Genomic DNA, 56,876 nt, shown 5'->3' with positions numbered 1-56,876 from the left:
ACGAAGATCGTCACCAGCCCCGCCAGCACCACCCACGTCAGATACGGGAACGCCCACATCCGCAACGACAGGCGCTCGGGCTCACGGCGGCGCACCCGCCCACCCAGCACCAGCTGGGAGGCGCAGATCGTCAGGAACAGGATCAGCAGGATCGCGCCGATCGAGGCCACCAGGAACGGGAACACCCGCCCCGGCCACAGGTAGTCGGCCACCGCCGCCGCGTACCCCACCACCGTGCCCAGCAGGATCGCCCGCACCGGCACACCGCGCCGGTTCACCCCCCGCAGCACCCGCGGGGCGTCCCCCTGGCGCGTGAGCGTGAACAGCATCCGCGAGGAGGTGTACATCGCCGCGTTCAGCACGCTCAGCACCGCCACGAAGACCACCACCTCCATGATCAGCGCCGCGCCCGGCACCCCCACGCGCTCCATCACCGCCACGAACGGGCTCAGGGCCGGGTCCACCGTGTGCCAGGGCAGCACCATCACCACGACCACGATCGAGGCCACGTAGAACAGCCCGATCCGCCACAGCACGTTGGTCACCGCCGAGGCCACACCCCGCTCGGGCTCGGCGCTCTCACCCGCCGCCACGGTGATGATCTCCACCCCGCCGAAGGCGAACAGCACCACGACCGTGGCCGCCAGCACCGCCACCCACCCCTGGGGCGCGAACCCGCCGTGCTCCCACAGGTTGGAGACCCCCGACCCGTCCGAGCCGCTCCACAGCCCCAGCGCCCACAACCCGCCGATCAGCAGGAACGCCACGATCGTGGCCACCTTGACCAGGGAGAAGAACGACTCGGTCTCGGCGAAGAATCGCACCGACACCAGGTTGGCCACCGTCATCGACAACAGCACCAGCAGCGCCAGCGCCCACCCGGGCACCCCCGGCACCCACCGGCCCAGGATCGCCGCCCCGGCCACCGACTCCGCGGCCACCAGCACCGCGTACATCCACCAGTACACCCAGCCGATCGTGAACCCCGCCCAGGGGCCGAACGCCAACCGGGCGTAGTCGGAGAACGAACCCCCCGCGGGGACCGCCACCACCATCTCGCCCAGGGCGCGCAAGGTGAGGAACACCAGGGCGCCGGCCAGCACGTAGGACACCACCGCCGCCGGCCCCGCCATCCGGATGACCGCGCCGGAGCCGATGAACAGCCCCGCGCCCACCGACCCGCCGATCGCGATCAGCGCCATGTGGCGCCGCCTCAGCGAGTGCGCCAGCCCCGCGCCCGTGTCGCCTGTCTCCTTGGCCGCCCCACCGGGCGGCGTCACACTGCTCGTCACCAGCCCCACACTAGGAGCAGCACCGGCCCCCCACGTGCACCGACCCCACAATAAACAGCCCATGACCCCACGAATGTGGTCGGCGCGACACCCCCGCCCCCGCCGCCCGGGGGAGCGGCCCCACCCGCCTCACCCCCCGGAGGGAGGCGCACCACCACCCGCCTGTGCCACGATCACCCACGTGCGCCACCTCACCCCGCTCCTGCACCCGCTCACCAGCGCCCACACCTACCGCCGCTGGGCCCACCTCGTCATCGGCGGCGCGCTCCTGACCCCCTACGCCATGGCCGCCCTCGTCCTGGCCTCGCTCCTGGCCCAGAACGGCCGCACCGTCGACGTGGGCGCATCCCCCGGCCCCGCCGTCTGGGCACTGACCGCCGCCCTGGCCCTGACCGCCGTCGCCGCCACCGCCCGCATCCCCGGCGTGCGCAACGCCCAGATCCACCTGGCCCGCGCCCTGCTGCGCGGACCCCTCACCGAGCGGCCCGCACCCGCCGCCACCTGGCGCAGCACCGCCCGCACCAGCGCCTTCCTGTGCCTGCACATGGTCCTGGGCCTGGCCGTGTGCCTGCTCACCATGACCGCCCTCACCGAAGCCGCCCTCCTGGCCGCCGCGCCCCTGACCCCCGGCCCCCACACCACCGCCCAGGGCCCCCTGACCTTCACCGGCCACGGAGAACCCACCCGCGCCCAGCTCCTGGCCGCCCCCCTGCTGGGCCTGCTCCTGCTCGCCGCCCTCCTCTACACCGTCGCCCTGGCCGGCCACCTGCTCGCCCTGGCCGCACCCCGCCTGCTGGGCCCCTCGCCCACCGAACGCCTGGCCGCCGCCCAGGCCCACGCCCACACCCTCGCCGAACGCAACCGCCTGGCCCGCGAACTCCACGACTCCCTGGGCCACGCCCTGTCCGTGGTCACCCTCCAGGCCGCCACCGCCGCACGCCTGCTCGACACCGACCCCGAGTTCGCCCGCCAGGCCCTCACCCACATCGCCGACCAGGCCCGCACCGCCACCGCCGACCTCGACCACGCCCTGGGCCTGCTGCGCGAGGACACCGCCGCCCCCCGCACCACACCCCCCGACCTGACCCACCTGTCCCACCTGGCCCACGCCACCCAGCACACCGGCACCGACCTGACCTGCCACGTCAGCGGCGACCCCGCCCGCGTCCCCGCCCTGCTCTCCCGCGAGACCTACCGCATCAGCCAGGAGGCCCTCACCAACGCCCTGCGCCACGCCCCCGGCCAACCCCTCACCCTGCGCCTGCAGACCACACCCACCAGCCTCACCCTCACCGTCACCAACCCCCTGCCCCCCACCCGCACCCACCGCCGCCCCCGCGGCGGACGCGGCATCACCGGCATGCGCGAACGCGCCCACCTGCTCGGCGGCACCCTCACCGCCCGCCCCCACGACCGCACCTGGCAGCTCACCCTGCACCTGACATGGAAAGAACAACCGTGATCGGCATCAACCTGGTCGACGACGAAGCACTCATCCGCGCCGGCCTGGCCGCCCTCATCGACGCCGAACCCGACATGGAGGTCACCGGCCAGGCCGCCGACGGCTCCGAGGTCCCCGACCTCGTGCGCCGCACCCGCCCCGACCTGGTCCTGATGGACGTGCGCATGCCCCACCTGGACGGCATCCAGGCCACCCGCACCCTGCACACCACCCTCACCGACCCGCCCCGCGTCATCGTCCTCACCACCTTCGACAACGACGACCACGTCTGGGACGCCCTGCGCGCCGGAGCCGTCGGCTTCCTCCTCAAGCGCACCCCGCCCGAGGACATCCTCGCCGCCCTGCGCATCGCCCACCGCGGCCAGACCCTGCTCTTCCCCACCGCCCTGCGCCACCTGGCCGCCACCCGGCCCGCCGCCCCCACCCCCGCCGCACGCGCGGTCGCCACCCTCACCGAACGCGAATCCCAGACCCTCACCCTCATGGCCCAGGGCATGACCAACGCCGAGATCGCCGACCGCCTCTTCCTGGGGGTGCAGACCGTCAAGACCCACGTCTCCAACACCCTCACCAAACTCGGCGCCCGCGACCGCACCCAAGCCGTCATCGCCGCCTACGACGCCGGACTCATCCGCCCCAACACCGGCCCCTGACCCCGCCCGACACCACGACACACCCACCCTTGCGCAAACACAGGGTGATAACACTGCTACGTTCAGTCATCAAAAGGTTCTGGACGCGACAGCCACACGGGGGAAGCATGCCAACCGCGTCAGCGATCGACATCGACCACATCAGCAGCCTGTACCGCACCCACCGCGACGACCTCGCCCGCGTACGCGACCAGATGCGCGCCCACCACCAGGCCGCCGACCCCCCCATGACCCCCCAACTCGACGACATCGAAGCAGAGATCACCTACCTGCTCCTGCGCGAGCACACCCCCGCCCACACCGTCGAGATCGGCACCTACTACGGCTGGTCCACCACCTGGATCCTGTCCGCCCTGCGCGACAACGGCACCGGCCACCTCTACTCCTTCGACATCATCGACCACGCCCCCCGCCACGTCCCCCCACACCTGGCCCAGAACCGGTGGACCTTCACCAAGGGCGACGTACGCGCCAAGATCGCCCACATCCCCTCCGACACCGACTACCTGTTCATCGACGCCGCCCACAACGGCTGGTTCGCCCGCTGGTACCTGCACCACCTCCTGCCCGCCCTGCCCGCCCACATCCCCGTCAGCATCCACGACGTCTTCCACCAACGCCACGCCCTGCCCTTCACCGAAGGCGCCATCGTCCTCAAATGGCTCACCACCAACACCACCCCCTTCTTCACCGCCTCCAGCGCCCGCGCACCCCACACCCACCAGGCCATCCAGGACCTCAAACGCGAACTCGGCCTGGACGAACCCGTCCGCACCGGCCACCACAACCCCATGATCTACTTCCGCCTCCCCGTCCTGCCCGGCCACAACCCCCACCCCCACCGCCCACCCCAGCAACGCCCCGCCCCCCACGAACAGACCGAACCCCACCCCTCCGACAGCCCCTGACCCCGCACACGAAAAAACGGGGGGCGGGCCACCGGCCCACCCCCCGCACACCCCCGCTCACCCCGCCCCGTCGGCCTCCACCGCCCGCGGCGAACCCCCACCACCCTCCACAGCCCGCTCACGCACCGCCACCACATCCGCCGCATCGGCCACGATCCGCGAGAAGTTCACCGGCTGGTCCAGACTCACCATGTGCCCCGCCCGCGGCACATTCACCAACCGCCCGTCCGCACACGCGTCGAAGAACTGCTTCTCATGGATCCGGAAATGGTCCCGCGCACCGTTGATCAACCACACCGGCCCCTTGTACGAGGCCAGCGCCGACAACGGATCCATCTCCGAGACCGCGTCGATCACCGCCGTGGCCGCCTCCACCGCCAGACCGCCGTCCAACACCGCCTCCGCCGCACCATCACGCAACGTCAACCGGTGGAACCGCTCATTGAGCGTCGCCCCCTTGTCCGGCAGCCGATCCATCAGCACCGCCGGAATCCGGTACACCTGCGCCAACGACTGCGCCGGTTTGGCCGTACAACTCGCCGCCACCAGCCCCGCCACACGACCCGGCGCCGCACCCGCAGCCGCGATCGACACGAAACCGCCCAGACTCAACCCCACCAGCAGAGCCCGACCGCCCACACCGTCGATCGCCTCCAGCACCGTGTCCACCGCACGCCCCAGCGAGAACTCCTCACCCCGCCGCGACCCGTGCCCGGGAAGATCAGGGGCCACCACCGTGCACCCCTGCCCCTCCAACAACTCCACCTGCGGACGCCACATACTCCCCGACACCCGCAGACCATGCACCAGAACGATCGGCACACCCATGACCCGTCCCCTTCCCTACGCCCGGTACCGCACCGTCACCGGCGCATGGTCGGACCACCGGGCCCCGTGCTCGGCCGCCCGCTCCACCCGGGCCGACTCCGCCCGCACCGCCAACCCCGGCGTGCACACCTGATAGTCGATACGCCACCCCGTGTCGTTGTCGAAGGCCCGCCCCCGGTAGGACCACCACGAGTACGGCCCCTCCTGATCGGGGTGCAGCGCCCGCACCACGTCCACATAACCGGCCTCATCGAAGACCCGCCCCAACCACTCCCGCTCCTGGGGCAGGAACCCCGCACTCTTCCTGTTCCCCCGCCAGTTCTTCAGATCCGCCTCGGTGTGCGCGATGTTCCAGTCACCGCACACCACCAGATCGCGACCCTGCCCCTCCACCTCCTTGCGCCGCCGCACCAGATACGGCAGGAACGCCTCCATGAAACGCTCCTTCTCCTCCTGACGCGGGGTGCCCACCTCACCCGAGGGCAGGTACAGGCTCGCCACCGTCACCGCCCCCAGATCCACCTCCACATACCGGCCCGACCCCTCGAACTCGGCCTCACCGAACCCCACACGCACAGCATCGGGCTCCACACGCGAATACACCGCCACACCGGCCCGCCCCTTGGCCTGCGCCGGAACCAACACCACATGCCACCCCTGCGGCGCCACCACCTCCTGAGGCAACTGGGAGGCCTCGGCCCGCGTCTCCTGCACACACACCACATCGGCCTCGGTGGCCGACAACCAGGACACGAAACCCGGATCCTTCTTCGCGGCGGCCCGCAGGCCGTTGACGTTCACGGTGGACACAACGAAAGTCGACTGATTCACGCCCACAGAGTAGCCACCCCCGCACCCCCGCAGCTCCCCTGCGCCCACTCACCCCACCACCTCACCACCCCCCAACCGCCGCAACACCCCATAGGTACGGTTGGCCCCCGCCGCCTCCCGCTGCGCACGGTCCGTCACCTGGATGTAGGCCTGCGACGACGACAACGACGCATGCCCCAGCAAACGCATGATCTCGGTGACCGACGCCCCGTCCTCCGCCAACCGCGTCGCGAACGTGTGCCGCAACGCGTGCACCAGCGTCCCCCGCGCCACCCGGTCGTGCACACCCGCATGCCTGTAGCACTGCTTGACCAGGTACTGCAGCCCACCCCGGCGCAACCCCTCACCCCGGTTGTCCACCAACAGCGGATCCGACCCCCGCACCACCCCGAACCGCGCCCGCCGCGACTCCAGATAGGCCTCCAACAACACCTCCAACGGCACCTCGATGGGCAGCGACCTCTCCCCACCGCCCTTGCCCACCACCCGGATACGCCGCTCCCCGGCACGGCCCCCCACCGACTCCACCCGCAACGACAGCATCTCCGCCGAACGCATCCCCGTCAGCAGCGCCAGCGCCAACACCGCCAGATCCCGCTCCGGCCACGGATCCCGCGCCTTGCGCGCCCCCCGCGCCAACGCCTCCAACAACCGCTCGGGGGTGTCCTCACCCATCAGCGGCTTGGGCACCGAGGGCCGCACCCGCGGCCGCGGCACCGCCGACATCGGATTGCCCGCCACCACCCGCTCCGACACCCAGAACGCGAAGAACCCGTTCCACGTCGACCACGCCCGCAGCACACTGGAGGCCGCACGCTCGGCCGCGAACTCCGCGAACGCCCCCCGCAGCACCGTCGCATCCAGGTCCGACCACACCACCGCACCCGGATCCACACCCCGCACCCGGCCCACACACGCCAACACCCCCAGCAGGTCACGCCGGTAGGCGGCCACCGTGTGGGGGGAGGGCTTGGCGGCACGCCGCGCCACCAGGTACTGCTCCACGGCCTCGACCACGGACCCCTGTTCAACATCCATGACCACAGCATCCCCGATACCGCGGGCACTTCCACCCCCGCACCCCGGGTGTCCGCACCCGTTCCACACCCCCGCCTTCCGCCCCGGCGGGGGAGCGGGGCACACCCGACCGGGGGAGCGGCCCACCCCCGCCTCACCCCCCGCCCACGGCACAGAAAACGGGGGCACAGGGAAAAACCCCGCCCCCCGCAGAACCCGCCTCACCCCCCGCCCACCACCTCCCGCACCCCCCGCGCCACCTCCACGTCCTCACGCGCGTGCACCACCAACGTCCGCACCGCAGCCCCCTCAGCACTCACCTCACCCTCCACACCCACACCCTCGTTGGCCCCCGCATCCACCTCCACACCCAAGAACCCCAACCCCTCCGCCACACGGGCCCGCACCAGCGCCGACCCCTCACCCACACCACCGGTGAACACCAACGCGTCCAACCCGCCCAACGACGCCGCCATCGCCGCCACCCCCGCACGCAACCGGTGCACATACACCCCCGCCGCCAGCACCGCCTCCGCGTCCACACGCCCCAACACCTCACGCATGTCCGCCGACCCCGCCAACGCCAACACCCCCGACTCGTGCTCCAACGCCTCCGCGATCTCCTCCACCGCCAATCCCGCATGCTGGTGCAGCCACAACACCATCCCCGGATCCACACTCCCCGACCGCGTCGCCATCACCAGCCCCTCCAACGGCGTGAACCCCATCGTCGTATCCACACCACGCCCCTCCAGCACCGCCGCCAACGACGCCCCCGCCCCCAGATGCGCCGTCACCACACGCCGCACACCACCGGCCACCTCCACCGCCCGACGCCACGCATACGCGTGCGAGAGCCCGTGGAACCCGAACCGCCGCACCCCCCACTCACGCCGCCACCGCTCCGGCACCGCATACGTCGACGCCTCCTGCGGCATCCCCGCGTGAAAGGCCGTGTCGAAACACGCCACCGCCGGCAGCCCCGGCAGCACCCCCTCGACCGCCTCGATCCCCGCCAACGACTTGGGCTGGTGCAACGGCGCCAGATCCCCCAACGCCCTCAACCGCCCCACCACCCGCGCATCCAACCGCACCGGCGACACGAACTCGCGCCCCCCGTGCACCACCCGGTGCCCCACCGCCTCCACCGCCGGAAACCCCTCCAACACCGCCCGCACCGCACCCCGGTCCCACACACCGCGCCGCACCGGCACCGACTCCGACGCCAACACCTCCTCCCGCGGCCCCACCACACTCAACTTCAGACTCGAGGACCCCGCGTTGACCACCAGAACACGCATCAGTACGGCCACACCCACTCACGCACCTCCACCGGATCCTCACCGAACTCCCGCGTGTACGCCCGGTGCCGCAGACGCTCGTCCACCATCCGCTGACGCACCCCCGCCGCACGCCCGCCCAACCCCGCAACCCGGTCGATCACATCCATCACCAGGTGGAACCGGTCCAGGTCGTTGAGCATCACCATGTCGAACGGCGTCGTCGTGGTGCCCTCCTCCCGGTACCCGCGCACATGCAGGTCCCCGTGCCCCGCACGCCGGTACGCCAGCCGGTGCACCAGTCACGGATACCCGTGGAACGCGAAGACCACCGGCGTGCCCACCGGGAACAGCGCCTCGTACTCCGCATCGGGCAACCCGTGCGGATGCGCGCTCGGCGGCTGCAACCTCATCAGGTCCACCACATTGACCACCCGCACCCGCAACTCCGGGAACAGCTGCCGCAACAGGTCCGCCGCCGCCAGCGTCTCCAACGTCGGCACATCACCCGCACACGCCAACACCACGTCCGGATCCTCACCCGCGCCCGTGCTCGCCCACTCCCAGATCCCGATCCCGCGCGTACAGTGCGCCACCGCCTCCTCCACCGACAAGAAGTCCAGAGCAGGCTGCTTGCCCGCCACCACCACGTTCACGTAGTCCCGCGAACGCAGACAGTGGTCGGCCACCGACAACAACGTGTTCGCGTCCGGCGGCAGATACACCCGCACCACCTCCGCCGGCTTGTTCAGCACCACATCCAGGAACCCCGGATCCTGATGCGTGAAACCGTTGTGGTCCTGACGCCACACATGCGACGTCAACAAGTAGTTCAACGACGCGATCGGCCGCCGCCACGGCAGCCCCCGCGTCACCTTCAACCACTTCGCATGCTGGTTGAACATCGCATCCACGATGTGCACGAACGCCTCGTAGCAGTTGAACAACCCGTGCCGCCCCGTCAGCAGGTACCCCTCCAACCACCCCTGGCACAGGTGCTCACTGAGCACCTCCATCACACGCCCGTGCCGCCCCAGGTGCTCGTCCGAGGCCAGCACCTGCGCCTGCCACACCTTGTCCGAGGCCTCCAACACCGGCGCCAACCGGTTCGACGCCGTCTCGTCCGGCCCCATGATCCGGAACGAGTCCGGGTTGCGGCGCAGCACATCACGCAGGAAGTGCCCCAGCACCCGCGTCGCCTCACTGCTCTGCTTGCCGTTCCCCGACACCCGCACCCCGTACTCGCGAAAGTCCGGCACCACCAGGTCCCGCAACAGCGACCCGCCGTTGGCATGCGGATTCGCACTCATCCGCCGCGCCCCCGCCGGCGCCCACTCCCGCACCTCCGCCACCGGGGCCCCCGACCCCCCGAACAACTCCTCCGGCCGGTAGGAGCGCATCCACTCCTGCAGCATCCGCCGGTGCTCGGCGTTGGCACGCACCTGCCCCATCGGCACCTGGTGCGAGCGCCACGTCCCCTCCACCGCCACCCCGTCGACCTCCCGCGGCCCCGTCCACCCCTTGGGCGAACGCAGCACCACCATCGGCCACACCGGACGCCCCTCCAGACCCGAGGACCGCGCCACCCGCTGGATCCGCGCGATCTCCTCCAACGCCTCGTCCAGCACCTGCGCCATACGACGGTGCATGTACACCGGATCATCACCGGCGACCACCAGCGGCCGGTACCCGAACCCCTCCAACTGCTTGAGGAGCTCCTCCTCCGGGATCCGCGCCAACACCGTCGGATTCGCGATCTTGTACCCGTTCAGGTGCAGGATCGGCAGCACCGCCCCGTCCCGCACCGGGTCCAGGAACTTGTTGGAATGCCAGCTGCCCGCCAACGGCCCCGTCTCGGCCTCACCGTCACCCACCACGCACGAGACCACCAGATCCGGGTTGTCGAAGGCCGCCCCGAACGCGTGCACCAGCGAATACCCCAGCTCACCGCCCTCATGGATCGACCCCGGCGTCTCCGGCGCCACATGGCTGGGCACACCCCCCGGGAACGAGAACTGGCGGAACAACCGCCGCATCCCCTCCTCGTCCCGCGTGATGTGCGGATACACCTCGGTGTAACCGCCCTCCAACCACGCGTTCGCCACCGCCGCCGGCCCCCCGTGCCCCGGACCCATCACGTAGACCATGTCCAGGTCGCGCTCCCTGATCACCCGGTTCAGGTGCGCGTAACAGAAGTTCAGCCCCGGAGTGGTGCCCCAGTGCCCCAGCAGGCGCGGCTTGATGTGCTCGGGCCGCAACTCCTCCCGCAGCAGCGGATTGTCCAGCAGGTAGATCTGCCCCACCGACAGGTAGTTCGCCGCACGCCAGTACGCGTCGACACGCCGCAACTCGTCATGGTCAAGGGCCATACCGTGTGCCTCCCCACAAGGCGGTGCCGTGAGCGGCCGGGGCGGACCCACGGCCTCCGGGACAGGACCCGCCCGCCACCCGCGCACCGGACGGACACGCCGCGAACCCACCGGCGCCCCGGCGCCACCACCCGCTCAGATCTCCTGGCAGCGCCTGCCCAGATACCGGACCGGGAAACGCCCGCCGCATACACCTGTACGAGGACACCCTGACCGTCAGGAAGGCGTTCGACGCCGGCCGAGCACAGAGCACCAAGGCCCCCACGGCAGGGGAGGGGCCGCGCCGGCAACCCGGCGCCGCACACGGTCCTCCGCGTGCGGCACCGGCAGAGGAGGGGCCGCGCCCCCGGGGAAGGGCCCGACCGGGGCAGGAGCTGCCCCGGCCTCACCCCCGCCAGGCCCGCGTGGCCGCCGACTGGGCACGGCGCACCCCCGTGGTGGGGGAGAGGGGCCTCCACTCCTCCCAGAACGCGGCCACCTCCTCGCAGCGGCGCACCATCCACGCGTGGCGCTCGGCCCACGCCGGACGCAACCCGTACGCGGCGAAGAACGCCTCCAGCGCCCCGACCTCGCCCGGATGGTAGGTGCGCACCACCCACTCACACCAGGCAAGGTCCTCCACCGGCGCCCCCGGGTGCGCCCACTCCCAGTCCAGGACGGCCGCCACCCTCCCGCCACAGGGCTCCATCAGGACGTTGTTGGGACCGAAGTCCCCGTGCACGAACACCTGCCCCGGCAGCGGCCCGGGACCGGGAAGCAGCGCGGGGTCCAGGGCGTGCACCAGGCGCAGCACCCGCCCGCAGGCGGCCATGACCTGCTCGGCGCACCCGCGCGCCCACAGGTCCTTGGCGTGGACGGCCTCGACGAAGGCGGTGCGCAGGGGCGGGACCGTTCCCCCAAGGCCCTCGGAACCGCGGCCGTCGGCGCCCGGCTCAGGGTCCAGGAGCGCAGGAACGGGCACCGAACCGGCAGCGGCGCGCAGGGCGAGAGCCTCGGTGTCCCGGCGCCGCGCGGCGCCGGGGCCGAGGTGGTGTTTGACCACGACGCCGCCACTCCTGCGGGTGTCGTTGGTGTAACTGTGCGTGAGTCCTGTCATGGGTGGCTCCTGTGGCGGGGGAGGGGCGGCCGCGGTGCGACCTGACGGCCGAGTGCGCGGGAAGGGAGGGGGAGGCGGGACCGGGATCCGGGCCCGCGCGGCGCCGGGGTTGCGGGCGGGGGCTCGGGGAGCGCGGAGGGGCCAGGGACCGGTCGAGGCGACGAGGGGGTGGGGGCCGGTCGAGGCGACGGCCGACCAGGAGATCACCACAAACCACTCAGGTGTCTGCAAAGTTCACCAAAATCATGCATAACACGGTTTATGCATCAAACATGGAGAGATCGGGCTCGACCCTGCGGGGGACGGCCTCCGAAACCTGCGCACCGGGGCCTGCGCACCGGGGCCGCTCGACCCCGGGACACCGCACCGAGCGGCCGCAGGGGGCGTCGACGCCCTGACCCGCTGCCGACCCCGGAGCGGGCCGGTCGTCCACAGGTCCCGAACGACCCTTGCCGCGCACCCAACGACCTGCGGATACTGGGATTCGGGGGCGGCACGCCCCGGCAACGAGGCCGCAGGCGCCCCCGGATCCACGCTAACCCGCCACGCCGCGCCCGCACCAGACCGGCACAGGACCTGTGGACGGACGACAGCCCGGAGAGTTCGCCCCGGAGCCCCCGGCGCACCGACCCCTTCCCACCACTCTGCCCATATCGCCGATAATGCACATTATGTCAAGTTGAAGCTCTTGAGCCCCCGTCGGGTCGGAGTCGCCCGGCCCATGGCGAGTTCGAGTGAGCCGCCCCCACCGATCCCGGTCCCCTGCCGCACCACCGCCCCCGTGCCCGGCCGCGCTCCACACCGCCCCCGGCCCGCTCGCCGGAACCGCCGACCCCGCACACCGCCCGCACCCGCCAAACTCCCGCCCCCCACACCGCACCAACAGACGCACAAAACCCGACAAGCTCGGCCGTTCACCCCCACCACCACGCACACACCACCTATTCTGCGCACATGCTCATCCGAACCCTGTGCCGCAGCTGCCTGGGCAGCGGTACACGCGTGGCACTCCTGGCCCACCTCACCCTCACCGGCCCCGACTCCCCCGCCCACACACACGACCCCGACCACCCCGCACCCGACCTCGGGGACCAGGCCCTGGCACCCCACCCCTGCCCCCACTGCGACGGCACCGGCCACCACCTGCTCGCCGCCACCACACGCCCCCCGCCCCCGAAAAACGCGATTTAACCACCCACCGGATACCGACATGTATACGTAACCACCGGGCACGCCCCACGAAACACCCCGACACCAGCCTCCTAGGTGCACCCCCACCCCCGACCCCCTAGGAGATGGGCACACGTGGCACGCACCCGCCCGCGCACAACACCCCTGGCCGCCACCGCACTCGCCCTGGCCCTGACCGCCACCGCCTGCGCCCCCGCCGGAACCGGAACCGACGACGACACCGTCACCGTCGGCCTGCTCCACTCACTCTCGGGCACCATGGCCATCAGCGAGGTCACCGTCCACGACGCCGTCCAACTCGCCATCGACGAGATCAACGCCGACGGCGGCGTCCTGGGACGCCAGATCGAACCCATCGTCGAGGACGGCGCCTCCGACGAGGCCACCTTCGCCGAACGCGCCCAAAAACTCCTCCAGTCCGACGGCGTCGCCACCGTCTTCGGCGGCTGGACCTCCGCCTCCCGCAAGGCGATGCTCCCCGTCTTCGAACGCAACGACGGCCTGCTGTGGTACCCGGTCCAGTACGAAGGCCTCGAAGCCTCCCCCAACATCGTCTACACCGGCGCCACCACCAACCAGCAGATCATCCCCGCCCTGGACTACCTGCGCGAAGAAGGCCACACCAGCCTCTACCTCGTCGGCTCCGACTACGTCTTCCCGCGCACCGCCAACCAGATCATCACCGCCTACGCCCAGGCCCACGACATGGACGTCATCGCCCAGGAGTACACACCCCTGGGCCACACCGAGTACTCCACCATCACCGACGACATCGCCCGCACCGCACCCGACGCCGTCTTCAACACCCTCAACGGCGACTCCAACGTCAGCTTCTTCCAACAGCTGCGCTCGGCCGGGGTCAGCGCCCAGGACACCCCCGTCCTGAGCGTCAGCGTCGCCGAGGAGGAGATCGAGGGCATCGGGGCCGACAACATCACCGGCCACCTCACCGCCTGGAACTACTACCAGAGCACCCCCACCGACACCAACACCGGTTTCGTCGAGGCCTTCACCGACGCCTACGGCGAAGAACGGGTCACCTCCGACCCCATGCAGTCCGCCTACAACGCCGTCCACCTGTGGAGGGCCGCCGTCGAGGAAGCCGGCAGCTTCGAGGTCGCCGACGTCCGCCAGGCCCTGGACGGCACCACCTTCGAAGCCCCCGAAGGCACCATCACCATCGACGGCGCCACCCAGCACGTCGTCAAGACGGCCCGCATCGGCCAGGTCAACGACCAGGGCCTCATCGACGAGATCTGGTCCTCCCCCCAGCCCATCACCCCCGACCCCTACCTCGAAGGCTACGACTGGGCCGCCGCCCTCACCGGCTGAGACCACCGCCCGGCGGCCGGGCCCCGACCCCTGCGGGCCCGCCCCGGCCGCCCCCGACCCCACAAGGAGCCGCGGTGGACGCCCTCGTCAACCAACTCCCCACCGGACTGGCCATCGGCGCCGTCCTCCTCCTGGCCGCCCTGGGCCTGAACTTCACCTTCGGCCAGATGGGCGTCATCAACATGGCCCACGGCGAATTCATCATGGTCGGCGCCTACACCGCCTACGTCCTGCACGCCTGGGCCGGCCTGGACCCCACCTGGTCCCTCATCGCCGCCCTCCCCCTGGCCTTCACCCTCACCGGCACCCTGGGCTGGCTCCTCGAACTCGGCCTCATCCGCCACTTCTACGGGCGCCCCCTGGACACCCTCCTGCTCACCTTCGGCATCGGCATGATCCTCCAACAGGCCGCACGCGACACCTTCGGCGCACCCAACGTCGACGTCCCCGCACCCGGCTGGCTCACCGACGGCACCACCCTGCCCGGCGACATCCGCCTGCACCACTCACGCCTGTTCATCCTCGCCCTGGCCCTGGTCTGCGTCCTGGCCATCGCCCACTACCTGCACCGCACCCACCAGGGGCGCCAGATGCGCGCCGTCATCCACAACCGCGACCTGGCCGGCATCAGCGGCATCAACACCCGCAAGGTCGACGCCACCACCTTCTTCATCGGCTCCGGCCTGGCCGGAGTCGCCGGGGTCGCCCTCACCCTCATCGGACCCACCGGCCCCACCCTGGGCGCCAACTACATCGTCGACGCGTTCCTCGTCGTGGTCATCGGCGGCCTGGGCCGGCTCCGCGGCACCGTCCTGGCCGCCTTCGCCCTGGGCATCCTCAACGCCACCGCCCAGGCCTGGACCGACGCCTCCCTGGCCAAACTCCTCGTCTTCGCCGCCATCATCGCCTTCCTCCAGGCCCGCCCCCAGGGACTGTTCACCGTCAAGACAAGAGCGCTGACATGACCCCCACCCCCGCGCCCGGGCGGCGCACACCCCTGGCCCGCCTGCGCGGCCCCGCCACCTTCCTCGCCCTGCTCGCCGCCGCCCTGCTGCTCCTCCCCCACCTCCTCGAACCCTTCCGCCTCAACCTCCTCACCCAGTACCTGTGCTACTCCATCGTCGCCCTGGGCATCGCCCTGGCCTGGGGCCGCGGCGGCATGCTCACCCTCGGCCACGGCGTCTACTTCGGCCTGGGCGCCTACGCCATGGCCATCCACCTGACCCTGGCCGCCACCGCCGCCGACCCCCTCACCCGCGGCCAACTCCCCCAGTTCATGACCTGGTCCGGGCTCACCGAACTCCCCTGGTTCTGGCAGGCCCTCACCCACCCCGCCGCCGCCGTCACGGCCGCACTGCTCCTGCCCGCCGCCCTGGCCACCCTCCTGGGCTGGTCCGTGTTCCGCCAACGCGTACGCGGCGCCTACTTCGCCCTCCTCAACCAGGCCCTGGCCGCCGCCTTCGTCATCCTCCTCATCGGCCAACAACACCTCACCGGCGGCTCCAACGGACTCACCGACTTCCCCGTCTTCGCCGGCCACAGCCTCTACACCCCCACCGCCCAGACCACCCTCTACACCCTCACCGTCCTGACCCTGGCCGCCACCTACCTACTCCTGCGCCACCTCACCCACAGCCGCTACGGCAGACTCCTCATCGCCATCCGCGACGGCGAGGACCGCGTCCGCTACCTCGGCTACGACCCCACCTGGGCCAAAACCCTCGCCTACGCCCTCTCCGCCACCGCCGCCGGCGCCGCCGGAGCACTCTTCGTCCCCGTCATGGGCATCATCTCCCCCACCCTCATCGGCGTCGTCCCCTCGATCATGATGGTCCTGGCCGTGGCCATCGGCGGCCGCCACTCCCTCGCCGGCGCCGCCGCCGGAGCCCTCATCATGAACACCGCCCAGACCACCTTCTCCGAAACCTTCACCGGAGGCTGGACCTACCTCCAGGGCGCCCTGTTCGTCGTCGTCATCGCCCTGGCCCCCCACGGCCTGGCCGGACTCGCCCACACCGCCCGAGCCGCCCTGCGCCGCCCACGCACCCCCGCGCCCGCCCAGGAGACCGCCACCGCCGGGAGCACCCCATGACCCTGCTCGACATCCGCGACCTCACCGTCACCTTCGGCGCCTTCACCGCCCTGGACCACATCGACCTCACCCTCGACCACGGCGAACTCCGCTTCCTCATCGGCCCCAACGGCGCCGGAAAAACCACCCTCATCGACACCATCACCGGCCGCACCCGCCCCACCAGCGGCACCATCACCTTCAACGGCCACACCCTCAACAAACGCAGCGAACACCACATCGTCCGCGCCGGCATCGGCCGCACCTTCCAGACCAGCGTCGTCTTCGAACACCTCACCGTCGCCGACAACGTCGACCTGGCCGCGTCCTTCCGCCTGCGCCCCTGGCAACTCCTGCGCCGCCCTCGCACCCCCCACCCCGAGGTCCCCGACCTCCTCGAACGCGTCGGCCTGACCCCCCACACCCACGCCCCCGCCGGCACCCTCTCCCACGGCCAACGCCAATGGCTGGAGATCGCCATGCTCCTGGCCCAACACCCCCGGCTCCTCCTCCTGGACGAACCCGTCGCCGGCATGAGCGCCGCAGAGCGCACCCGCACCGGCGAACTCCTCACCCAGATCGCCGCCGACCACACCGTCGTCGTCATCGAACACGACATGGACTTCCTGCGCCGCTACGCCCGCCAGGTCACCGTCCTGCACGAAGGACGCATCCTCACCCACGGCGACCTGGCCACCGTCCAGAACGACCCCCGCGTCCAAGAGGTCTACCTCGGCCGCACCCCCCAGGAGACCCGACCGTGAACACCCCCCACCTGAGCATCCACGGCCTCCACGCCGGCTACGGGCGCGCCCGCGTCCTGTTCGACATCGACCTCACCATCGACACCGGCACCATCGCCTGCGTCATGGGCCGCAACGGCGTCGGAAAAACCACCCTCCTCAACACCATCGCCGGACTCCTCACCCCCACCGCCGGCACCATCACCCACAACGGCACCGACATCACCCGCCACCCCCCGCACACCCGCACCCGCAACGGCCTCGCCTACGCCCCCCAGGGCCACGCCACCTTCGCCCCCCTCACCGTCGCCGACAACCTCCACCTCGCCCACCGGGCCACACGACGAGGCGGCCCCGAACTCATCGACGCCGCCCTGGACCGCTTCCCCCGCCTCCAACCCCTCCTGCACCGCCGCGCCGGACTCCTGTCCGGAGGACAGGCCCAACAACTCGCCATCGCCCGCGCCCTGGTCACCGACCCCACCCTGCTCATCCTCGACGAACCCACCGAAGGCATCCAGCCCTCCATCGTCGCCGAGATCGAACAGGCCGTCACCGACATCGCCGCCCAGGGCATCACCGTCCTGCTCGTCGAGCAGTACCTCGACCTGGCCCTGCGCCTGGCCGACACCGTCACCGTCATCGACGCGGGCCGCATCGTCCACAGCGGCGACCGCGCCGACCTCACCGACGACACCGCCCACGCCCTCATGGCCATCTGACAAACCCCAAACCAGGCTTTCCCCAGCCTTGCCCACCAGCGGGTTCACCACCCCGCCCCCGCCGTGATCGACTCGGCACCGGTGCGCCCACCCGGCGCACCGCATCCGAGACACCACGCACAAAGGGGGCACCACCCATGGGCCGCATCACCACACGCGACAACGTCGGGATCCACTACAAGGACTGGGGCAGCGGGCGCCCGGTCGTGTTCATCCACGGATGGCCGCTCAACGCCGACGCGTGGGAGGACCAGATGAAGTGGGTGGCCGACAACGGGTTCCGCGGCATCGCCCACGACCGGCGCGGGCACGGCCGCTCCGACCAGCCCTGGGACGGCTACGACTTCGACACCTTCGCCGACGACCTGAACGACCTCATGAACCAGCTCGACCTGCAGGACGCCACCCTGGTCGCGCACTCCATGGGAGGCGGCGAACTCGCCCGCTACATCGGCCGCCACGGCACCCGCAGGGTCCGCCAGGCGGTCCTGCTCTCCGCCGTCCCGCCCATCATGATCAAGTCCGACACCAACCCCGAAGGCGTCCCCGAGGACGTCCTCACCGGCATCAAGAACGGCATCCTCACCGAACGCTCCCAGTTCTGGAAGGACACCGCCGAGGGGTTCTTCGGCGCCAACCGCCCCGGCAACAAGGTCACCCAGGGCAACAAGGACGCCTTCTGGTTCATGGCCATGCACCAGTCCATCCAGGCCGGCGTCACATGCGTCGACGCCTTCGGCTACACCGACTTCACCCAGGACCTGCGCAGCTTCGACGTCCCCACCCTGGTGGTGCACGGCGACGACGACCAGGTCGTCCCCATCGACGCCACCGGCCGCAAGTCCGCGAAGATCATCGCCGACGCCACGCTCAAGGTGTACGAGGGCGGCTCCCACGGCATCGCCCTGGTCCCCGGCGACAAGGAGAGGTTCAACCGCGACCTGCTCGAGTTCCTCAAGAGCTGACAGGCCCGCTCGGCCCGCGCCCCGGCGCGGGCCGAGCGCCCCCTACGGCAACCGCAACCACCCCGTGCGCACCTGCCAGGAGCCCCCCGACTCCAACCGCTCCACCACCGCGCGCTCCAACCGCGTCCGCCTCGGCGCACCCCCCACATCCACCCGCGCCATGCCGAACACGAACCGGAACACGTCCGACTCCCCCGGCACACCCGCACCCACCAGCGTGAACCGCCGCTGGAACCCCACGATGTTGGACCCCTCCCCCAACACCGGGCCCCACTGCGGATCCAGCAACCACGACGTACACGTGGCCACCACCGGATCGATCCCCAAACACTCCCGGGCGAACCCCCGCGCCCGCCCCAGCGCCTCCTGCACCGCCACCGGGTCCAACCCGCCCGTGGGAATGTGCAACCGCAGCACCGGATCACCCACACCCATCCCCGGACCCAGCCCCCGAGCCTCCTCGGGCGCATACCACTCCACCCCGCCCTGGTTCCCCAACAGGGCCGGCTCGAACTGCAACCCGCCCACCCAGAACAGGCGCCCCCGGAACTGCGCCGCCACCCACGACGCCGTCTCCAGCGACAACCGGCCGAACATCCGCCGCGAACGCCCCATCTGCACACCCACGTCCGCGAGCGTGGCCGCCGTCACCGACCGCTCCACACCCCGCGCACCGTGCGAGGCGAACTGCGCCCCCACCATCGCCGCGAACGCCCACAGCGACGCCACCCGCACCCGCGGATCCTCCACGCCCACCAGCGAGGGCCAGTCCCGCCACTGCCCCGCCGCCAGCTCCGCATCGGCGCACAACCGCCGGTACATGCACTCCACCACGTACCACAGCTCCGGCGGCCACACCCCCCACGGCCCGCCCGACCCCGGCCACAACCCCTCCACCTCGACCCGGTCCACCGCCTCCAGGGCGAACAGGTCCAACACCCGCGCCGCCTGCGCCCCCGAGGGCACCACCAGCGCCCTCACCGGCTCCGGCAACAGCGCAGCCTCCTCCAACCACGCACGCTCACCAGCACCCAGCCCGAAACGCTCCGCAACAGCACCACTGTCCATCCCCACATCATGGCCGAACCGCCACACCCGGCGCGAGTGAGGCCAGGCTCACAGGTGGGCATAGGGTTGACGTAACCCGGCGATACCAACAAACCCACCGAAACCGAGGAAGACCACCGATGCCCGTGCCCGACCCGGCGCACCACGTACGCGACTGGCTCGCCACCTACGACACACCCACCACATCGGTGGCCCACCTCCTCTGCGACCGCCACGACCCCCACACCGTCGCCACCACAGAAATCGGCCCCACCCTCACCGCCACCACCCTCACCTACGGCGAACTCGCCCACCGCTCCCGCGCCCTGGCCACCGGACTCGCCGACCTCGGCATCACCACCGGCGACCGCGTCGCCACCCTCCTGCCCAAAGGCACCGACCTCACCGTCACCGCCCTCGCCGTCTGGCGCCTGGGCGCCGTCCTGGTCCCCCTCCTCTCCTCCTTCGCCCCCTCCGCCATCAACGAACGCCTCACCAACTCCCGCGCACGCCTGGTCGTCTGCGACGACGAATACCGCACCAAACTCGACCCCACCCCCCACACCACCCCCACCTGGGACATCGCCACCACCGGCACCCACCCCCTACGCCCCGGCGACCACACCCTCACCACCCTCACCCAACACACCACCACCCCCACCGTCACCGACACCCCCATCGGCGGCCACGGCACCCTCGCCATCCTCTACGTCTCCGCCAACGTCGGCCCGCCCCGCGGCGTCCCCGTCCCCGCCCGCGCCCTGACCGCCATGCACGCCTACCACCACTACGGCCTCGGCGTCCGCGACGACGACGTCTACTGGAACACCGCCGACCCCGGCTCCGCCTACGGCCTCTACCACGGCCTCATCTCCCCCCTCCTGGCCGGACACGGCTCCCTCGCCCTGCGCGCGGGATTCTTCGACCCCGAACTCACCCTCGACGTCCTGGGCCTGTACGGCGTCACCAACCTCGCCGCCGACCCCACCACCTACCGCACCCTGCGCGCCGCCACCAAGACCCTGCCCCCCGAAGTCATGGTCCAACGCCTCACCAGCGCCGGCGAACCCCTGGCCCCCGACGTCATCGACTGGGTCGCCGACGTCTTCGGCGTCCCCGTACGCGACCACTACGGCCAGACCGAACTCGGCTGGTGCATCGGCGTCCCCAACGGCGACACCCCCGACCCCGCCACCCCCCTCGTCCCCGGCGCCATCGGCCCCGCCCTGCCCGGCTGGAACATCCAGGTCCTCGAAGCCGTCTCCGACGACCCCGCCCCCCTGGGCACCTACGGCCGCATCGCCATCGACCTCGCCAACAGCCCCCTCGCCTGGTTCGACGGCTACCTCGACAACGAGGCCGCCTCCCAGGTCCGCTTCACCCCCGACCACGCCCACTACCTCACCGGCGACACCGGCATCCAGGACCGCGACGGCCAGATCTTCTTCTCCACCCGCGACGACGGCGCCATCCGCACCCACGGCTACCGCATCGGCCCCACCGAGGTCGAGGCCGTCCTCAACGACCACCCCGCCGTCGAGGAGTGCGGCGTCTACTCCATCCCCGACGAAATCGCCGGACAGCTCATCGGCGCCCGCATCGTCCCCGCCCCCGGGCACACCGCCACCCCGCGCCTGGCCGACGACCTCAAGGAATGGGTACGCACCCGCTTCGCCACCCACGCCGCACCCCAGGTCGTCGACTTCGTCGACGAACTCCCCCGCACCGCCTCCGGCAAGATGCGCCGCTCACGCCTGCGATGACCCCGCCGGGCGGCCCGGCACAGGACCGGGCCGCCCGGCGTGCACGCCCCCCGAGAACCACCGCGAACCCACACAGACCCCCACCCCCAAACCACCCCAGACACCCCCCAACCCTCACTTTTGATAACTTGACTTATCGAAACTCAAAAAACAGGCGTCCACCCCACCCCCGGAGCCCCCGTGACAGCCCAGCCGACCCCCCACCCCACCGACGACCCGACCCAGGCAATCGCCCTCCGCAACCACCACACACCCGCCCTCCCCGACACCGCACTGACCGCATCCGCAGCCGCACGCGTGGCGGACGGATGGGCCGCCTCCACCCGCACCGGCTACGCCCGCGACTGGCACACCTTCACCACCTGGTGCTCACACACCTCCCGCACCCCCCTCCCCGCCACCGCCGAAACCCTCGCCTCCTACACCGACCACCTCACCACCACCCAAGCCGCCCCCACCACCGTCGACCGGGCCCTGGGCGCCATCGCCTCCCGCCACGCCGCCGCCGGACACGCCGTCTCCACCAAGGCCGCCCGCCTCGTCCTGCGCTCCTACCGCCGCGAATGGGCCGCAGCCGGAGGCCGCCGCAAACAGGCGCCGGCACTCTCCGTCGAAGAACTCCGACAGATGCTCGACGCCGCCCAAGAAGGCCTGACAGGCCTGCGCGACCGCACACTCCTCCTGCTCGGCTACGCCATGATGGCCCGCCGCTCCGAACTCGCCGCCCTGAACACCACCGACCTGCGCCAGGTCCCCGAAGGCCTCGAAGTATTCGTGGCCACCTCCAAGACCGACAAGGACTCCGCCGGCACCACGGTCGCCATCCCCTACGGCACACACCTGCTCACCTGCCCGGTACGCACCACCACCGCCTACCTCGCAGCCCTGGCCGACGCCGGGGTCACCGAAGGACCGCTGCTGCGCTCGATCGACCGCCACGGACGAGCGGCCGGAACCGCCGATTCGGCCGGACGCGGAACAGGCCGCATGTCCGGAGCCGGGATCAACCTCGTGGTCAAACGCCTCGCGGACAAGGCCGGCATCGAGAACGTCACCGCCCACTCCCTGCGCTCCGGACCCGCCACCGCCGCAGCCGCCGCCGGCGCCCCCCGCGCCTGGATCGCCCGCCAGGGCCGATGGTCCGAAGCCTCCACCGCCGTCGACACCTACATCCGCCCCGCCGACGCCTGGCGCGACAACCCCATCCGCAAAGTCGGACTCTGACCCCCCGCCCCCACCCGGGGGCACACCGGGTAAGGCCCAAAGGGGCAACCGCCCGACGAGGCCCTTGGGCACCGCCCGGATGCGATGGCCGGCGCTGTTCGGTTGCACCTCCTCAGCTCCCCGCGACGCGGCGGCCTCTGGAACGACGCGAACGCTGCCGCCTGCTCATCGGACAAGAACCCGACCGGCACCCGGGGCTTCCATCAGGTCCAGGGCTCAAGACCCGCAAAGGCTCCGACAGCGATCACAAACCGGCCAAACCGGAAATCACCAGGGCAAACGCCTAACCGTCGACCGCGCAGATGCGGTCCTCAAGGCGACGGAACACGGCTGGCCTTGAGGACCGCTTCGAGCTGCTCGCGCATCCAGGCTGCGAGGGATCCCTCGCGATGCAGTGCCCAGCCGATCATCGCGCCGTGATAGGCCGTCTCGAGAAGCTTGGCCAGGGCAATGACGTCGGTGCTGTCACGGAGCTCACCCTCGGTTACCGCTGCCTGCAGGTGGCGCTCGAGTGCCGCGCGTAGCCGGCGCGCGCCACGCAGGGTCTCCGCGTGGAAGTCGGGTTCGACGAGGTCCAGCTGGAGCATCGCCACCGAGTTCGCAACCCCCTCCGGGGTCATGTCCGGGTCCACCGCGCCGACCAGGCCCTCGACGACCCGGTCCAGCGGCGAAGGGTGCTCGGCCTTCTCAACCGGGAGAACCCACCGCTCCACACCGCGGCGGTCCGCGGCGAGCAGCAGCTTACGCTTGGTGCCATAACGCTGGACCAGCGTGGCGGGAGCGAGGCCGACCTCGCGAGCCGCCGCGGCGAGTGTGAGCTTGGCTGGGCCGACACGATGGGCGAGCGCGAGAACGCCGTCCAGGACGTCCTCGTCGGAGACAGTGCGCGGACGTGGCATCTATTCGACGGAGGGTTGCGCGGCCTCGGCGTCGGCCAAACGCGCCTCCGCGTCGACTACACCCCAGTCCGGGTACTCTCCGTCGACGTCGGAGAAGCCGTAGGTGTGCATGAGCTCCCACGAGCCGAGGCATTGCCCGGCGAAGCGGGCCCGGTCGGGGTCGGCGGCGAGGGCCGCGATCCCACGGCCGAGCAGGTGGGGGGTCTCTGAGTAGCGGAAGTAGCCGCCGTGGGCATCGGCAGCGTCGCGCCAGGTGGCCTCGGTGACGCCGAAGTGTTCGAGCATGGCCTCAGAGCGCAGGAAACCGGGGGTCACCGACAGCGCGGTCGCACCGTACGGGCGCAACTCGGCCGCCAGCGAGAAGCCGAGCCGCACGACCGCCTCCTTGACGTGGTCATAAGCGACGACGCCACGGAACGGGACGCCGGCCTTGCCGTCGCCGACCTCCACGACCAGCCCGTCTCCGGCCTCGATCAGCAACGGCAGCGCGTAGTGCGCGGTGATCAGATGCGTCTCGATCCCGTTGCGCACGATCCGCAGCGTGTCCTCAAGCGGATGTTCCCACACACCCTTGACCCAGCGCGTGTACGGGTCGCCGCCCCAGACGTCGTTGACGAGCACGTCCAAGCGGCCGTGCTCGGCGCGGATCCGGTCCGTCAACGCCGCGACATCGGCACTCTGGGAATGGTCGCAGCGGACGGGGATCCCGGTCCCACCGGCGGCGTCGACCAGTTCCGCGGTCTCTTCGATCGTCTCCGGCCGGTCCATCTCCGAGCGCCCGTCGCGAGTACTGCGGCCGCTGCCGTAGACGGTGGCTCCGAGCGCTCCGAGCTCGACAGCGATCGCGCGGCCACAGCCGCGAGTGGCACCGGCGACGAGGGCGACCCGGCCACTGAGGGGAGGCGTGATACTCATGTGGGCGATTATAACCAAACGAACGTTTATATTGCCATTCGGAACGCTCAGAGTGAGATCTTCCCGTGTGCACAGTGCGGACGCGTCGTCATGGTCTACCTCGACCTGCAAGAGGTGCGACCGCTCGGAAAGGGCGGTCGAGATGGAGTGGGGTCGGGGCTCGGGACAGGTGGTAGAGAGGCCTGGATGCCGTGGTGCCGGCGAGGAGGAGGGCCGTTGTCCAGCGGCTGCGGCGGCCTCGATCCTGGTTCGCCCCCATGTGGCGGGCGGCCTCGGTGGGACCGATGTTGATACCGCCGGTGAAGACCGCCAGCGCGTAGCGGCCCAGCGGGTCCTTGAGCTCGGGGTCCGAGCCCGAGGCGGCCCCGAACCGGTGGTGCCAGCCCAGCCAGTGCGCGGTGCGCCCCACGATCCCCAGCAGGGAGCACTCGGGCAGGCCGGTCTCGATCGCCGCGGCCAGCCTCTCCACCGCCTGAGCCGAGCCGGGGCCGCGGCGCTTCTTCAACCGGGGCGCCCCGTCGTCGATGAACAGGTCGGCGTTGTCGGCATAGCCCACCTCCAAGGCCCGGGAGGCGTCCAGATGCCGGTTGCGCAGGTCCTCCACGAACCCCGCCGCGGTGGCGGGCAGGCCGACCTCGCCGCAGAAGGCCTCCAGTGGTTCACGACGGGCTCAGGGGTGGCATTGCCCCTCTCGGGCTTACTTGGTTCACCCCCACCCGGCCCGCGCCACCGAGAACAGCCACCCGCCGGCCCCCGGCGCCCCGGGGGCCGCGCCGGCGGACGAGAGGCCCCGCAGCGGACCGGCCAAAGGAGCCGGATGCCATCATCTGCACATGGTGATGGAGCCGATGCCCGACTACGACGACTTGATCTGGCTCTTCGAGGACGAGCCGATCTATCGGTATGCCGAGGACGAGAAGGCGACCGGGTACGAGTACGGCTGGCGCGAACTGTGGCCGTACACGTCGGTGACCTTCAAGACCACTCGGTCCGGCCATGAGATCGCGATGGACATCGAACCGGGATACGAGGTTGTCCGCCTGCGGCTACGCGCCGAGAGCGACGGCACCGGACTGTTCGACCTGAACCTCGTCGGCGTGCGAACGGTCGGGGTGGAACGAACAGGTGGCCGCGAGTTCCTCCGCGTCGACTTTCCCGACGACGCCCCGGCGGCGACGCTATGGCTACGCATGAAACCGGACATAGCACTCCTGTGGTCATACGACGCGAACTCGCCCTGAGGAGGAGCACCGGCACGACCCCTGGCTACACGGCATCACACCCACACATAGTCGTCATCGGTCACAGCACCCCACCCCGCGTCGGCCACCACCGCACGCGGAGACGGCAACGCCGCCAACGCCGCACCCACCGGCGGGAACAACGGCAGCGCCCCGGCCGCCCGAAAATCCACCCACTCCACCACACCCACCTCGAAACCGCCGTCCCGCTGCTCGTCGTACTCCTCCACCGCCAACACCTCCCGCACCGCCTCACTCACATGCAACCGGTACAACAGGTGCAGCTTGCGCGGAGAGGGCGTGGGCCCCGGACGCGTCACCCGCTGATCCACCACCCACAACAGCTCCGGCGCCCCCGCCTGCCCCTCCCCGAGCCACAGCTCCTCGCCCAGCTCGCGCCACAGCGCGACCAGCAGGTCCTCACCGGGCTCGACGTTCCCGCCCGGAGGCGTGTAGTGCACGGAACCGGGCCGGTCCCTGCGGATCAGCGCGACCTCCTCACCGCAGAACACCAGCGCCCCGACACGGATCTTCACACGCGAGAACCCCTCGGAAGCACTCACCGCGAAGCCCCGCCGAACGGGAACCCGGCGCCCTCCGGACCCCGGAACACCGCCTCGCGCACCCCGCCCGGGCAGGCCCCGCGCCCCGCCGACGCGATGCCGACCCCGGCGACCCCGGCCTCCGAGCCGTCGACGAACACCGTGCTCATCGCACGGCCCGCACGTTCGGGACAGGCCTCCACGAACACGCCCCGGCGCCCGGCCGACTCCCACACCGCCTCCGTCTCACCGTCCCCGTACACGGGCGGCGAGCCGAACAGGCGCTCGTACCACGCAGGGGCGGCCTGGTGGTCGGTGACGGGGATTCCCGCGTACAGGTCAAGGGCCATGCCGAGATCCTAGGGACTCCCCTCCCCCGCCGCCAGGAGCGGCCCCGCACCACCGCGGCGCCGGGAGGCGCTCAGGGCACGAGCTCGTCGATGCGCGCGGCCAGGGCCATGTCCTTGTCGGTGAGGGCGCCCTCGGAGTGGGTGCTCAGCGCCAGGTGCAGCGTGTCGTAGCGGATGTCGATGTCGGGGTGGTGGTCCACCTGCTCGGCGGCCTGGGCGATCTCGTTGACCAGGGAGACGGCCGCCGGGAAGCCGGACAGGCGCACCGTCCGGCGGATGACGGGTGCGTCGGGGTCCAGCTCCCAGCCGGTGAGCCTGGTCAGGCCGTCACGGACCTGGTCCTCGGTGAGCTTCATGCGGATCCTCTCCCCTGCCCGCGCACGGCGGACGGTCTGCTGCGCCCGGTACGCGGGACGGTCGGTCCCGGCCGTCCCGCGTACCGTTTCCGGCGCCGTTGGGTGAACGCCCGGTCGCCCCGGGTACACACGGATGTGTTCGCAGGAGGCTACGTACCCCTCGGAGAGCCCCTGTTCACACAGAGCTCTCGCTACGGAAGTGATTTCTGGTATTCAGTGCGGCGAAGCCGCCCCTTTGTTCTGTTTGTCTGATTTTTGAGAGAAGTGCCTATCTTTACGTCGTAGATTTTTTGTCCGTTTCGCGTTATCAAGCTGAGGCCCACGCCCTGACCTGCGAAGATGCTCTCACACACCCTCTCATCAGCCTTTTCAGCCCTTTCAGGCTTGCGTAATCCCCCGCGGAGCGGTTCACTCTGGGAAACCCCGGCCCTCCCCCACCCCGGCGGACGCTTCCCAGCCACGCCCGCCTCTCCCCCGGAAGCGAGCCCATGCCCCACGAGAAGCGCCGGTCGCTTCGCGCCCGCATGATCACGCTGGTCCTGATCCCCAGCACCGCGCTGCTGCTCCTGTGGGCTGCCTTCACCGCCGTCCTGGTCACCGACATCCGCGAACTGCGCACCACCGCCGCCCTCACCGAGCAGGTCGCCACCCCCGTCATCACGGTCATCGGCGAACTCCAGCGCGAACGGCGCGCCACCATGGACTCCGCCAACGGCACCGAGCGCACCGCCCACCGCCTGCGGACCACCCGGCAGGAGACCACCGAGGCCGTCGAAGCCCTCCGCCTGCGCCTGCGCGCCTTCGACGAGGACGACCTGCCCGAACAGGCCCTGAACTTCCAGCGCTCCCTCAACCGGCTCGAGGCCCACCGCCAGAGGGTCGACGCCCTCTCCCCCGGCGAACGCACCCTGGAGGAGGCCGCCACCGCCTACACCGAGATCATCGAGAGCGGACTGCGCGTGTGGGACGCCCAGGTCGAGCGCGCCGACTCCGCCCAGGTCCCCCACCTGCGCTCCCTGACCTCCCTGGCCCGCACCCGCGAACTCCTCAACCAGCAGGACGCCGTCCTGGCCCACGCGGTCGCCACCAACGCCTTCCCCGCCGAGGCCCACGCCGAGTTCGCCGCCGCCGCCGGGGCCCAGCGCTACACCTGGGGCCGGGTGGGCGCCGAACTCAACGACCAGGACAGTCAGCACTACCTCCTCCTGGAGTCCTACTCCGCCCTGCAGAGCGTCTACCAGCTCCAGGAGAGCATCATCAGCATGCCCGTCCGGGGCGAGAACACCGTCCCGGTCAACGCCACCGCCTGGCGCGGCGCCGCCGAGGCCGTGGACCTGCGCATGCGCGGTGTGGAGGAGGCCCGCACCGAGCAGGTCGTCGCCTTCAGCCACACCCAGTCCGCCGAACTGCGCAACAGCGCCCTGCTCATCAGCGTGCCCGCCCTCGTGGCGGCGCTGGCCTCCTCCGCGGTGGCCGTGGGCGGCACCCAGCGCCTGGGACGCCGGCTCCAGCACCTGCGGGTCCTCACCCTGGAACACGCGCAGGTGCGCCTGCCCGAGGTGACCGCCCGCCTGCGCGCGGGCGGCAGCGTGGACGTGGACGCCGAGGTCCCCGAACTGCGCGTGCGGGTGCGCGACGAGATCGGCCGGATGGCCGAGGCGTTCAACGACGCCCAGCGGGCCGCGGTCGCCGCCGCCGTGGAGGAGGCCCAGGTCCGAGCCGGGGTGCGCGCCATGTTCCGCAACATCGCACGCCGCACGCAGTCACTCGTCCACCGCCAGCTGGGGCTGCTGGACACCCTGGAACGGGGCGAGACCGACCCCGAGGTGCTGGAGGCGCTGTTCCGCATCGACCACTTCAGCACCCAGCTGCGGCGCAACGCCGAGAACCTCATGCTGCTGAGCGGGGACACCCCCGTGCGCCGCGGACTGGGCCCGGTGCGGCTGCACGAGGCGGTGCGGGCCGCCGCCAGCGAGATCGAGGACTACGCGCGGGTGCGCATCCTGGCGCTGCCCGCGGTCGCGCTGCGCGGCGACGTGGGGACCGACACCGTCCGGCTGCTCGCCGAACTGCTGGAGAACGCGACCTCCTTCTCCCCCCCGGGGACGGAGGTGACGGTCCGGGGCCGCGAGGACGACCGCGGCCGCCACGTCCTGGAGGTGGAGGACCGCGGACTGGGCATGACCGACGCCCAGCTGGACTCGGCGAACGTGCTGCTGGCCGACCCGCCCCGGTTCGACCTGGCCCGCATGCGCGAGGACTCGCACCTGGGCCTGTTCGTGGTCGCCACGATCGCGGCCCGGCACGACTTCGAGGTGACGCTGCGGGACTCCCCCCACGGGGGGACCCGGGCCGTGGTGTCCATCCCCCGCCGGGCCCTGGCCGCGCCCGGGGACGGCCCCTCGCCGCTGCAGGCCACCGGGCCGCACCGGCGACCCGTCCCCGGCGCCGGAACGGCCGACCCGGCCGCGGAGCCCCGCGGGGTGCTCACCGAGGTCGCGGCGGCCCCCGCCCCCTCCGAGCCGCAGGACCGGGGCGCCCCGGCCGGCGAGGGGGCCGCCGGCGGCGCCGGGGACGGGGCGGAGGACACCTACATGGGGCTGCCACGGCGCCGGCGCAAGCACGTGGCGCCCCCCCAGGAGGCGCCCGCGGCGGCGCAGGACACGGGCGGGCAGCGTTCGCTGTCGGACATCCGGTCCATGATGAGTGCCTTCCAGTCCGGGACCCTGCGCGGGCGCGCGGAGTCCGAGGAACTGGGTGAGGGTGGCGCGCGCGGTGCGCGCCCCGGTGAGAGGTCGGAAGGGTGATGTCGATGTCGGCGGGCACTACGGCGGGAGACCGGGTCACCGGTGGAGAAGAGGTGGGCGGGGAGTCCCCGGCCAGGACCCTGGACTGGCTGCTGGGCGACCTGGTGGACAGGGTGGCCGGTGCGCGCGACGCCCTGCTGCTGTCCGCGGACGGCCTCCTGCTGTCCTCCTCCCCGGGGCTGGTCCGGGAGGAGGGGGAGAGGCTCGCGGCGATCGCGTCGGGGTTCGCCAGCCTGGCCCGGGGGGCGCGTTCGCAACTGGGGGCCTCGGAGGTGCGTCAGACCGTCGTGGAGATGGACAACGTCTTCTTCTTCGTGCTGGCCGCGGGCCGGGGCGCCTCGTTGGCCGTGGTGGCCGAGTCCACGTGCGACATGGGCCAGGCCGCGTTCGAGGTGAACCGCCTCGTGCGCCAGGTGGGGCCGCACCTGTCGGCGCTGCCCCGCCGCGGGCACGGGAGGTCGTGAGGCGGGGGCCGGTGCGCCGCGACGGCGCACGGCCCGTGCCGTCGAGGAGGAGTGGGAGTGAGCGCGGTGCCGCCTGGCGAGGAGTTCCCCCGGGAATGGTCGTTCGAGTCGAGCCTGATCCGGCCCTACTCGCTGACGGGTGGGCGGACACGGCCCTCGCGCTCGGACTTCTCCATGACGTCGCAGGTGGTGGCGGTCCCGTCGGGGGCGCCGCCGGAAGTGGACCCGGAGCTGGAGCTGATCCTGTCGCTGTGCGCGCGTCCGCTCTCGGTGGCGGAGGTGGCCTCGCGGTCGGGTTTTCCCCTGGGCGTGACCAGGATCCTGCTGGCCGACCTGTTGGACCAGGGGTACGTGATGGTGCATACCTCGGACTGGGAGCGGAACAGGCCCGACGCGGCGACGCTGCGCGCGGTACTGGACCGTATCCGGGAGTTGTGAGGGTGGAACGGATGGGCCTGAGAGGCCGGATGGGGTGGATGGGGCGTTGGTCGTGATGGAGGCCGAGGGGGCAGGGCCTGTCCCCGACACCCTGAAGATCGTGGTGGCCGGGGGTTTCGGGGCCGGCAAGACCACCTTGGTGTCGGCGTTGAGCGAGGTGGAGGCGCTGCACACCGAGGAGGTCATGACCTCCGAGAGCGTGGGAGTGGACGACCTGGAGGGCGTGGAGGGCAAGACCACGACGACGGTGGCGCTCGACTTCGGACGCATCACCTTGGACGAGTCGACGGTGGTGTACCTGTTCGGGACCCCCGGGCAGCGCCGGTTCTCGTTCATGTGGGAGGAGCTGGTCGAGGGCGCTCTGGGCGCGGTGGTGCTGGCCGACACGCGCCGGCTGGCGGACTCCTTCGACGCGATCGACTTCTTCGAGTCGCGCGGGGTGCCGTTCGTGGTGGCGGTGAACTGCTTCGACGGGCACCGCACGCACCGGGCCGACGACGTGCGGGTGGCGTTGGACCTGGAGGAGCGTGTGCCGTTGCTGCTGTGCGACGCGCGGGACCGGGAGTCGGTCAAGGAGGTGGTGGTGGAGCTGGTGTCGCTGGTGCTGCGGTTGGAGCTGTCGGGGGCCTGAAGGAGGCCCGGCCCGGGCCGTGACGGGCGCGCCGGCCGGGCGGGCCCGCGGCCCGGGCGCGCGCGAGGGGCTGCCGGCGGCCTCCCGGGAGGGCCGTCCGCCGTACGGGCCCCGGGGGGGCAGGTGCACGCGGACGTGGTCATCGGCTCGACCCCGGGCCCCGCCGTGGGGAAGGCCCCGGCCTCCCCCGCGGGCCCGCCCCGGGCGGGCGCCGCTACCGGGCCGCGCCCCGGCGGTCCACGGGCACGATCATCGGCGTGCCGGTCTCGGGGTCGGGGATGATCCGCACCGGGAGCCCGAACACCTCCTCCACGAGCTCGGCGGTGACCACCTTCGCCGGATCGCCCTCGGCGACGATGGCGCCCTCCTTCATCACGATCAGGTGGCTCGCGTAGCGGCACGCGTGGTTGAGGTCGTGCAGGACGGCCACCAGCGTGTAGCCGCGCTCGGCGTGCAGGTCGGCGCACAGGTCGAGCATGTCCATCTGGTGGGCGATGTCCAGGTAGGTGGTGGGCTCGTCCAGCAGCAGCAGCGGGGTCTGCTGGGCCAGGACCATCGCCAGCCACACGCGCTGGCGCTGCCCCCCGGAGAGCTCGTCCACCGACCGGTCGGCCAGGGCGGTGACGCCGGTGGCGTCCATGGCCTCGGCCACCACCGCCTCGTCCTGGGCCGACCACTGGCGCAGGAACCCCTGGTGCGGGAACCTGCCCCGGGCCACCAGGTCGGCGACCCCGATGCCGTCGGGGGCGATGGAGGTCTGCGGGAGCAGCCCCAGGCGGCGCGCGACCTCCTTGGCCGGGTAGGAGCCGATGACCTGCCCGTCCAGGTGGACGTGCCCGTGCGCGGGCTTGAGCGTGCGCGACAGGGCCCGCAGCAGGGTGGACTTGCCGCACGCGTTGGGGCCCACGATCACCGTGAAGGAGTTGTCGGGGATCGACACGGCCAGGTTCTGGGAGATGACGCGCTGCTCGTAGGCGAGGGTGAGGTCCCGGCCGTTGAGGCGGGAACCGGTGTCGGCTGGAGTGGTCATCGTTCTCTCTCGGTCTCGCTCAGGCACGTCCGCCGCGCCATTCGGTGTACAGCAGCCAGATCAGGTAGCTCCCGCCGATGACGGCGGTGACCACGCCCACGGGAAGCTGGGTGGGGGCCAGGGCGCGCAGCGCCACCAGGTCCGCGACCGCCAGCAGGGCCGCTCCCGTGAGCGCGGAGCCCACCAGGGTGGTCCCGCCGGCGCGGGTCAGGCGCCGGGCGATCTGGGGCGCGGCCAGGGCCACGAAGCCGATGGGGCCCGCCACCGCGATGGCGGCGCCGGTCAGCGCGCTGGCGGCCGCCAGGGCCCAGATCTGGGTGGAGCGGATGGGCACCCCGAGACCCTGGGCCGTGTCGTCGCCCAGCTCCATGAAGCGCAGCCGCTGCCCCAGGGCCAGGAGCACGGGGGCCAGGACCGCCAGGGAGATCCACACGGCGGCGACCTCGGCCCAGCCGCGCGAGTTGAGGCTGCCGATCATCCAGATCTGGGCGCCCAGGGCGTCGGTGAGCTCGGCGCGGGTCAACAGGTAGTCGCGGACCGACCCGAGCATCGCGGACACGCCGATGCCCACCAGGACCAGCCGGTACCCCTGCACGCCGTTCTTCATGGCCAGGAGGTAGACGATCGCGGCGGTGAGCAGCCCCCCGGCGATGGCCCCCAGGGACACCGCCAGACGGCCGGCGCCCAGGACCAGGATGACCAGGACGGCGCCGGTGGCGGCCCCGGACGTGAAGCCGATGATGTCGGGGCTGCCCAGGGCGTTGCGCGACAGGCTCTGGAAGACCGCGCCCGCGATGCCCAGGGCCGCGCCCACGCCGATCGCGGTCAGCGCGCGGGGCAGGCGCACGCCCTGGACGAAGAAGACGTCGAGGCGTTCGCCGTAGCCCAGGATCGCGCCGGGCACGGCCGCCAGGGAGATCTCGTAGTCCCCCACCGTGACCGTCACGGCCAGCGCGAGGACGCCGACCAGGACCAGGGTCAGGCACACGGCCACGGTGCGCGGGCGCACCAGCAGGGAGAGCCGTTCGCCGAACAGGCGCACGGCCAGGGCGCCGCGCGGGGTGGCGCGGCCGGTCGGGGTGGGGCGCGGCGGCGCCAGGGTCTTGCTCACAGCTGGGCCATCCTTCTGCTGCGGACCAGGGCGATGAACAGGGGCGCCCCGACGAAAGCGGTGATGATGCCGACCTCCAGTTCGGAGTGGGGCAGGACGACGCGGCCGACCACGTCCGCCGCGGTGAGCAGGATCGCGCCCAGGACGGCGGCGTAGGGCAGTAGCCACCGCTGGTCGGGGCCGGTGATCATGCGCGCGGCGTGGGGGATGATCAGGCCCACGAACCAGATGGGCCCCGCCGAGGCGGTGGCCGCCCCGCACAGCAGGACCACGGCCAGGGCCGTGGCTGCGCGGATCAGGGGGATCCTGGCGCCGAGGGTGGCCGCGAGGTCGTCGCCCAGGGCGACCGCGTTGAGGGAGGGGCCCAGGCACAGGGTCAGGACCACCCCGGCGACAAGGAAGGGGGCCACCTGCCAGAAGACGTCGAGGTCGCGTCCGGCGAGGGAGCCCACCTGCCAGAAGCGGATCCGGTCGAAGACGAAGTCGTTGAGGACGATCACCCCGTAGACGATCCCCTGGAGCACGACCGCGACCGCGGTGCCGGCCAGCGCCAGGCGGACCGGGGTGGCGCTGGCGCGCCCGCGCGATCCCAGGGCGTAGACGGCCACGGCCGCCACGGCGGCGCCGATGAACGCGGGCCACACGAACGCCGCCCCGCCGGCGCCGAACGCGAAGACGGCGATGACGACGGCGGCGGCGGCCCCGGAGTTGATGCCCAGGAGGCCGGGTTCGGCGAGGGGGTTGCGGGTCAGGGCCTGCATGAGGGCGCCGGCCAGGCCCAGCGCGGCGCCGACGAAGATGCCGATGACCGTGCGGGGCACGCGCAGGCTGCGGATGACGTCGTGGTCGTAGCTGCCGTCGTAGGCGGCCAGGGCGGCCCAGACGTCGGCGACGGGGATGGGTTTGGCTCCGACGGTGACGCTGAGCAGGGCGCACACGGCGAGGACGCCGAGGGCCAGGAGCAGACCCGTGGGTCGAAGGACACGCCTGGTGAGGGTGGGGCGCGTGAGGGTGGGCGCGCGCAGGGCCACGGCTTCCCCGTTCGTTGTGGCGTGGGTGGTGGGTGGGGCCGCCCTGTCGGGCGCGGCCCGGCGGGGCGTGGTTCGCGGAACCGAAAAGCCCAGGGGACAGGTTAGCCTTACCTTCATCCTGTTCGCACGGAAGGGCCCCTCATGGTTTCGCTCCCGCGCACCGCACGCACCCTGGTCACAGTAGCCGCCCTGGGCTCGCTCCTGGCCTGCGGGTGCTCCCCGCAGCCCCCGGCGCCGGAGGAACCGGAGGGCGGCACCCGCACAGTGGAGGCGGCCAACGGGTCCGTGGAGATCCCCGCCACACCGCGCAGGATCGCCGTGCTGTGGCGCCCCACGCTGGCGGCGGTCACGCTTCTGGGCCACGACGTGGTCGCGACCATGGGCACGCCCGGCGGGGAGGACCAGGGGCTGGCGCCGTTCCTGCCCGAGGGCGCGGACGGCGGCGGGCACGCCCTGGTGACCAACTCCCCCTCCGAGGAGGACGTCGACGTCGAGGAGCTCGCCAACGCCGCACCGGACCTGATCATCGGCGTCAGCACCCCGGTGGGCGCGCAGGCGGACATGCTGGAGAGCCTGGAGGCGATCGCGCCGACGGTGCTGCTGGAGTGGGAGGGCACCGGGTCCTGGCGCGGGCACCTGGACGAGGTGGCCGGGGTCCTGGACGCCTCGGAGGAGGCGGGGCGGGCCCTGGAGGCGTACGAGGAGGCGGTGGCCTCCGCCCGCGGGGACATCGAGGCGGCCGGCGTGGACCCCGCCGCGACCGAGCTGTCGCTGGTGCGGTTGCAGAGCGGGAGCGAGATACGCCTGGAGACGGCGGAGTCCTTTCCCGGGCAGGTCGTGGACGACCTGGGGTTCGCCCGCCCGGAGGGGCAGCTGGAGGGCGAGGGCCCGACCGACTACATCGCGCAGAGCTACGAGAACCTGGACCGGGCGGACGGGGACGCCGTCTTCGTCATGGCCGGGTCCGGGTACCCCGACGCGCCGCGGACCTTCTCCGAGGGGGTGTGGTCGAACCTGGACGCCGTGCGCGAGGAGGCCGTGTACCGGGTGGACCACGACCACTGGGGCGCGGCCAACCACTACGCGGCGCTGCGGATCGTGGAGGACGTCAGGGCGGCCCTGACCGGGGAGGCCGAGCCCGCCCTGTGAGGCCGCCGCCCCGGCGCGGAGGGCTCATCCGGTCCCGGGGGACGTCTCCCGGGCGGCCCGGTGCAGGGCCTCCGGGCCCCGTGCGACGGCGGGCCGGCCGCCGCTGCCCCGGCGCACGCAGGCGACCAGGCGCCGCGGGGGCGCCGGCGCCCCCGCCAGGGGGAGGCGCCTGACCGCGTGCTCGGGCGGGACGGGCGCCAGGCGGGGCAGCAGGCACACGCCGAATCCGCGGGCGACCAGGGCCGTGACGGCCACCCGTTCCTTGGCGTGGTGGGCCACGCGGGGCGAGAACCCGGCGGCCGAGCAGGCCGCGTGCAGCGGGTGGTACCGGTCGACGCGCTCGGGGTCGGACGCCCTAGGCGAGGAGGTCCCAGGCCATGCGCAGGAGCAGGGCCAGGACGACGACGAGCAGGACGGCGCGCACGAACCCGGAGCCGCGCCGCAGCGCCATACGCGCGCCGATCTGGGCGCCGATGATGGTGCAGACGGCCAGGCTCAGCCCCAGGAGCCAGTCGACGTGGCCGCCGAAGGCGAACACGGTGAGCGCGCCGAGGTTGGTGCACACGTTGACGATCTTGGCCGAGGCGGAGGCGGAGACGAAGTCCATGCCGACGACGGCGGTGAAGGCGATGATGAGGAAGACGCCGGTGCCGGGGCCGATGAGGCCGTCGTAGAGGCTGACGCCGACCCCGGCCAGGGCGGTGACGGCCAGCAGCCGGTTGCGTGTGCGCAGGCGCGGGTCGGGGGTGGCTCCCATGGCGGGGCGGAAGTAGACCAGCAGGGCGACCCCGGCCAGGACGACCATGATGACGGGTTTGAGGACCTCGGCGGTGAGAGCGGCGGCCATGGCGGCGCCGACCCCGGATCCGAGGAGGGCGAGCGCGGCGGTGGGCAGGACGACGCGGCGGTCGACGGCGACCTTGCGGGAGTAGGCGATGGCGGCGGAGACGGTGCCGAAGACGGCGCCGAGCTTGTTGGTGCCCAGCAGGGTGGCCAGGGGGGTGGTGGGCGCGGCGACGAGGAGGGCGGGCAGCAGGAGGAGGCCGCCTCCCCCGACGACGGCGTCCACCCAGCCGGCGGCGACGGCGACCCCCATGACCAGGGCGAGGATCTCGGGGTCCATCTACCGCACGCGTTCGGGGAGAGAGGTGATCATGGGTTCTTTTCAATGAGGGAGAGCGGGAACCCGGTGAGTTTATCCAGCCCGTACCGGTGCATTCGGGGCGGTCGACTACCGTGAACCCCTTACACAAGTCCCTCCTTTACTACGTAGATTCGTAGTGGGGGGAAGGGGCGGCGGCGCCCGGGATCAGGGGGCGCCGCCGCGGTCTGCTGTCCCGGTCAGAACCGGGAGCGGTCGAACCAGTCGCGGGCCTGCGCCAGCACGTCCGGGTCCAGCCGGTGTCCCCCCGGGTGCTCGCGCGCCTCCACGTCCGCTCCCCTGTCGCCGAGCTGGGCGGCCAGCAGCCGCGCCTGGTCGGGGGTCGTGACGGAGTCGGCCGCCCCGGACCCCAGGAACACCCGGACCCCGGACAGGTCCACAGGGTCGGGTTCGCGCCCCTGGAGGGGAGCCCCCGCCGCGAACAGGGCGGCCCCGCTGAGCAGGCGGGGGTGGAGCAGCAGCAGCGCCGCACCGGTGTTGGCCCCGTTGGAGAACCCGCTGACCACGATCCGGTCGGGGTCCAGGCCGTAGTCCCGGGCCGCGGCGGTGACGAACCCCGCCAGCTCGGCGCTGCGCGCGACCACGTCGTCGACGTCGAAGACGCCCTCGCGCAGGCGGCGGAACCAGCGGTTCATGCCGTTCTCGCTCACACGGCCGCGGGGCGAGAGCAGGGCCGCGCCGGGCGAGAGGGCCCGGCCCAGCGGCAGCAGGTCGCGTTCGTCGGCGCCGGTGCCGTGGAGCAGCAGGAGCGTGGGCGCTCCCGGCCGGGTGGCGGGCTCGAAGACGTGGACGAAGTCCTGGGTCGCCGTCACCGGGGGACCTCCAGCGCGGGCAGGCGGCGGGCGATCTCCTCGCGTCCGGGCTCCAGCCACGGCGGGAGCCTCAGCTCCCGGCCCAGTGCGAGCAGCGGCTCGTCGTAGTCGAAGCCGGGGCCGTCGGTGGCGATCTCCAGCAGGACCCCGCCCGGCTCGCGGAAGTAGATGGAGGTGAAGTAGGTGCGGTCGCGGATCTCGGTGACGCCCACGCCGTCGTTCTCCAGGGTCCGGCGCCAGGCCTCCTGGACGTCGCCGTCGGGGGCGCGGTAGGCGACGTGGTGGACGGTGCCGGCCGCGACCAGGCCGCGCTCCGCTCCGGGAGCGGCCAGGACGTCGACGATGGTGCCCACCCCGTCGCCGGAGCCGCCGGTGCGGAAGCGGAGCCGGTCACCGTCCTCGCCCTCCAGCCGGAAGCCGAGCTGCCCGCTCAGCATCTCCACGGTGCCCTCGACGTCCTGCTCGGTGAGGGTGACCGCGCGGATGCCCCGGACGGCGTGCTCGGGGGGCACCGCTCCCCCGTCCCAGGGGTCGGTGTCGTGGGCGTCGGCACTGGCGGCGAGCTCGATGGCGAGGCCGTCGGGGTCGCGCAGCACGAGCACGTCCTCCTCGCCCCTCTCGGCGGGCCGGGTGGCGTCCACGCCCAGGGAGGCCAGGTGCTCCGCCCACCATCCCAGGGAGCCCTCGGGCACGGAGAGGGTCGTGGTGGTGGCCTGGCCCGCGCCGATCCTGCCCCGGGGCGCGTCGGGCCAGGGGAAGAAGGTCATGATCGTGCCGGGGTTGCCCGCGCGGTCGCCGTAGTAGAGGTGGTAGGTCTCGGGCGCGTCGAAGTTGACCGTGCGCTTGACCAGCCGCATGCCGAGGGCGTTGAGGTAGAAGTCCGCGTTGGCCTGCGGATCGCTGGCGATCGCGGTCACATGGTGGATTCCCGCGGGGCGCACGTCCATGTCGTCACCTTCCGTCGAAGTCGCCGGTGTGTCCTCGGACCAAGGTAGTTGAATTTTAAACTAACCCGGCCGATGCGTCTCCCCCACCCTCCCCCGGCGGGGCGCCCCCGACGCCCAGGGACACGGGGCGGGCGCCTCCGCGGACCGGCGCCCGGGCAGCCCGGGTTGCCCGGCCCGCGCACGCGGGCGGTGCAGCGCGGACCGGTCCCGCCACCGGGGCGGGCGAGCAGGGGGGCGGCGCGGCCTCAGGCGGCGGGGGGCAGGCGGCGCAGCCGCAGCCCCACCAGGGCCGCCGCCGCGCACAGCCCCGCCGCGAAGGCCACGGCGCCTCCCCAGCCCACCGCGTCGTAGACCAGACCGCCGCACCACCCGAACAGGCTGGAGCCGAGGTAGTAGGCGAGCGTGTACAGGGCCATGGCCTGGGCGCGGCCGGTGACCGCGCGGGCCCCCACCCAGGCCGAGGCGGTGGCGTGGGCGCAGAAGAAGGCGAACGTCAGCACCAGCAGGGCGGCCATGAGGCCGGCCAGCGCGGTGGTGAGCAGGCCGCCCAGGCCCGCGGCCATCAGCGCCGTGGCGGCGATGAGGACGGGGTAGCCGCCCCAGCGCCCGGAGAGGTGCCCGGCGACCGCCGAGCCGAGCATCCCGGCGGTGTAGGACAGGAAGAGCAGGGACGCCGCGGACTGGGAGAGCCCGAAGGGCTCGCCCATGAGACGGAAGCCGAGCAGGTTGTACACGGTCATGAACGCGCCCATGAGCAGCAGGGCCTGGGCGTAGAGGGCGGGCAGGCCGCGCGTGGTGAGCGCGGCGGCCAGGCGCCGCCCCATCCCCGGGGCCCCGGGGGCCTTCACGCCGCCCGGGCCCTCCCCCCGCGCCCCTTCCGCGGGACGCCGGGAGGGGGGCGCGGCCCCGGCCGCGCGCCGCGGGCGCGGCAGGACCAGCACGAAGACGACCAGGCACACCAGTCCCAGGAGGGTGTTCGCCGCGATCCCCCACTGCCAGCCGCCCAGGTCGGCGGCGAACCCGGCGAGCAGGCGCCCGCCCATCCCGCCGAGGGGGTTGCCCGCGATGTACAGCCCGGTGGCGCGCGCGGCGTCGGCCGGGTGGACCTCCTCGGACAGGTAGGCGACGGCCGCGGCGGGGACCCCGCCCAGGGCCGCGCCCTGGAGCGCGCGCAGGGCGAGCAGGACCCAGAGGTCGCCCGCCAGGGGCGTCACACAGCCCAGGAGGGTGGTCAGGGCCAGGGACACGGCGATGACGCGGGCCCGGCCGAACCGGTCGGCGGCGCCGCTCCACACCAGCGTGAACCCGGCCAGTCCCCCGGTGGCCACGGAGACCGTGAGCGCGGCCTGGGACGCGGTGGAGCCGAAGCCGTCGGCGATGGCGGGCAGGACCGGCTGGACCGACCACAGCTGGGCGAAGGTGGCCACGGCGACGGCCACCATGGCGGCGACCGTGCGCCGGTAGGCGGCCGTGCCCGCGCGGAGGCGGGCGTCGTGGTCGGGCGGGGACGTGGTCGCGGTCATGGGTCCACGCTAGGAACCACGGTTTCATACGTCCAATGCATGGTTTGCCCCTGACTCATACTGGAATGCATGGAACATACGGAGGGGTCGGAGCGGGCGGGGCGGCACGGGCGCGCGGACGCGGACGCGCTCGCCCGGGTGCTGGCGCCCCGGCTGAGGATGGTGGCGGCGGTCGCCGGGACCGAGCACGTCACCCTGGCGGCCGAGACGCTGGGGGTGCCCCAGCCGACGCTGAGCCGGGCCCTGGCACGGGCCCAGGAGGAGCTGGGGATCGCCCTGGTGGAGCGGACCGGCCGGGGGGTGCGGCTGACCCGCGCCGGCCGGATCCTGCTCCCGCACGTGGAACGCGCCCTGGACGACCTGCGCAGGGGGATGGCGGAGCTGACCGGCGCCGAGGAGGGGCGGGTGGCGCTGACGTTCCTGCCCACGCTGGGGGTGGAGGTGGTGCCGGTGCTGCTGCGGGGGTTTCGCGCCGAGCACCCGGGGGTGCGGTTCTCGCTGACCCAGGAGCCGTGGGCGGAGTCGCTGAGCCGCGTGTCCTCGGGCGGGGCCGACCTCGCCCTGACCTCCCCGCTGCCCTCGGGCAGGGGGCTGGCGTCCGCGGTGCTGCACACGCAGTCGCTGCGGCTGGTGGTGCCCGAGGGGCACGCCCTGGCGCGGTCCCCGCGGGGGGTGGCGGCGGTGGCGGCGGCCGAGGAGGAGTTCGTCCTGCTCAAACCGGGCCGGGGCGTGCGCCACCTGACCGACCGGCTGCTCGACCGGGCGGGGTTCACCCCCCGGGTCGCGTTCGAGGCCGACGACATCTCGACCGCGCGCGGCCTGGTGGCGGCGGGCCTGGGGGTGTCGGTGCTCCCCGCCCGCCCGCGCGGGCCGCTGGCCGGGACGGTGGAGCTGCCGGTCCTGGGCGGGGGCGCGGACCGGCCGATCGGGGTGGTCTGGCCGCGCGAGGGCTCGGGCGGCGGGTACGAGCCCCCGGCCGTGGCCCTGTTCCGCGACTACGTGCGGCGGGTGGGGCCGCGCATCATCCCCGGCCTGACGGGCTGAGCCGCCGCACCGGGGCCCGGCAATTCCGTTGCCCCGCCGCACACGCTGCGCCACGATGGCCGCATGACCTTCTCACCGCCCTCCTCCCCCGCCCGGCCGGTCGCCCTCGTCACCGGGGTGGGCCGCACCGTCGGCATCGGCTCGGCGATCGCCCGCCGGCTGGCGTCCTCGGGCTGGGACGTGGCCTTCACCCACTGGACCCCCTACGACGCGCGCATGGACTGGGGTGTGGAGGCCGGCGCGGCCCGGGCCACCCTGGACGCACTGGCCGAGCGCGGCGCGGCGGCCCACTCCGTGGAGGCCGACCTGGCCGACCCCTCCTCCCCCGCCCGGATCTTCGACGAGGCCGAGGAGCGCCTGGGCCCCGTCACCGCGCTGGTGATGGCCCACTGCGAGTCGGTCGACTCGGGTCTGCTGGACACCACCGTGGAGTCCTTCGACCGCCACTTCGCGGTCAACGCGCGCGCCACCTGGCAGCTGGTCCGCGAGTTCGGGCTCCGCTTCGGCGGGGCGCACGGGACGGGGCGGATCGTCGCCCTGACCAGCGACCACACGGTCGGCAACCTGCCCTACGGGGCGAGCAAGGGCGCCCTGGACCGGATCGTCCTGGCCTGCGCACGCGAACTCGCCCACCTGGGGGTGACCGCCAACGCCGTCAACCCCGGCCCCGTCGACACCGGCTGGATGTCGCGGGAGACGCGGGAGGAGTGCGCGAACCACACCCCCCTGGGACGGCTCGGCACCCCCGAGGACACCGCCGACCTGGTGGACTTCCTGTGCTCCCCCCGGGGGGTGTGGGTCAACGGCCAGCTCCTGCACAGCGACGGCGGCATCTCCGCCTGAGCGCGCCGGGGCGTCCGCCGAGGGGGGCGGCGGGCCCGGCCCCTCCCCGCCGGGTCCGGGAAGCCGGCCCGGTGGGGAGAGGCCGACCGCGCCCGTGCGGAACCTGCCCCTAGACTCGGGGGCGAGCCCCTCGACAGCTGCCGGAAAGAACCTCCATGAGCCAGACGGACGGCGTCCGCACCGCCCACCACGGGCAGGACCGTCTGTCCCTCCCCCAGGTCCGGCTCGACGACCTCCTGGACGAGGTCCGGTCGCGGCTGAGCGAGATCTCCGCCGGCCAGGAGCGCATCCACACGCTCCTGGAGGCGGTGGTCTCCATCGGGGAGGGACTCGAACTCGACCCCCTGCTGGTGCGCATCACCGAGACGGCCGCCAGCCTGGTGGACGCGCGCTACGGCGCCCTGGGCGTGATCGGCCCCGACGGGGAGATGAGCCGCTTCATCCCCGTGGGCCTGGAACAGGACGAGATCGCGGGCATCGCGCACTGGCCCAAGGGCGAGGGCGTGCTGGGCCTGCTCATCAAGGAACCGCGCCCCCTGCGCCTGCGCGAGGTGCGCGACCACCCCGAGTCGCGCGGGTTCCCGGCCGGGCACCCGCCCATGCACACCTTCCTCGGCGTTCCCATCAGCATCCGCGACCAGGTGTTCGGCAACCTGTACATGACGGACAAGCGCGACGGCGCGGAGTTCACCGGGGACGACGAGCTCCTGCTGCGCGCCCTGGCCACCGCGGCGGGGACCGCCATCGAGAACGCCCAGCTCTTCGCCCAGACGCAGAGCCGGGAGACCTGGTTGGACGCCTCGGGCCAGATCACCACCCGGCTGCTGTCCGGCGCCCCTCCCGAGGAGGTGCTGCGCCTGGTCGCGCGCCGCGCCCGGGGGATGGTCGACGCCGACCTCGCGGTCATCGCCATGCCGGGCGAGGAGCCCGACACCCTCACCGTGCGGGTGTGGGACGGGCCCGACAAGCACAGCGGGGCCGTGGCCGCCGGTGCGCGGGGGGCCACGCTCACGTGTGCGCCCCACACCCTGCTGGGACGCGTCTACCGCAGCGGTGAGCCCGTCCAGACCGACGTGTCGGCCTCGGACGGGGACGGGGCGGGCTTCCTGACCCGACTGGGGGTGGGGCCCGTGCTGGTGCTGCCGTTCGGTCCCCCGGACGGGGCGCGGGGCGTGCTCGTGCTCGCCCGGGGCCGGGACGGCGGGGATTTCCAGGACAGCTGGCTGAGCATGCTGTCGCCGTTCGCCGACCAGGCGGCGGTCGCGCTGGAGCTGGCCGAGGCCCGGCTGGACTCCGAGCGACTGAGCGTGCTGGAGGACCGCGACCGCATCGCGCGCGACCTGCACGACACGGTCATCCAGCGCCTGTACGCCACCGCCATCACGCTGATGGGCACCGTGCGGCGCATCGACGACACCGTGTCCTCCCAGCGGGTGCAGAACGCGGTCGACGACCTGGACGACACCATCCGCCAGATCCGCTCCACGATCTTCGCGCTCCAGAGCTCGGGCGAGGAGGGCCCCTGGCTGCGGTCGCGGGTGCTGGACCTGGTCAACTCCGCCTCGGAGACGCTGGGGTTCGCGCCCCGCCTGCTCACGCAGGGGCCGATCGACAACGCGGTGGACGAGGCGGTCGGGGAGCACCTGGTGGCGGTGCTGCGCGAGCTGCTGTCCAACGCGGCCCGCCACGCTCGGGCCACCGCCGTGGACGTGGAGCTGTCCGTGGGCGAGGAGCTGGTCCTGCGGGTGAGCGACGACGGCCGGGGCATCACCGGGGGCGTCTCGCGCAGCGGGCTGCGCAACGCGGCCTCCCGGGCCGAGGAGCTGGGCGGCCGCCTGTCGGTGACCTCCGGTCCGGGCGGGGGAGCGTGCGTCGAGTGGTCGGTGCCGCTCCGCCGCACCGGCGGGGCCGGGGAGGTGCGCGGGTGAGGCCCGCGGGGGCCTCCTATCCCTGGTCCATGGACAGCCGCACCGCGTAGGCCGCGGCCTGGGTGCGCCGGGCCATCCCGAGCTTGGCCAGGACCCTGGAGACGTAGTTCTTGACGGTCTTCTCCGCCAGGTACATCCGCGCGCCGATCTCGCGGTTGGTGAGCCCCTCGCCGATGAGCTCCAGGACGCGGCGCTCCTGCTCGGTGAGTTCGCTGAGCGGGTCCTTGCGCACCGCCTCCTCGCGCAGCCGCTTGAGCATGCGCGCGGTGGACTCGGGGTCCAGCAGGGAGCGCCCGTCGGCGACCGTGCGCACCGCTCCGACCAGGTCGGTGCCGTGGATCTGCTTGAGGATGTACCCGGACGCCCCGGCCATGACCGCGCCGTAGAGCGCCTCGTCGTCGGAGTAGGACGTCAGCATGAGCATGCGGGTGTCGGGGAGCAGGGAGCGGATCTCCCGGCACACGGTGACGCCGTCGCCGTCGGGGAGGCGCACGTCGAGCACGACCACGTCGGGGGCGAGCGCGGGGACCCGCGCCAGCGCCTGCGCCGCCGTCCCGGCCTCGCCGACCACCTCGATGCCGTCCTCCTCGTCCAGGAGTGATCCCACACCCCGCCGGACGATCTCGTGGTCGTCCACCAGGAACACCCGGATCGTTCTGTCTCCACCCATCGGGCGGGCACCTCCTCAGAGCTGGGGACGGGAGCCCGAGGCGGCCCGTCCGCCCTGTGTCGGGGTCGCCCGCCGCCGCGTGCCCATTGTCGGGCACCCGCGGCGGGGGCGCTCCGGCCGCGGGAGGGGCGGGGCGGGAGGCAGGCTCCCGTCCACCCAGCCTAGCCAGCGAAGATTCATGCCATATGAGTCGAACGTCCCGTTCTGTTTGAGCCCTGCGTCCCCCCGGGTAAGCGCACAGGAGGGGACCTCCGCCGCCGGACGAGGGGCCGGCGGTCCACGCCTTCGGGGCCGGGACCGGCGACAATGGCGGGGAACGGAGCGAGGGCACCGACTTCGGGGAGCCTGTCATGGACGGATCACGCGGCGCCGGGGCGCCGGACCAGGATCGGGGAACGGTCGCGGGGGCGGCCGCACCGCCCGCGCAGCGGGAGGCGGACGACTACGCGGGGACCGACCGGCTCGCGGAGGAGCAGGAGCTGATGGAGGGCGCCGACGTCGCCGAGGGGGACGACGGGGCGAGCTTCACGGTGCTGGAGCGGCAGACCTGCCTCAACCTGCTGGGCACCCGCGACATCGGCCGGGTGGCCTTCACCATCGACGGGGACGCCGCCCCGACGGTGCTGCCGGTGAACTACGCGCTGTTCAACGACACGGTGGTGTTCCGCACCACCCTGGCGGGAACCGTGATGCGCTACGCGCGCGGCCACGCCGCCTTCCAGGTCGACCTCTTCGACGAGGAGCGCCGTGACGGCTGGAGCGTCCTGGCGAGCGGGCGGTGCAGGTGGGTCCGCGACGCGGAGGAGCTGGCCCGCATCCCCCGGGGCCGCCTGCCCCTGCCCTGGGCGGCGGGCGAGCGCGACCAGGTCCTCAAGCTGGTCCCGGGCCGGGTGAGCGGGCGGCGGGTCCACCGGCCCTGAGCCGGCGGGCGGCGGCGCGGCCGCCTCCGGCCCGTGGCCGGGGGTCGCGGGGCCCGGCCACCGGCGCGTCACCCGGGGGTCGGCGAACGTCTCCCCAGCCTTGTCCGTACCGGGCGTTCGGTCTGTCCGGTTGCGGGTACCGAATCCGTCATGGGAGCACATCACCCCCTTCGGGCCCGGTACGCCACGGGCTCCCCCCACCGCCGTCCGGGCCCGGCCGCCCCCTGCGCGCACCCCGCCCACGGGGCGCCGGGGCCCGGCCACCGGCGCCCCGGGCAGCTGCCCGTCCCCTCCCGCGTCCCCGGGGACGCGGCCCGCCGCGCCCGCTCCGCGGGACACGGCTCCCACCGGCCCGGCCGGTACCCTGCGGGGCGCCCGGCCCCCTGCGGCCGCCCCGGACGCACGTGAGGGCGGGACCGCGGGGCCGCACGCTCCTGGGCGCCGCGGCGGCCGCCGCGGCCGTCCTGCTCACCGTCTCCGGCGCGCCCCTGCCCTTCGGCCTGTGGGCGCGGCCCGCCGCCCCCGAGACCCCCCGCGACGCCGACGCACCGCTCTCCCTGGAGGTGCTCTCCTCCCGCCCCGACACCGTCATGGGCGACACCGCCCTGGTCAGGGTGGTTCCCTCCCCGTCCGTGCCCGCCGCCGACGTCCGCCTGGACGCGGGAGGCGCCGACGCCACCCCCTCCCTGCGCACGGTGCGCCTGGCCGACGGCACCCCCGCCCTGGAGGGCCTGGTCTCCGGGCTGCCCCGGGGGAACACCGTCCTGACCGCCTCGGCGCCCGGGGGCGGGGGGAGCGCGCAGGAGGGGACCGACCCGGTGACGGCCAGGGTCACCGTCACCGCCCACCCCCTCACGGGCCCGGTCTTCTCCGGCCCCCACCAGGAGCCCTTCGTGTGCGACACCGAGCGCTTCGAGCTGCACGGCGGCGGCACCCTCGGCCCGCCCCTGGACCCCGACTGCTCGGCCCCGACCGTGGTCCGCCACATGTACCGCACCGAGGAGGGGGCCTGGGCCCCATGGCCGACCCCGACCGGGTGCCCGGCGACGCCGCCCGGACCACCACCTCCACCGGCCACAGGGTCCCCTACACCGTCCGGGTCGAGACCGGCACGGTGAACAGGTCGATCTACGAGACGGCGCTGCTGTACACCCCCGGCGACCCCGGGCCCGACCCGTGGCAGCCGCCGCGGGGCTGGAACCGCCGCCTGGTGTACACGTTCGGCGGCGGGTGCGCGGGCGGCTGGTACGTCCAGGGGACCAGGACCGCCGGGGTCCTGGACCACGGCATGCTCTCGCAGGGGTACGCGGTGGCCTCCGCCTCCCTCAACGTGTTCGGCAACAACTGCAACGACCTGCTGGCCGCCGAGACCGCGGCCGCCGTGGTCCAGCGCTTCTCCCTCACCCACGGCGCCCCCGACCTGACCCTGGGCCGGGGATCCTCCGGGGGCGCCTACCAGGCGCACCAGATCGGCGACAACCAGCCGGGCCTGCTGGACGGCCTGCTGGTCTCCCACTCCTTCCCCGACGTGGCCTTCTCCGTGGTGCCGACCGCCACCGACGCCCTGCTGCTGCACGAGTACGCGCGCGAGCACCCCGGCGCCCTGAGCAGGGAGGAGCAGCGCGCCGTGTCCGGGTTCGCGCGCTGGGACGCCATCGGCAAGCTCGCCGGGGAGGCCGACCGCGTCGACCCCGCGGGCGTGTGCGCGGACCGGGTGCCCGAACGGGTGCGCTGCGAGCTGTACGCGCACACCGGCAACGTCTACGGGACCGACCCCGCGACCGGCCTGCCGCGCCGCCCCCTGGACAACGTCGGCGTCCAGTACGGCCTGGGAGCCCTCCTGGACGGCACGATCGACGCCGACCAGTTCCTGCACCTGAACGAGCACGTGGGCGGCCTGGACGCCGACGGCCGGGTGGTGGAGGAGCGCACCGAGGCCGACCCCGCCGCCACCGTCGCCGCCTACCGCACCGGCCGCCTCCTCAACGGGGGCGGCGGACTGGCCGACATCCCCGTCGTGGACCACCGCGCCTACGAGGACGACGTCCCGGGCGGCAGCATCCACATGCGCTTCCACTCGTTCTCGCTGCGCGAGCGCCTGCTCGCCGCCAACGGCACGGCCGACAACCACGTGATGCTCGTGGAGCGGGGCGGGCGGGGCGGGTTCTCCTCCTCCGCCCCGGTGGCCGGAAGGGCCTTGGCCGAACTCGACGCCTGGGCGAGCGGGGTGCGGGAGCTCGGCGCCGCCGACCCCGGCCGCCCCGCCATCGACCACGTGCGCGCCGCGCGCCCGGAGTGGCTCACCGACTCGTGCTGGGTGGGCGACCCCGCCCGCCGGGTGGTGGCCGAGCAGCTCCCGCTCAGCGCCGGGCAGGGGGACGCGTGCGCCGACGCCTACCCCGTGCACGCCTCGCCCCGGCTGGTCGCGGGCGCGCCCCTGGCCCTGGACGTGGTCGCGTGCCGCCTGGTCCCCTTCGACGCCGCGGAGCACCCGGCCGACCTGACCCCCGAGCAGGCCGAGCGCGCCGCGGAGGTGTTCGCCGACGGGGTGTGCGACTGGTCGGCCCCCGGACGGGGGCAGCAGGGACTCGCGGGAACCTGGCTGCGCTTCTGAGCCGCCGCGGGGGGCGGGGGCGGGGCCCGGTCCGCCGGTGCCCGTGGGCCCGTCGGCGGACCCCGGCCCCGAGGACGCGGAGCCTCCGGGTGCGGGGTCCGCACGTCCCGGCGGCGCGCCCCGGGGCGGCCCGCTAGCGACCGGCGCCGTCCGGGCCCGGCCCGGCCTCCCCGTCGCGGGGCGCGGTCGCCCCGCCCCCGGCCGGGTCACGGTCGGCCAGGGCGTGCAGCAGGAACGCCCCGCCGTAGGCCGGCCTCCCCCGGCGCTCGTGCTCGGTGAGCACGTACTCGTCCAGGACGGCGAGGATGCGCCGGCCCAGTTCGTCCCGGTCCTCGTCGGACAGGTGCAGCACGAACCGCGCGTAGTCGCGGACCGAGTCCGGCCCGACCTCCTCCAGTTCCCGGCGCAGGGCCTCCACCGGCGCGTCGGCCGCTTCGTCGCCGGCGCCGATCAAAGGCCCGTCCAGCCACCAGGACTCCCCGGTGGCCCGGTAGGGCTTCTCCAGGGCCCCGCTCGCCCCGGTGCGCACGGGCGCGGGCACGAGCAGGCCCGAGTCCACGAGCTGGCGGACGTGGTACAGGACCGTGCCCGGGGTCGTGTCGAGCCGGTCGGCCAGTTCCCGGTTGGTGAGCTCCCGCACCGCGCACAGCCTCAGGATGCGGATCCGCAGCGGGTGGGAGAGGGCCTTGACCTCCTTGACGGTGGCCGGTCGCCTCCTGCGCGCCGGGGGCGCCTCCCCCTGCGCCCGCGTCCCGGTCCCCTGCGCACCAGCCCGTTCTCCCATGGGGCCAGCGTAGCAACGATCGACAAAAGCCAAATCGATTGTTTTCCCTCAATCGCCCTGTCAGGCTCGACCCATGACGGAGACGACCCCCCTTTCCGACCCCCCGCCCCCCACTGGACCCCGGCACCTCGGAGGCCGGTTCTGGACCGTGTGGACCTCCTCCGGACTCTCCAACCTCGCCGACGGGGTCCTCAAGGTCGCGCTGCCCCTGGTCGCCCTGCGCTTCACCGACTCCCCCCTCCTGATCGCGGGCGTGGCGTTCGCGCTGACGATCCCCTGGCTGCTCCTGTCCCTCCCGGCCGGCGCCCTCGCCGACCGGTACGACCGCCGTCGCCTCATGGTCGGCGCCAACCTCGCGCGGGGGCTGCTCCTCGCCGGCCTGGCCGCGGCGCTGGCCCTGGACCTGGGGTCGGTCTGGCTGCTCTACGCGGTGGCACTGGGCGTCGGGACCGCCGAGACCGTCCACGACACCTCGGCCCAGTCGATCCTGCCCCAGGTGGTCGGCCGCGACCGGCTCTCCCGCGCCAACGGGCGCCTGCACGCCGTCGAACTGACCGCCCACCAGTTCGCCGGACCGCCCCTGGGCGGGATCCTGGTCGCCCTGGGCCTGGCCGCCGCCTTCACCGCCCCCGCCGCCCTGTGGCTGGTCGCGGCCGGCACGCTGGTCCTGGTGCGCGGAAGCTTCCGGACCGAACGCGCCGCACCCGCCACCATGCGCACCGATATCGCCGAGGGACTGCGGTTCCTGTGGCGCCACCGGACCCTGCGCACCCTCGCCGCCATGGTGGGCCTGAGCAACTTCTCCACCAACGCCGCCTTCACCGTCATGGTGCTGTTCGCGGTGGGCCCCGCCTCCCCCATGGGCCTGTCCGAGCCCGCCTACGGGCTGCTGCTGACCGCCACCGCGGCGGGCAGCGTGCTCGGCGCCCTGACCGCCGAGCACGTCGAGCGCCTCCTGGGCCGGGCCTGGTCCCTGCGCGTGAGCGCGCTCGCCTTCGCCGTCCTGGTGGGGGTCCCGGCGCTGACCGCCGACCCGCTCGTGATCGGGGCGGGCTTCTTCGTCGGCGGGGTGGGCCTCTCGGTGTGGAACGTGGTCACCGTGTCGCTGCGCCAGCGGATCACCCCCGACCACCTGCTCGGACGGCTCAACAGCGCCTACCGGCTGCTGGCCTGGGGCACGCTCCCGCTGGGCGCCGCCGCGGGCGGGCTGATCGCGCAGTTCTTCGGACTGACCGCCGTGTTCGCGAGCATGGGCGCACTGGCCCTGGTCACGTTCCTGTGGCAGTTCACGCTGAGCGAGGCGGACCTGGGCGGCGCCGGGCGCGCCACCGCCGGGACCTGAGCCCCCCGAGCGCCGGGAGAAGCGCCCCTCCCGGCGCCGCGCGGGCCGCGGTGCGGCGCGGGAAAACCACCTGCGCCCCAGAACGTCGCCGGGGATACTGCTGCGATGACCGAACCAGAACACCGGGAGCAGCGCGAAGAGGTCCTGGAGGGCGGCAACGTCGCCGACGGGGTCGTACGGGTGGGGCGGACCGTGCGCAAACCGTGGACGCGGTCGTCCCCGTCGGTGGCGTCCCTGCTCCGGTACCTGCACCGATGCTCCTTCGAGGCCTCCCCGGTCCCCTTGGGCGCGGACGCCCGCGGGCGCCAGGTGCTCGGCTACCGCCCCGGCGCGATGGCCGACACCCTGCCGCCCCTGACCGGGGCCGAACTCCGCCGGCTGGGCGGGATCGTCCGGCGCCTGCACGACCTCACCGCCGGCTTCCGGCCGGACGGGGAGCCGGAGTGGGACATCGCGACCCCGGACCCGCGCGAGGAGGTGCTCTGCCACTACGACCTCGCGCCGTGGAACCTGGTGCGCGACGGCGACGAATGGACGTTCATCGACTGGGACGGCGCGGGGCCGGGCACCCGGATGGGCGACCTGGGGTACGCGGCGCACGGGTTCGTCCCGCTGCACGCGGGCGGCGACCCCGGGTCGGACGCCCTGCGGCTGCGCGCCCTCGCCGACGGCTACGGGTGCGACGACGCCCAGCGCCGCGAGCTGCCCGACGCCGTCCTGCACCGGGTGCGCGGCATGTACGACCTGCTGGAGGAGGGCGCCCGGACCGGCGCCCAGCCCTGGGCCCGGCTGCACGCCCAGGGGCACGCCGACCACTGGGGGCCGGCCGCCGACTACGTCGAGCGCCACCGGGCGGTGTGGCTGGCGGCGCTGACCGGCCCCGGGGAGCCCGCCGCCACGTGAGCGCCTCCGGCGGGGGCCTGCGCCGGCGGGCGGCGGAGGCCCTGCGCGCGGAGCGGGCCGACCGGCCCGCGCGGTGACCGGCCGGACCGGGCCTGCCCCGGGCGCCGCCGCGGCAGCGCCGCGACCGGTCCGGGAGGCGCCTCCCGGACCGGCTCCGGGAACCCTCCGCGGCGGTACCGGCGCGGAGGGCTCAGGCTGGCCTGGTCCACACGTAGGCCGCCGAGACCGGGTGCCCCCGGAACCTCTCCCACGTGGGCTTGGCGGCCACCCACGTGTCGTCCACCGTGCCCTCGGAGAGCTCGGCCAGGGTCCAGCCGGCGGCCGTCGCGGCGCGCACGTGGTCGCTGATCAGGTGGACGTGCGTGGTGATGGCGATGTCCTCGCCGGAGGCGTCGGTGTAGTGGGTCGGCATCCCGGAGACCATCGAGAAGTGCGGGTGGTAGGACACCAGCACGCAGGTGCCGCCGGGGCGGGTCAGCCGGAAGGCCTCGGCGTAGAAGGGGGCCAGGTCGGGCAGGTGCTCGTCGATGAGCGAGGCGATGGCCAGGTCGTAGGAGCCCCCCGGAAGGCCGGTGTCGCGCACGTCGCCCAGGGTCAGGGTGTCGTGGGCGCCCCGCTTGCCGGCCAGTTCCAGCATCCCGGAGCTGATGTCGACGCCGTCGATCCGGGCGACCCCGCGCGCCCGCAGCCAGGAGCCGGTGCGGCCGGTCCCGCAGCCGAGGTCGGCGGCGGCGGTCACGGCCGACCAGTCGGGGGCGGTGAGCCCGTCCAGCAGTCCGAGGTCCATGGCGTCCAGGACCGAGCCCTCGTAGGTGGCCGACCAGCCGTCGTAGCCGGTGGCCGGGTCCACGGTGCGGTAGTGGCGGGTGTCGAAGTCCGCGAAATCTGGCATGGGGCCGAGTATGGCGCGACCCGGGATCGGGCCGCGAACGCTTTTTCCGTCCCGTGCCCGCTGCCGGGCAGGCCCGGGCAGGCGCCGTTCGTACGCCCGGCGCCGCACTCCGGGCCGTGCGGCGGGAGAGGCCCGCCCGAAAGGGCCCTCCGGTGCGGGAGGGACCGTGCGGGAGGGCCGCCCCGCCGCCGGGACCCGGCGGCGGCCGAGAGGCGGTGCCGCGGCGCCGGGCCGCCGGGTCGCACGGCGGAGGGGCCGGCTCCGGCGCGGCCGGCGCCTCGTGCAGGTGCGCCGGGAGCGCGGCGAACACGTCCGCACCGGCGTTGACCAGGACGACCTGGTTCGGGGAGGGGCCCCGGGCGGGAGCGGGGCCGTGGGGCGGCGCCGGGGCCGGCACGGCGGAAAACCGGTTGCGGCGCCCCGGCGCGGCCTCCTACGGTGCATGCCATGTCCTGCTGCCACGCGATCTTCGACGGGGCGCTCGCCTGGTCGGTGAACGCCCACCCGTACGCCAAGCGCCTCCGGTCGGCCCGCCTGCACCGGTAGGCCGGGCCCCGGTCGACCCCGGTCCCCCCTGGGGGTCCGCGCCGACCGCCCCGCTTCGCGTACGCATCCCCTTCCGCCCCGCGCTCCCCGCGGCGCCGCCCAGCGGCCCCGGTGTCCGCGCCGGGCGGTCCCTCCCGTGTGGCCCGCCGGTCCAGGCCCAGTCGCGTCCCCTTTCCCACGGACGGGCTGCCCGGACCCCTTCACCCGCACGCCGGCCGGCGTGCCCGTTCGTGCTGCCCGTCCTCGTCCGCCACCCCGCGTGGCCGGAACGGACCTTCCTGTGGCACGAAACGAACGCCCCTCCCGGACGAACGCCCGCGACAACCGGCGCCGCCTGTCCCAGAACTTCCTCGCCGACCCCGGCGCCGCGCGCCACGTGGTGCGCGTGTCCGGGGTGGGGCCCCGGGACCTGGTGGTGGAGGTGGGGCCCGGCGAGGGCGCCATCACCCGCTTCCTGGCCCCGGCCGCACGCCGGGTGCTCGCCTACGAGCTCGACCCCCGCCTGGCCGAGCGCCTGGCCGCCCGCTACCGCGATCCCGAGCGGGGCGTCCGCGTCACGCGGGCCGACTTCACCCGTGTACGCCCCCCGGGCGAGGACTTCGCCGTCGTCGGCAACATCCCCTACGCGCGCACCGCCGACATCGTGCGCTGGTGCCTGGCCGCCCCGCACCTGACCTCCGCCACCCTGGTCACCCAGCTGGAGTACGCGCGCAAGCGCACCGGCGGGTTCGGCAGGTGGAGCCTGCTGACCGTGAGGACATGGCCCGAGTGGTCGTGGGCCCTGGCCGGGCGGATCGACCGCCACCGGTTCCGCCCGGTGCCCCGGGTCGACGCCGGCCTGCTGGTGCTGCGCCGCCGCCGCACGCCCCTGGTGGATCCGGGGAGGATGGGCGGGTACCGGCGCATGGTCGAACTCGGTTTCGGCGGGGCGGGCGGCTCCCTGGGCGCGTCGCTGCGCCGCGCCCACCCGGCCCGCCGCGTGGACCGCGCCCTGGACGCGGCCGGGGTGGCCCGGAGCACCCCCGTCGGCCACGTCTCCCCCGACCAGTGGCTGGAGGTGTTCGACGTGCTGGACCCCAGGGGGCGGTGACCGGGGAGGGCCGTCCCGCGCCGGCGCGGGGCGGGCCCCTGCCCAGGTGCGCCCCTGCCCCGGCGGGCCGCCGGCGCCCCGGCGGCGCGTCGCGGTCGGCCGCGCCGCCCCGCGCACACCTGGACGGCTGTGCGCCGGGCGGGGCCCTGGGGCGTCTTCGCACTCCCCGGGCCCCGGCCCCGCGACGGGGGACGCGGGGCGTCCGGCCGGGGCGGCTCCCCCGGGGCCGGGGCGGCGTCCGGGCGCGTTCTCAGCGCAGGAAGTCCAGGAGCGCGGCGACGAGTTCGGCGGGCGCGTCCTCCTGGACCAGGTGCCCGGCGCCCTCGAGGAACCGGAGGCGGGCGCCCGGGATCGCGGCGGCCAGCCGCTCCCCCCGTTCCGGGGGCAGCCAGGTGTCCTGCCGGCCCCACACCACCAGGGTCGGCTGGTCGAGGCGGGCGTACCCGTCCTCCACCTCGGCCGTGTGGCGCTCGTCGGCCTGGGCGATCTGGCGGTAGAACGCGGGCTGCCCCTCCTCCCCCAGCCAGGGCCGCACCAGCGCGTCCAGGGTCCCGGCACGCAGTTCGCGGTGGGCGGCCGAGGCCACGTAGGCGCGCACCAGCGCCTCGTGCAGGTGCGGCGGGAGCGCGGCGAACACGTCCGCACCGGCGTTGACCAGACGGAAGAAGTCGCTGCCCCAGGGGCGCACGCTCACCGCGTCCACCAGGGCGAGCCGCTCGTAGGCGACCCCGTCGAGCACGGCGGCGCGCAGGGCCACCGCGCCGCCGAAGTCGTGGGCGACCACGGCGGGCCGCTCCAGCCCCCAGTGGTCGAGCAGTGCGGTGAACGCGGCCTGTTGGGCGGGCAGGGACACGTCCTGGCCCCCGTACTTGGCGGAGGCGCCGTAGCCGGGCATGTCCCACACGTGGACGGTGTACCGGTCGCCGAGGGCGCGGACCGCGTGGCGCCACACGTAGGACGAGAACGGGGTGCCGTGCAGGAGCACGAGGGGGGCGCCGTCACCGAACCTGTCCCAGTGGACCGTCCCGTTGGGTGCCTCGAACCTGCGGCCGAGCCTCCAGTCGGCTTCGGTCATCATGAGCCCTTCTGTCGAACCGGCCCGGCGCCGGATGCCCGGTACCGGAAGCAGCCAGCCTAGAGGGGGACGGTGACCGGCGGCCCGGGCGGAGGCTCACACCCGCAGGACCGCGAAGCACTCCCCGGGCAGCGCGACGGTGGCGCCGCAGAACCGCGCGGCGCCGTTGGCCAGGACGAGTTCGCGGGGGGCGGCGTCCAGTTCCACCTCGGCACCGCCGGGGTCCAGGTTGACCACCACCCGCAGCCCGCCCCTCACCAGGACCAGCCTGCGGCCCTCCCCCTCGGCGGTCACCGCGAAGCGGTCCAGCCGCGGGTCGGACAGCTCGGGTTCGCGGCGGCGCAGCGCGATGAGCGCCCGGTAGGTGTCCAGGACGAACCGGTGGGGCCCGGCCCCGGGCTGGGACCAGTCCAGGACCGCTCCGTCGCGGGTGGCGGGGTCCATCGGGTCGGGGACCTCCTCCTCGGCCCACCCCAGGGCGGCGAACTCGCGGCGGCGGCCCGCGCGCACCCCCTCCGCCAGCGCGGGGTCCTCGAAGGAGGCGAAGAACGGCCACGGCGTGGTGGCGCCCCACTCCTCGCCCATGAAGACCATGGGGGTGAACGGCGAGCACAGCACGAGGGCGGCGCCGCACACGAGCAGGCCCGGCGAGAGGTGTTCGCCCATGCGGTCGCCGCGCGCCCGGTTGCCGATCTGGTCGTGGGTGCTGAGGTAGGCCAGGAACCGGTGCCCGGGGATGCGGGCGGTGTCCACGGGCGCCCCGTGGGTGCGCCCGCGGAAGCTCGAGTAGGTTCCGGCGTGCCAGAACACGCGGCCGAGTGTGGCGGGCAGCGCCCCGGGGCGGGCGAAGTCGCCGTAGTAGCCGTGGGTCTCCCCCGTCAGGGCCACGTGCAGCGCGTGGTGCAGGTCGTCGGACCACTGCGCGCTCATCCCCAGGCCGCCCGCCTCGCGGGGCAGGACGGTGCGGGGGTCGTTGCGGTCGGACTCGGCGATCAGCGACAGCGGGCGTCCCAGGGCCGCGGCCAGGGCGTCGGCCTCGGCGGAGAGTTCGGCCGTCAGGGGGACGGCGCGGTCGTCGCGCAGGGCGTGGACCGCGTCCAGGCGCAGCCCGTCCAGGTGGTAGTGGCGCAGCCAGCCCAGGGCGTTGTCCAGGACGTGGCGGCGCACGGGGTCGGAGTCGGGGCCGTCCAGGTTGAGGGAGGGGCCCCAGGCGTTCTCGCCGAGGAAGTAGGGGCCGAACCGCGGCATGTGGGCGCCCGAGGGGCCCAGGTGGTTGTAGACGACGTCGAGGAGCACGGCCAGACCCCGGGCGTGGCAGGCGTCCACCAGGGCCTTGAGGGCGTCGGGGCCTCCGTAGGGGGCGTGGACCGCCGCCCACAGGACCCCGTCGTACCCCCACCCGTGGGTGCCGTCGAAGGCGTTGACGGGCATCAGCTCGACGTGGGTGACGCCCAGGTCGACCAGGTGGTCCAGCCGGTCGACGGCGGCGGTGAGGGTGCCCTCGGGGGTGAAGGTGCCCACGTGGAGCTCGTAGACGACCGCGCCGGGCAGCGCCCGGCCGGTCCAGGAGGCGTCGGTCCACCCGAAGGCCGCGTGGTCGTGCACGCGGCTGGGGCCGTGCACGCCGTGGGGCTGGTCCCGGGAGCGCGGGTCGGGCAGGGGGGTGGGGTCGTCCTCCAGGAGGTAGGCGTACTCGGTACCGGGCCCGGCCCCCTCGACCCGGGCCCGCCACCACCCGTCCGCGCCCCGTTCCATGGGGACCACGCGCCCGCCGGGGGCGGGGGAGTCGCCCGGTCCCCCGGCGCCTGCCCCGGGGGCCACGCTCAGGCGGACCCTCTCCAGGCGGGGTGCCCACACGGCGAAGTCGCCGTGGACGCCCAGGCCGGTGTCCGCGGGGGGCCGGGCGGTGGTCGGGGTGGTGTCCGGTGCGCTGGAGTGGGCCACCTCCTGCCCGCCGCCGCGGCACAACTTCACGTCGCTGCCGCGCATCCGCTCGGAGCGTCCCGCGTTCGACCTGAACCAC

Annotated in this window: 50 protein-coding genes and 3 pseudogenes (1 of these 53 running past the window's edge); 26 read left to right on the top strand and 27 right to left on the bottom strand. The window is 73.5% G+C overall.

What is annotated here, in order from left to right; genetic code table 11:
- Positions 1-1,202, bottom strand: the 5' portion of a protein-coding gene (locus ABZ234_RS24380; protein WP_267950378.1) for an amino acid permease. It extends 181 nt beyond the left edge of the window; 1,202 of the gene's 1,383 nt are visible here — the first part of the coding sequence; it begins with the start codon at positions 1,200-1,202; its stop codon lies off the left edge, out of view.
- Positions 1,203-1,473: 271 nt separating this feature from the next.
- Here ABZ234_RS24380 and ABZ234_RS24375 point away from each other — a divergent pair, with 271 nt between their 5' ends.
- The 3 genes from ABZ234_RS24375 to ABZ234_RS24365 all read left to right on the top strand — a co-directional run bounded on the left by ABZ234_RS24375 (position 1,474) and on the right by ABZ234_RS24365 (position 4,315).
- Complete coding sequence (locus ABZ234_RS24375) at positions 1,474-2,754, top strand: histidine kinase (protein WP_355013564.1); 1,281 nt, start codon at positions 1,474-1,476, stop codon at positions 2,752-2,754.
- A complete protein-coding gene (locus ABZ234_RS24370; RefSeq protein ID WP_267949955.1) occupies positions 2,751-3,407 on the top strand; it encodes a response regulator transcription factor in 657 nt (218 codons plus the stop codon). Before ABZ234_RS24375 ends, ABZ234_RS24370 begins: the two co-directional genes overlap by 4 nt.
- Positions 3,408-3,514: 107 nt before the next feature.
- On the top strand, positions 3,515-4,315 hold the full coding sequence (locus ABZ234_RS24365; protein ID WP_267949954.1) for a class I SAM-dependent methyltransferase: 801 nt from the start codon (positions 3,515-3,517) through the stop codon (positions 4,313-4,315).
- Between the two features lie 57 nt (positions 4,316-4,372).
- On the opposite strand, the gene ABZ234_RS24360 is transcribed toward ABZ234_RS24365, so the two are convergent.
- From ABZ234_RS24360 to ABZ234_RS24335, 6 genes and pseudogenes are all read right to left on the bottom strand, one after another.
- The gene (locus tag ABZ234_RS24360; protein ID WP_344180484.1) at positions 4,373-5,143 is read right to left on the bottom strand and encodes an alpha/beta hydrolase; all 771 of its coding nucleotides are present in this window, start codon (positions 5,141-5,143) and stop codon (positions 4,373-4,375) included.
- Positions 5,144-5,158: 15 nt separating this feature from the next.
- Positions 5,159-5,974 carry an exodeoxyribonuclease III gene (locus ABZ234_RS24355; RefSeq protein WP_355013563.1) on the bottom strand — a complete coding sequence of 272 codons (816 nt, stop codon included), beginning with the start codon at positions 5,972-5,974 and terminating at the stop codon, positions 5,159-5,161.
- Positions 5,975-6,022: 48 nt separating this feature from the next.
- On the bottom strand, positions 6,023-7,012 hold the full coding sequence (locus tag ABZ234_RS24350) for a tyrosine-type recombinase/integrase (protein WP_267949951.1): 990 nt from the start codon (positions 7,010-7,012) through the stop codon (positions 6,023-6,025).
- 200 nt (positions 7,013-7,212) lie between these two features.
- On the bottom strand, positions 7,213-8,292 hold the full coding sequence (locus ABZ234_RS24345; protein WP_355013568.1) for an acetate/propionate family kinase: 1,080 nt from the start codon (positions 8,290-8,292) through the stop codon (positions 7,213-7,215).
- A pseudogene (locus ABZ234_RS24340) lies at positions 8,292-10,640 on the bottom strand (phosphoketolase family protein). The gene ABZ234_RS24345 and the pseudogene ABZ234_RS24340 overlap by 1 nt, the downstream one beginning before the upstream one ends.
- A gap of 385 nt (positions 10,641-11,025) precedes the next feature.
- A complete protein-coding gene (locus ABZ234_RS24335) occupies positions 11,026-11,736 on the bottom strand; it encodes a phosphotransferase (RefSeq protein ID WP_355013562.1) in 711 nt (236 codons plus the stop codon).
- Positions 11,737-12,690: 954 nt separating this feature from the next.
- Here ABZ234_RS24335 and ABZ234_RS24330 point away from each other — a divergent pair.
- The 7 genes from ABZ234_RS24330 to ABZ234_RS24300 all read left to right on the top strand — a co-directional run bounded on the left by ABZ234_RS24330 (position 12,691) and on the right by ABZ234_RS24300 (position 18,760).
- Positions 12,691-12,927 carry a hypothetical protein gene (locus ABZ234_RS24330; protein WP_267949948.1) on the top strand — a complete coding sequence of 79 codons (237 nt, stop codon included), beginning with the start codon at positions 12,691-12,693 and terminating at the stop codon, positions 12,925-12,927.
- A gap of 114 nt (positions 12,928-13,041) precedes the next feature.
- Positions 13,042-14,259, top strand: a complete 1,218-nt coding sequence (gene urtA, locus ABZ234_RS24325) for an urea ABC transporter substrate-binding protein (protein ID WP_267949947.1) — start codon at positions 13,042-13,044, stop codon at positions 14,257-14,259.
- A gap of 74 nt (positions 14,260-14,333) precedes the next feature.
- Positions 14,334-15,224: an urea ABC transporter permease subunit UrtB gene (gene urtB / locus ABZ234_RS24320; protein ID WP_355013561.1), complete on the top strand. Its 891-nt coding sequence runs from the start codon at positions 14,334-14,336 to the stop codon at positions 15,222-15,224.
- Positions 15,221-16,351, top strand: coding sequence for an urea ABC transporter permease subunit UrtC (gene urtC, locus ABZ234_RS24315; protein WP_355013560.1), 1,131 nt, complete (start codon positions 15,221-15,223; stop codon positions 16,349-16,351). Before urtB ends, urtC begins: the two co-directional genes overlap by 4 nt.
- Positions 16,348-17,094, top strand: coding sequence for an urea ABC transporter ATP-binding protein UrtD (gene urtD / locus ABZ234_RS24310; RefSeq protein ID WP_330159516.1), 747 nt, complete (start codon positions 16,348-16,350; stop codon positions 17,092-17,094). The genes urtC and urtD overlap by 4 nt, the downstream gene beginning before the upstream one ends.
- On the top strand, positions 17,091-17,795 hold the full coding sequence (locus ABZ234_RS24305) for an ABC transporter ATP-binding protein (protein WP_267949943.1): 705 nt from the start codon (positions 17,091-17,093) through the stop codon (positions 17,793-17,795). Before urtD ends, ABZ234_RS24305 begins: the two co-directional genes overlap by 4 nt.
- A 137-nt stretch (positions 17,796-17,932) precedes the next feature.
- Positions 17,933-18,760, top strand: a complete 828-nt coding sequence (locus ABZ234_RS24300; protein ID WP_355013559.1) for an alpha/beta hydrolase — start codon at positions 17,933-17,935, stop codon at positions 18,758-18,760.
- 42 nt (positions 18,761-18,802) lie between these two features.
- Here ABZ234_RS24300 and ABZ234_RS24295 read toward each other — a convergent pair whose 3' ends face one another.
- Positions 18,803-19,828, bottom strand: coding sequence for an acyltransferase domain-containing protein (locus ABZ234_RS24295; protein WP_355013558.1), 1,026 nt, complete (start codon positions 19,826-19,828; stop codon positions 18,803-18,805).
- Positions 19,829-19,947: 119 nt separating this feature from the next.
- Between ABZ234_RS24295 and ABZ234_RS24290 the strand changes: the two genes are divergently transcribed.
- Positions 19,948-21,570 carry an AMP-binding protein gene (locus tag ABZ234_RS24290; protein ID WP_355013557.1) on the top strand — a complete coding sequence of 541 codons (1,623 nt, stop codon included), beginning with the start codon at positions 19,948-19,950 and terminating at the stop codon, positions 21,568-21,570.
- Positions 21,571-21,750: 180 nt separating this feature from the next.
- Positions 21,751-22,794 (top strand): tyrosine-type recombinase/integrase, encoded by a 1,044-nt coding sequence (locus ABZ234_RS24285; RefSeq protein WP_355013556.1) that lies wholly within the window; start codon positions 21,751-21,753, stop codon positions 22,792-22,794.
- Positions 22,795-23,105: 311 nt separating this feature from the next.
- On the opposite strand, the gene ABZ234_RS24280 is transcribed toward ABZ234_RS24285, so the two are convergent.
- The 3 genes and pseudogenes from ABZ234_RS24280 to ABZ234_RS24270 form a co-directional block, all read right to left on the bottom strand.
- Entirely contained in the window at positions 23,106-23,693 is a 588-nt protein-coding gene (locus tag ABZ234_RS24280) for a hypothetical protein (protein ID WP_355013555.1), read from the bottom strand.
- Positions 23,694-24,608 carry an SDR family oxidoreductase gene (locus tag ABZ234_RS24275; protein ID WP_355013554.1) on the bottom strand — a complete coding sequence of 305 codons (915 nt, stop codon included), beginning with the start codon at positions 24,606-24,608 and terminating at the stop codon, positions 23,694-23,696.
- A gap of 259 nt (positions 24,609-24,867) precedes the next feature.
- Positions 24,868-25,263, bottom strand: a pseudogene (locus ABZ234_RS24270) (Tn3 family transposase); the annotation flags it as partial.
- A gap of 178 nt (positions 25,264-25,441) precedes the next feature.
- Between ABZ234_RS24270 and ABZ234_RS24265 the strand changes: the two are divergent.
- Positions 25,442-25,849: a hypothetical protein gene (locus tag ABZ234_RS24265; protein ID WP_355013553.1), complete on the top strand. Its 408-nt coding sequence runs from the start codon at positions 25,442-25,444 to the stop codon at positions 25,847-25,849.
- A gap of 35 nt (positions 25,850-25,884) precedes the next feature.
- Here ABZ234_RS24265 and ABZ234_RS24260 read toward each other — a convergent pair whose 3' ends face one another.
- The 3 genes from ABZ234_RS24260 to ABZ234_RS24250 all read right to left on the bottom strand — a co-directional run bounded on the left by ABZ234_RS24260 (position 25,885) and on the right by ABZ234_RS24250 (position 27,097).
- Complete coding sequence (locus ABZ234_RS24260; RefSeq protein ID WP_355013552.1) at positions 25,885-26,385, bottom strand: NUDIX domain-containing protein; 501 nt, start codon at positions 26,383-26,385, stop codon at positions 25,885-25,887.
- Positions 26,386-26,408: 23 nt separating this feature from the next.
- Complete coding sequence (locus ABZ234_RS24255) at positions 26,409-26,741, bottom strand: VOC family protein (RefSeq protein ID WP_355013551.1); 333 nt, start codon at positions 26,739-26,741, stop codon at positions 26,409-26,411.
- 71 nt (positions 26,742-26,812) lie between these two features.
- The gene (locus ABZ234_RS24250; RefSeq protein WP_330159508.1) at positions 26,813-27,097 is read right to left on the bottom strand and encodes a 4a-hydroxytetrahydrobiopterin dehydratase; all 285 of its coding nucleotides are present in this window, start codon (positions 27,095-27,097) and stop codon (positions 26,813-26,815) included.
- A gap of 488 nt (positions 27,098-27,585) precedes the next feature.
- Between ABZ234_RS24250 and ABZ234_RS24245 the strand changes: the two genes are divergently transcribed.
- The 4 genes from ABZ234_RS24245 to ABZ234_RS24230 are packed head-to-tail and all read left to right on the top strand — an operon-like array spanning position 27,586 to position 31,437.
- The gene (locus ABZ234_RS24245) at positions 27,586-29,904 is read left to right on the top strand and encodes a nitrate- and nitrite sensing domain-containing protein (protein WP_355013550.1); all 2,319 of its coding nucleotides are present in this window, start codon (positions 27,586-27,588) and stop codon (positions 29,902-29,904) included.
- Positions 29,904-30,368: a roadblock/LC7 domain-containing protein gene (locus tag ABZ234_RS24240; protein ID WP_267949931.1), complete on the top strand. Its 465-nt coding sequence runs from the start codon at positions 29,904-29,906 to the stop codon at positions 30,366-30,368. Before ABZ234_RS24245 ends, ABZ234_RS24240 begins: the two co-directional genes overlap by 1 nt.
- Before the next feature lie 57 nt (positions 30,369-30,425).
- A complete protein-coding gene (locus tag ABZ234_RS24235; RefSeq protein ID WP_267949930.1) occupies positions 30,426-30,806 on the top strand; it encodes a DUF742 domain-containing protein in 381 nt (126 codons plus the stop codon).
- Between the two features lie 55 nt (positions 30,807-30,861).
- A complete protein-coding gene (locus ABZ234_RS24230) occupies positions 30,862-31,437 on the top strand; it encodes an ATP/GTP-binding protein (protein ID WP_267950376.1) in 576 nt (191 codons plus the stop codon).
- 214 nt (positions 31,438-31,651) lie between these two features.
- Here the strand turns inward: ABZ234_RS24230 and ABZ234_RS24225 are convergent, their stop codons facing one another.
- The 3 genes from ABZ234_RS24225 to ABZ234_RS24215 are packed head-to-tail and all read right to left on the bottom strand — an operon-like array spanning position 31,652 to position 34,609.
- On the bottom strand, positions 31,652-32,467 hold the full coding sequence (locus tag ABZ234_RS24225; RefSeq protein ID WP_267949929.1) for an ABC transporter ATP-binding protein: 816 nt from the start codon (positions 32,465-32,467) through the stop codon (positions 31,652-31,654).
- A 19-nt stretch (positions 32,468-32,486) separates the two neighbouring features.
- A complete protein-coding gene (locus tag ABZ234_RS24220; protein ID WP_355013549.1) occupies positions 32,487-33,578 on the bottom strand; it encodes an iron chelate uptake ABC transporter family permease subunit in 1,092 nt (363 codons plus the stop codon).
- Positions 33,575-34,609: an iron chelate uptake ABC transporter family permease subunit gene (locus ABZ234_RS24215; RefSeq protein ID WP_355013548.1), complete on the bottom strand. Its 1,035-nt coding sequence runs from the start codon at positions 34,607-34,609 to the stop codon at positions 33,575-33,577. Before ABZ234_RS24215 ends, ABZ234_RS24220 begins: the two co-directional genes overlap by 4 nt.
- A gap of 141 nt (positions 34,610-34,750) precedes the next feature.
- On the opposite strand from ABZ234_RS24215, the gene ABZ234_RS24210 reads away from it, so the two are divergent.
- Positions 34,751-35,758, top strand: coding sequence for an ABC transporter substrate-binding protein (locus ABZ234_RS24210; RefSeq protein ID WP_355013547.1), 1,008 nt, complete (start codon positions 34,751-34,753; stop codon positions 35,756-35,758).
- Positions 35,759-35,782: 24 nt separating this feature from the next.
- On the opposite strand, the gene ABZ234_RS24205 is transcribed toward ABZ234_RS24210, so the two are convergent.
- From ABZ234_RS24205 to ABZ234_RS24185, 5 genes are all read right to left on the bottom strand, one after another.
- Complete coding sequence (locus ABZ234_RS24205; RefSeq protein ID WP_355013567.1) at positions 35,783-36,076, bottom strand: LysR substrate-binding domain-containing protein; 294 nt, start codon at positions 36,074-36,076, stop codon at positions 35,783-35,785.
- Between the two features lie 37 nt (positions 36,077-36,113).
- Positions 36,114-36,881, bottom strand: a complete 768-nt coding sequence (locus tag ABZ234_RS24200; RefSeq protein WP_344180525.1) for a TSUP family transporter — start codon at positions 36,879-36,881, stop codon at positions 36,114-36,116.
- Positions 36,882-37,099: 218 nt separating this feature from the next.
- Positions 37,100-37,732, bottom strand: a complete 633-nt coding sequence (locus tag ABZ234_RS24195; protein ID WP_355013546.1) for an alpha/beta hydrolase — start codon at positions 37,730-37,732, stop codon at positions 37,100-37,102.
- Entirely contained in the window at positions 37,729-38,679 is a 951-nt protein-coding gene (locus ABZ234_RS24190; protein ID WP_267949922.1) for a ring-cleaving dioxygenase, read from the bottom strand. The genes ABZ234_RS24195 and ABZ234_RS24190 overlap by 4 nt, the downstream gene beginning before the upstream one ends.
- Positions 38,680-38,924: 245 nt before the next feature.
- Complete coding sequence (locus tag ABZ234_RS24185; RefSeq protein ID WP_355013545.1) at positions 38,925-40,202, bottom strand: MFS transporter; 1,278 nt, start codon at positions 40,200-40,202, stop codon at positions 38,925-38,927.
- 159 nt (positions 40,203-40,361) lie between these two features.
- On the opposite strand from ABZ234_RS24185, the gene ABZ234_RS24180 reads away from it, so the two are divergent.
- From ABZ234_RS24180 to ABZ234_RS24170, 3 genes are all read left to right on the top strand, one after another.
- On the top strand, positions 40,362-41,246 hold the full coding sequence (locus ABZ234_RS24180; RefSeq protein WP_267950375.1) for a LysR family transcriptional regulator: 885 nt from the start codon (positions 40,362-40,364) through the stop codon (positions 41,244-41,246).
- 63 nt (positions 41,247-41,309) lie between these two features.
- A complete protein-coding gene (locus ABZ234_RS24175) occupies positions 41,310-42,089 on the top strand; it encodes an SDR family oxidoreductase (protein ID WP_355013544.1) in 780 nt (259 codons plus the stop codon).
- A gap of 155 nt (positions 42,090-42,244) precedes the next feature.
- On the top strand, positions 42,245-44,017 hold the full coding sequence (locus tag ABZ234_RS24170) for a GAF domain-containing protein (RefSeq protein ID WP_355013543.1): 1,773 nt from the start codon (positions 42,245-42,247) through the stop codon (positions 44,015-44,017).
- Positions 44,018-44,033: 16 nt separating this feature from the next.
- Here ABZ234_RS24170 and ABZ234_RS24165 read toward each other — a convergent pair whose 3' ends face one another.
- Entirely contained in the window at positions 44,034-44,687 is a 654-nt protein-coding gene (locus tag ABZ234_RS24165; RefSeq protein WP_267949918.1) for a response regulator transcription factor, read from the bottom strand.
- A gap of 350 nt (positions 44,688-45,037) precedes the next feature.
- On the opposite strand from ABZ234_RS24165, the gene ABZ234_RS24160 reads away from it, so the two are divergent.
- Positions 45,038-45,607, top strand: a complete 570-nt coding sequence (locus tag ABZ234_RS24160; protein WP_267949917.1) for a pyridoxamine 5'-phosphate oxidase family protein — start codon at positions 45,038-45,040, stop codon at positions 45,605-45,607.
- A gap of 590 nt (positions 45,608-46,197) precedes the next feature.
- Positions 46,198-48,221, top strand: a pseudogene (locus ABZ234_RS24155) (DUF6351 family protein).
- Between the two features lie 133 nt (positions 48,222-48,354).
- Here the strand turns inward: ABZ234_RS24155 and ABZ234_RS24150 are convergent.
- Positions 48,355-49,005, bottom strand: a complete 651-nt coding sequence (locus tag ABZ234_RS24150) for a winged helix-turn-helix domain-containing protein (RefSeq protein ID WP_355013542.1) — start codon at positions 49,003-49,005, stop codon at positions 48,355-48,357.
- A 73-nt stretch (positions 49,006-49,078) separates the two neighbouring features.
- Here ABZ234_RS24150 and ABZ234_RS24145 point away from each other — a divergent pair, with 73 nt between their 5' ends.
- Positions 49,079-50,347, top strand: coding sequence for an MFS transporter (locus ABZ234_RS24145; RefSeq protein WP_355013541.1), 1,269 nt, complete (start codon positions 49,079-49,081; stop codon positions 50,345-50,347).
- 105 nt (positions 50,348-50,452) lie between these two features.
- A complete protein-coding gene (locus ABZ234_RS24140; protein WP_355013540.1) occupies positions 50,453-51,250 on the top strand; it encodes a phosphotransferase in 798 nt (265 codons plus the stop codon).
- A gap of 190 nt (positions 51,251-51,440) precedes the next feature.
- Here ABZ234_RS24140 and ABZ234_RS24135 read toward each other — a convergent pair whose 3' ends face one another.
- A complete protein-coding gene (locus ABZ234_RS24135) occupies positions 51,441-52,142 on the bottom strand; it encodes a methyltransferase domain-containing protein (protein ID WP_355013539.1) in 702 nt (233 codons plus the stop codon).
- A gap of 826 nt (positions 52,143-52,968) precedes the next feature.
- On the opposite strand from ABZ234_RS24135, the gene erm reads away from it, so the two are divergent.
- Positions 52,969-53,778 carry an ErmE/ErmH/ErmO/ErmR family 23S rRNA (adenine(2058)-N(6))-methyltransferase gene (gene erm / locus ABZ234_RS24130; RefSeq protein ID WP_355013538.1) on the top strand — a complete coding sequence of 270 codons (810 nt, stop codon included), beginning with the start codon at positions 52,969-52,971 and terminating at the stop codon, positions 53,776-53,778.
- A 250-nt stretch (positions 53,779-54,028) separates the two neighbouring features.
- On the opposite strand, the gene ABZ234_RS24125 is transcribed toward erm, so the two are convergent.
- Both ABZ234_RS24125 and treZ read right to left on the bottom strand, forming a co-directional pair.
- Entirely contained in the window at positions 54,029-54,853 is an 825-nt protein-coding gene (locus ABZ234_RS24125; RefSeq protein ID WP_355013566.1) for an alpha/beta fold hydrolase, read from the bottom strand.
- 96 nt (positions 54,854-54,949) lie between these two features.
- Entirely contained in the window at positions 54,950-56,797 is a 1,848-nt protein-coding gene (gene treZ / locus ABZ234_RS24120) for a malto-oligosyltrehalose trehalohydrolase (protein WP_355013537.1), read from the bottom strand.
- Positions 56,798-56,876 lie beyond the last annotated feature (79 nt).

The sequence above is a fragment of the Nocardiopsis sp. NPDC006198 genome (genome assembly GCF_040613895.1).
Classification (GTDB): Bacteria; Actinomycetota; Actinomycetes; order Streptosporangiales; family Streptosporangiaceae; genus Nocardiopsis; species Nocardiopsis tropica.
Note: the sequence above shows the minus strand (reverse complement) of the source record. Positions and strands in the feature narration are given on the sequence as shown.

Bases quoted from the DNA above. Each gene is read 5' to 3' on its own strand.
- ABZ234_RS24365 (WP_267949954.1), top strand. From the start codon at position 3,515: ATGCCAACCGCGTCAGCGATCGACATCGACCACATCAGCAGCCTGTAC.
- ABZ234_RS24360 (WP_344180484.1), bottom strand. From the start codon at position 5,143: ATGGGTGTGCCGATCGTTCTGGTGCATGGTCTGCGGGTGTCGGGGAGT.
- ABZ234_RS24350 (WP_267949951.1), bottom strand. From the start codon at position 7,012: ATGGATGTTGAACAGGGGTCCGTGGTCGAGGCCGTGGAGCAGTACCTG.
- ABZ234_RS24345 (WP_355013568.1), bottom strand. From the start codon at position 8,292: ATGCGTGTTCTGGTGGTCAACGCGGGGTCCTCGAGTCTGAAGTTGAGT.
- ABZ234_RS24335 (WP_355013562.1), bottom strand. From the start codon at position 11,736: ATGACAGGACTCACGCACAGTTACACCAACGACACCCGCAGGAGTGGC.
- ABZ234_RS24330 (WP_267949948.1), top strand. From the start codon at position 12,691: ATGCTCATCCGAACCCTGTGCCGCAGCTGCCTGGGCAGCGGTACACGC.
- urtC (WP_355013560.1), top strand. From the start codon at position 15,221: ATGACCCCCACCCCCGCGCCCGGGCGGCGCACACCCCTGGCCCGCCTG.
- urtD (WP_330159516.1), top strand. From the start codon at position 16,348: ATGACCCTGCTCGACATCCGCGACCTCACCGTCACCTTCGGCGCCTTC.
- ABZ234_RS24300 (WP_355013559.1), top strand. From the start codon at position 17,933: ATGGGCCGCATCACCACACGCGACAACGTCGGGATCCACTACAAGGAC.
- ABZ234_RS24295 (WP_355013558.1), bottom strand. From the start codon at position 19,828: ATGGACAGTGGTGCTGTTGCGGAGCGTTTCGGGCTGGGTGCTGGTGAG.
- ABZ234_RS24290 (WP_355013557.1), top strand. From the start codon at position 19,948: ATGCCCGTGCCCGACCCGGCGCACCACGTACGCGACTGGCTCGCCACC.
- ABZ234_RS24280 (WP_355013555.1), bottom strand. From the start codon at position 23,693: ATGCCACGTCCGCGCACTGTCTCCGACGAGGACGTCCTGGACGGCGTT.
- ABZ234_RS24275 (WP_355013554.1), bottom strand. From the start codon at position 24,608: ATGAGTATCACGCCTCCCCTCAGTGGCCGGGTCGCCCTCGTCGCCGGT.
- ABZ234_RS24265 (WP_355013553.1), top strand. From the start codon at position 25,442: ATGGTGATGGAGCCGATGCCCGACTACGACGACTTGATCTGGCTCTTC.
- ABZ234_RS24255 (WP_355013551.1), bottom strand. From the start codon at position 26,741: ATGGCCCTTGACCTGTACGCGGGAATCCCCGTCACCGACCACCAGGCC.
- ABZ234_RS24250 (WP_330159508.1), bottom strand. From the start codon at position 27,097: ATGAAGCTCACCGAGGACCAGGTCCGTGACGGCCTGACCAGGCTCACC.
- ABZ234_RS24245 (WP_355013550.1), top strand. From the start codon at position 27,586: ATGCCCCACGAGAAGCGCCGGTCGCTTCGCGCCCGCATGATCACGCTG.
- ABZ234_RS24240 (WP_267949931.1), top strand. From the start codon at position 29,904: ATGTCGATGTCGGCGGGCACTACGGCGGGAGACCGGGTCACCGGTGGA.
- ABZ234_RS24230 (WP_267950376.1), top strand. From the start codon at position 30,862: ATGGAGGCCGAGGGGGCAGGGCCTGTCCCCGACACCCTGAAGATCGTG.
- ABZ234_RS24225 (WP_267949929.1), bottom strand. From the start codon at position 32,467: ATGACCACTCCAGCCGACACCGGTTCCCGCCTCAACGGCCGGGACCTC.
- ABZ234_RS24210 (WP_355013547.1), top strand. From the start codon at position 34,751: ATGGTTTCGCTCCCGCGCACCGCACGCACCCTGGTCACAGTAGCCGCC.
- ABZ234_RS24200 (WP_344180525.1), bottom strand. From the start codon at position 36,881: ATGGACCCCGAGATCCTCGCCCTGGTCATGGGGGTCGCCGTCGCCGCC.
- ABZ234_RS24190 (WP_267949922.1), bottom strand. From the start codon at position 38,679: ATGGACGTGCGCCCCGCGGGAATCCACCATGTGACCGCGATCGCCAGC.
- ABZ234_RS24185 (WP_355013545.1), bottom strand. From the start codon at position 40,202: ATGACCGCGACCACGTCCCCGCCCGACCACGACGCCCGCCTCCGCGCG.
- ABZ234_RS24180 (WP_267950375.1), top strand. From the start codon at position 40,362: ATGGTGGCGGCGGTCGCCGGGACCGAGCACGTCACCCTGGCGGCCGAG.
- ABZ234_RS24175 (WP_355013544.1), top strand. From the start codon at position 41,310: ATGACCTTCTCACCGCCCTCCTCCCCCGCCCGGCCGGTCGCCCTCGTC.
- ABZ234_RS24170 (WP_355013543.1), top strand. From the start codon at position 42,245: ATGAGCCAGACGGACGGCGTCCGCACCGCCCACCACGGGCAGGACCGT.
- ABZ234_RS24165 (WP_267949918.1), bottom strand. From the start codon at position 44,687: ATGGGTGGAGACAGAACGATCCGGGTGTTCCTGGTGGACGACCACGAG.
- ABZ234_RS24160 (WP_267949917.1), top strand. From the start codon at position 45,038: ATGGACGGATCACGCGGCGCCGGGGCGCCGGACCAGGATCGGGGAACG.
- ABZ234_RS24150 (WP_355013542.1), bottom strand. From the start codon at position 49,005: ATGGGAGAACGGGCTGGTGCGCAGGGGACCGGGACGCGGGCGCAGGGG.
- ABZ234_RS24145 (WP_355013541.1), top strand. From the start codon at position 49,079: ATGACGGAGACGACCCCCCTTTCCGACCCCCCGCCCCCCACTGGACCC.
- ABZ234_RS24140 (WP_355013540.1), top strand. From the start codon at position 50,453: ATGACCGAACCAGAACACCGGGAGCAGCGCGAAGAGGTCCTGGAGGGC.
- ABZ234_RS24135 (WP_355013539.1), bottom strand. From the start codon at position 52,142: ATGCCAGATTTCGCGGACTTCGACACCCGCCACTACCGCACCGTGGAC.
- ABZ234_RS24125 (WP_355013566.1), bottom strand. From the start codon at position 54,853: ATGACCGAAGCCGACTGGAGGCTCGGCCGCAGGTTCGAGGCACCCAAC.